At 49.2% G+C, this 57671-nt stretch carries 50 protein-coding genes (1 of these 50 running past the window's edge); 28 read left to right on the top strand and 22 right to left on the bottom strand.

Annotation, left to right across the window (positions count from 1 at the left end; translation table 11 throughout):
- Positions 1–951: the 5' portion of a tRNA (N6-isopentenyl adenosine(37)-C2)-methylthiotransferase MiaB gene (gene miaB, locus KME12_14620; protein MBW4489019.1), read on the bottom strand. Its footprint begins 408 nt before the window's first position; 951 of the gene's 1359 nt are visible here — the first part of the coding sequence; it begins with the start codon at positions 949–951; its stop codon lies off the left edge, out of view.
- A 236-nt stretch (positions 952–1187) separates the two neighbouring features.
- Between miaB and KME12_14615 the strand changes: the two genes are divergently transcribed.
- A complete protein-coding gene (locus KME12_14615) occupies positions 1188–1724 on the top strand; it encodes a hypothetical protein (GenBank protein ID MBW4489018.1) in 537 nt (178 codons plus the stop codon).
- A 168-nt stretch (positions 1725–1892) separates the two neighbouring features.
- On the opposite strand, the gene mfd is transcribed toward KME12_14615, so the two are convergent.
- Complete coding sequence (gene mfd, locus KME12_14610) at positions 1893–5513, bottom strand: transcription-repair coupling factor (protein MBW4489017.1); 3621 nt, start codon at positions 5511–5513, stop codon at positions 1893–1895.
- A 301-nt stretch (positions 5514–5814) separates the two neighbouring features.
- Here mfd and KME12_14605 point away from each other — a divergent pair, with 301 nt between their 5' ends.
- Positions 5815–6954, top strand: a complete 1140-nt coding sequence (locus tag KME12_14605) for a hypothetical protein (GenBank protein ID MBW4489016.1) — start codon at positions 5815–5817, stop codon at positions 6952–6954.
- Between the two features lie 477 nt (positions 6955–7431).
- The gene (locus KME12_14600; protein ID MBW4489015.1) at positions 7432–8784 is read left to right on the top strand and encodes a hemolysin family protein; all 1353 of its coding nucleotides are present in this window, start codon (positions 7432–7434) and stop codon (positions 8782–8784) included.
- On the opposite strand, the gene KME12_14595 is transcribed toward KME12_14600, so the two are convergent.
- Positions 8781–9569, bottom strand: a complete 789-nt coding sequence (locus tag KME12_14595) for a Cof-type HAD-IIB family hydrolase (protein MBW4489014.1) — start codon at positions 9567–9569, stop codon at positions 8781–8783. The genes KME12_14600 and KME12_14595 overlap by 4 nt on opposite strands.
- A 46-nt stretch (positions 9570–9615) precedes the next feature.
- Between KME12_14595 and KME12_14590 the strand changes: the two genes are divergently transcribed.
- The 4 genes from KME12_14590 to devC all read left to right on the top strand — a co-directional run bounded on the left by KME12_14590 (position 9616) and on the right by devC (position 14621).
- A complete protein-coding gene (locus KME12_14590; protein ID MBW4489013.1) occupies positions 9616–11289 on the top strand; it encodes a peptidase M15A in 1674 nt (557 codons plus the stop codon).
- Between the two features lie 98 nt (positions 11290–11387).
- Entirely contained in the window at positions 11388–12206 is an 819-nt protein-coding gene (locus KME12_14585; GenBank protein ID MBW4489012.1) for a hypothetical protein, read from the top strand.
- Between the two features lie 153 nt (positions 12207–12359).
- Complete coding sequence (locus tag KME12_14580) at positions 12360–13394, top strand: ABC exporter membrane fusion protein (protein MBW4489011.1); 1035 nt, start codon at positions 12360–12362, stop codon at positions 13392–13394.
- Positions 13395–13466: 72 nt separating this feature from the next.
- Positions 13467–14621, top strand: a complete 1155-nt coding sequence (gene devC, locus KME12_14575; GenBank protein MBW4489010.1) for an ABC transporter permease DevC — start codon at positions 13467–13469, stop codon at positions 14619–14621.
- Positions 14622–14637: 16 nt separating this feature from the next.
- On the opposite strand, the gene KME12_14570 is transcribed toward devC, so the two are convergent.
- Together KME12_14570 and KME12_14565 are read right to left on the bottom strand one after the other, a co-directional pair.
- Entirely contained in the window at positions 14638–15129 is a 492-nt protein-coding gene (locus tag KME12_14570) for a hypothetical protein (GenBank protein MBW4489009.1), read from the bottom strand.
- A gap of 183 nt (positions 15130–15312) precedes the next feature.
- Positions 15313–16047, bottom strand: a complete 735-nt coding sequence (locus tag KME12_14565) for a phycocyanobilin:ferredoxin oxidoreductase (protein MBW4489008.1) — start codon at positions 16045–16047, stop codon at positions 15313–15315.
- Between the two features lie 113 nt (positions 16048–16160).
- On the opposite strand from KME12_14565, the gene KME12_14560 reads away from it, so the two are divergent.
- On the top strand, positions 16161–17336 hold the full coding sequence (locus tag KME12_14560) for a serine/threonine protein kinase (protein MBW4489007.1): 1176 nt from the start codon (positions 16161–16163) through the stop codon (positions 17334–17336).
- A 276-nt stretch (positions 17337–17612) separates the two neighbouring features.
- On the top strand, positions 17613–17789 hold the full coding sequence (tatA, locus tag KME12_14555) for a twin-arginine translocase TatA/TatE family subunit (protein ID MBW4489006.1): 177 nt from the start codon (positions 17613–17615) through the stop codon (positions 17787–17789).
- Between the two features lie 117 nt (positions 17790–17906).
- On the opposite strand, the gene cphA is transcribed toward tatA, so the two are convergent.
- From cphA to KME12_14540, 3 genes are all read right to left on the bottom strand, one after another.
- Entirely contained in the window at positions 17907–20666 is a 2760-nt protein-coding gene (gene cphA / locus KME12_14550; GenBank protein MBW4489005.1) for a cyanophycin synthetase, read from the bottom strand.
- Positions 20667–20853: 187 nt separating this feature from the next.
- Positions 20854–20991 carry a hypothetical protein gene (locus KME12_14545; protein ID MBW4489004.1) on the bottom strand — a complete coding sequence of 46 codons (138 nt, stop codon included), beginning with the start codon at positions 20989–20991 and terminating at the stop codon, positions 20854–20856.
- A gap of 271 nt (positions 20992–21262) precedes the next feature.
- Complete coding sequence (locus tag KME12_14540; GenBank protein ID MBW4489003.1) at positions 21263–22078, bottom strand: cyanophycinase; 816 nt, start codon at positions 22076–22078, stop codon at positions 21263–21265.
- Positions 22079–22447: 369 nt separating this feature from the next.
- Between KME12_14540 and trmD the strand changes: the two genes are divergently transcribed.
- The 3 genes from trmD to KME12_14525 all read left to right on the top strand — a co-directional run bounded on the left by trmD (position 22448) and on the right by KME12_14525 (position 25530).
- A complete protein-coding gene (gene trmD / locus KME12_14535; protein MBW4489002.1) occupies positions 22448–23194 on the top strand; it encodes a tRNA (guanosine(37)-N1)-methyltransferase TrmD in 747 nt (248 codons plus the stop codon).
- A gap of 181 nt (positions 23195–23375) precedes the next feature.
- Positions 23376–24680 (top strand): branched-chain amino acid ABC transporter permease, encoded by a 1305-nt coding sequence (locus KME12_14530; protein MBW4489001.1) that lies wholly within the window; start codon positions 23376–23378, stop codon positions 24678–24680.
- 55 nt (positions 24681–24735) lie between these two features.
- Positions 24736–25530 carry an ABC transporter ATP-binding protein gene (locus tag KME12_14525; GenBank protein MBW4489000.1) on the top strand — a complete coding sequence of 265 codons (795 nt, stop codon included), beginning with the start codon at positions 24736–24738 and terminating at the stop codon, positions 25528–25530.
- Positions 25531–25679: 149 nt separating this feature from the next.
- Here the strand turns inward: KME12_14525 and KME12_14520 are convergent, their stop codons facing one another.
- Both KME12_14520 and KME12_14515 read right to left on the bottom strand, forming a co-directional pair.
- Positions 25680–26024: a hypothetical protein gene (locus KME12_14520; protein ID MBW4488999.1), complete on the bottom strand. Its 345-nt coding sequence runs from the start codon at positions 26022–26024 to the stop codon at positions 25680–25682.
- Positions 26025–26181: 157 nt separating this feature from the next.
- A complete protein-coding gene (locus KME12_14515; protein ID MBW4488998.1) occupies positions 26182–28035 on the bottom strand; it encodes a tetratricopeptide repeat protein in 1854 nt (617 codons plus the stop codon).
- 313 nt (positions 28036–28348) lie between these two features.
- On the opposite strand from KME12_14515, the gene KME12_14510 reads away from it, so the two are divergent.
- The 4 genes from KME12_14510 (at position 28349) to KME12_14495 (ending at position 32077) form a co-directional block, all read left to right on the top strand.
- Entirely contained in the window at positions 28349–29998 is a 1650-nt protein-coding gene (locus KME12_14510) for an FkbM family methyltransferase (protein MBW4488997.1), read from the top strand.
- Between the two features lie 47 nt (positions 29999–30045).
- Complete coding sequence (locus KME12_14505; GenBank protein ID MBW4488996.1) at positions 30046–30570, top strand: AAA family ATPase; 525 nt, start codon at positions 30046–30048, stop codon at positions 30568–30570.
- Positions 30571–30902: 332 nt separating this feature from the next.
- Positions 30903–31130 (top strand): hypothetical protein, encoded by a 228-nt coding sequence (locus KME12_14500; protein ID MBW4488995.1) that lies wholly within the window; start codon positions 30903–30905, stop codon positions 31128–31130.
- Positions 31131–31213: 83 nt separating this feature from the next.
- The gene (locus KME12_14495) at positions 31214–32077 is read left to right on the top strand and encodes an SAM-dependent methyltransferase (GenBank protein MBW4488994.1); all 864 of its coding nucleotides are present in this window, start codon (positions 31214–31216) and stop codon (positions 32075–32077) included.
- A gap of 164 nt (positions 32078–32241) precedes the next feature.
- Here the strand turns inward: KME12_14495 and KME12_14490 are convergent, their stop codons facing one another.
- A complete protein-coding gene (locus KME12_14490; protein ID MBW4488993.1) occupies positions 32242–32433 on the bottom strand; it encodes a hypothetical protein in 192 nt (63 codons plus the stop codon).
- Between the two features lie 196 nt (positions 32434–32629).
- Between KME12_14490 and KME12_14485 the strand changes: the two genes are divergently transcribed.
- Both KME12_14485 and KME12_14480 read left to right on the top strand, forming a co-directional pair.
- A complete protein-coding gene (locus tag KME12_14485) occupies positions 32630–33037 on the top strand; it encodes a hypothetical protein (GenBank protein ID MBW4488992.1) in 408 nt (135 codons plus the stop codon).
- Between the two features lie 192 nt (positions 33038–33229).
- On the top strand, positions 33230–33652 hold the full coding sequence (locus KME12_14480; protein MBW4488991.1) for a hypothetical protein: 423 nt from the start codon (positions 33230–33232) through the stop codon (positions 33650–33652).
- Positions 33653–33878: 226 nt separating this feature from the next.
- Here KME12_14480 and clpB read toward each other — a convergent pair whose 3' ends face one another.
- Positions 33879–36506 carry an ATP-dependent chaperone ClpB gene (gene clpB / locus KME12_14475; protein ID MBW4488990.1) on the bottom strand — a complete coding sequence of 876 codons (2628 nt, stop codon included), beginning with the start codon at positions 36504–36506 and terminating at the stop codon, positions 33879–33881.
- A gap of 422 nt (positions 36507–36928) precedes the next feature.
- Between clpB and KME12_14470 the strand changes: the two genes are divergently transcribed.
- The 3 genes from KME12_14470 (at position 36929) to KME12_14460 (ending at position 40315) form a co-directional block, all read left to right on the top strand.
- Positions 36929–38791, top strand: coding sequence for an HNH endonuclease (locus KME12_14470; protein MBW4488989.1), 1863 nt, complete (start codon positions 36929–36931; stop codon positions 38789–38791).
- Positions 38792–38988: 197 nt separating this feature from the next.
- Positions 38989–39639 carry a Uma2 family endonuclease gene (locus KME12_14465; GenBank protein MBW4488988.1) on the top strand — a complete coding sequence of 217 codons (651 nt, stop codon included), beginning with the start codon at positions 38989–38991 and terminating at the stop codon, positions 39637–39639.
- Between the two features lie 169 nt (positions 39640–39808).
- The gene (locus KME12_14460; protein MBW4488987.1) at positions 39809–40315 is read left to right on the top strand and encodes a hypothetical protein; all 507 of its coding nucleotides are present in this window, start codon (positions 39809–39811) and stop codon (positions 40313–40315) included.
- Between the two features lie 61 nt (positions 40316–40376).
- Here the strand turns inward: KME12_14460 and KME12_14455 are convergent, their stop codons facing one another.
- The gene (locus KME12_14455) at positions 40377–41162 is read right to left on the bottom strand and encodes a GUN4 domain-containing protein (GenBank protein ID MBW4488986.1); all 786 of its coding nucleotides are present in this window, start codon (positions 41160–41162) and stop codon (positions 40377–40379) included.
- A gap of 277 nt (positions 41163–41439) precedes the next feature.
- Entirely contained in the window at positions 41440–42831 is a 1392-nt protein-coding gene (locus KME12_14450; GenBank protein ID MBW4488985.1) for an ABC transporter substrate-binding protein, read from the bottom strand.
- Between the two features lie 120 nt (positions 42832–42951).
- Between KME12_14450 and KME12_14445 the strand changes: the two genes are divergently transcribed.
- Complete coding sequence (locus KME12_14445; protein ID MBW4488984.1) at positions 42952–43767, top strand: YebC/PmpR family DNA-binding transcriptional regulator; 816 nt, start codon at positions 42952–42954, stop codon at positions 43765–43767.
- Between the two features lie 71 nt (positions 43768–43838).
- Here the strand turns inward: KME12_14445 and KME12_14440 are convergent, their stop codons facing one another.
- From KME12_14440 to nagA, 4 genes are all read right to left on the bottom strand, one after another.
- On the bottom strand, positions 43839–44216 hold the full coding sequence (locus KME12_14440; GenBank protein MBW4488983.1) for a DUF423 domain-containing protein: 378 nt from the start codon (positions 44214–44216) through the stop codon (positions 43839–43841).
- A 46-nt stretch (positions 44217–44262) separates the two neighbouring features.
- The gene (locus tag KME12_14435; GenBank protein ID MBW4488982.1) at positions 44263–44730 is read right to left on the bottom strand and encodes a hypothetical protein; all 468 of its coding nucleotides are present in this window, start codon (positions 44728–44730) and stop codon (positions 44263–44265) included.
- Between the two features lie 157 nt (positions 44731–44887).
- Positions 44888–45574 carry a magnesium protoporphyrin IX methyltransferase gene (gene bchM, locus KME12_14430; protein ID MBW4488981.1) on the bottom strand — a complete coding sequence of 229 codons (687 nt, stop codon included), beginning with the start codon at positions 45572–45574 and terminating at the stop codon, positions 44888–44890.
- A 276-nt stretch (positions 45575–45850) separates the two neighbouring features.
- Complete coding sequence (nagA, locus tag KME12_14425) at positions 45851–47065, bottom strand: N-acetylglucosamine-6-phosphate deacetylase (protein ID MBW4488980.1); 1215 nt, start codon at positions 47063–47065, stop codon at positions 45851–45853.
- 73 nt (positions 47066–47138) lie between these two features.
- Here nagA and purE point away from each other — a divergent pair, with 73 nt between their 5' ends.
- The 4 genes from purE to KME12_14405 all read left to right on the top strand — a co-directional run bounded on the left by purE (position 47139) and on the right by KME12_14405 (position 51307).
- A complete protein-coding gene (gene purE, locus KME12_14420) occupies positions 47139–47663 on the top strand; it encodes a 5-(carboxyamino)imidazole ribonucleotide mutase (GenBank protein ID MBW4488979.1) in 525 nt (174 codons plus the stop codon).
- A gap of 330 nt (positions 47664–47993) precedes the next feature.
- Complete coding sequence (locus tag KME12_14415; GenBank protein ID MBW4488978.1) at positions 47994–48737, top strand: heme oxygenase (biliverdin-producing); 744 nt, start codon at positions 47994–47996, stop codon at positions 48735–48737.
- 254 nt (positions 48738–48991) lie between these two features.
- Positions 48992–50062, top strand: a complete 1071-nt coding sequence (gene cobW / locus KME12_14410; protein ID MBW4488977.1) for a cobalamin biosynthesis protein CobW — start codon at positions 48992–48994, stop codon at positions 50060–50062.
- A 123-nt stretch (positions 50063–50185) separates the two neighbouring features.
- Positions 50186–51307 (top strand): carbonate dehydratase, encoded by a 1122-nt coding sequence (locus KME12_14405; protein MBW4488976.1) that lies wholly within the window; start codon positions 50186–50188, stop codon positions 51305–51307.
- Between the two features lie 46 nt (positions 51308–51353).
- Here the strand turns inward: KME12_14405 and KME12_14400 are convergent, their stop codons facing one another.
- The 3 genes from KME12_14400 to KME12_14390 form a co-directional block, all read right to left on the bottom strand.
- Entirely contained in the window at positions 51354–51797 is a 444-nt protein-coding gene (locus tag KME12_14400; GenBank protein ID MBW4488975.1) for a Mo-dependent nitrogenase C-terminal domain-containing protein, read from the bottom strand.
- 420 nt (positions 51798–52217) lie between these two features.
- Positions 52218–54410: an NACHT domain-containing protein gene (locus tag KME12_14395; protein MBW4488974.1), complete on the bottom strand. Its 2193-nt coding sequence runs from the start codon at positions 54408–54410 to the stop codon at positions 52218–52220.
- An 84-nt stretch (positions 54411–54494) separates the two neighbouring features.
- Positions 54495–54908 (bottom strand): response regulator, encoded by a 414-nt coding sequence (locus KME12_14390; protein ID MBW4488973.1) that lies wholly within the window; start codon positions 54906–54908, stop codon positions 54495–54497.
- A gap of 165 nt (positions 54909–55073) precedes the next feature.
- On the opposite strand from KME12_14390, the gene KME12_14385 reads away from it, so the two are divergent.
- A complete protein-coding gene (locus KME12_14385; protein ID MBW4488972.1) occupies positions 55074–55610 on the top strand; it encodes a mechanosensitive ion channel family protein in 537 nt (178 codons plus the stop codon).
- An 11-nt stretch (positions 55611–55621) separates the two neighbouring features.
- Here the strand turns inward: KME12_14385 and KME12_14380 are convergent, their stop codons facing one another.
- On the bottom strand, positions 55622–57148 hold the full coding sequence (locus KME12_14380) for an ABC transporter permease subunit (GenBank protein MBW4488971.1): 1527 nt from the start codon (positions 57146–57148) through the stop codon (positions 55622–55624).
- Between the two features lie 157 nt (positions 57149–57305).
- Here KME12_14380 and KME12_14375 point away from each other — a divergent pair, with 157 nt between their 5' ends.
- Positions 57306–57563 carry an ATP-binding cassette domain-containing protein gene (locus KME12_14375; GenBank protein MBW4488970.1) on the top strand — a complete coding sequence of 86 codons (258 nt, stop codon included), beginning with the start codon at positions 57306–57308 and terminating at the stop codon, positions 57561–57563.
- Positions 57564–57671 lie beyond the last annotated feature (108 nt).

Below are 57671 nucleotides of genomic sequence, written 5' to 3'. Positions count from 1 at the left end.
ACCGGGAAAGGCCACGATCGCATCGGCACTAATCGAGGCGTCGGGCATATAGCTGCGAATCGTGTCGATGATGCGACGGTATTTTTCTTGGGTGTAGCCGCGAGACATGGCCTTGAGAACTTCATTATCTCCAGACTGGAAGGGGATGTGGAAGTGCTCACAAACTTTTGGCAGCTCGGCACAAGCCTTGATTAAGCGCTCCGTAAAGTAGCGGGGATGGCTCGTGGCAAAGCGAATCCGCTCAATGCTAGGAACATCATGCACATAGTAGAGGAGATCGGTGAGGGTATGTTGATGCCGACCTTCGGGAGTGGCCCCAGGCAGATCGCGCCCGTAAGCATCAATGTTTTGACCCAACAGCGTAATTTCTTTGTATCCTTGCCGCCCTAGTTCCTCAATTTCAGCTCGGATTGCTTCGGGGGTACGAGACTGTTCAATGCCTCGGACTCCAGGAACTACACAGTAAGTGCAGCGTTCGTTGCAGCCATAGATTACATTCACCCAAGCAGTCACTTTACTGTCGCGTCGGGGCTTAGTAATGTCCTCAAAAATATGGACAGCTTCTGTCGCTACCACCTGATTGCCACTGAAGACTTGCTCTAGGAGATCTTGTAAGCGGTTGGCATGCTGGGGTCCCATTACTAGATCCAGTTCTGGCACCCGCCGTAACAGGGATTCGCCTTCTTGCTGAGCCACACAACCCGCTACCACTAAGGTCAAGTCAGGCTGCTCATGTTTCCTGCGAGCTTGCCGACCTAAGTAGGAATAAACTTTTTGTTCTGCGTTATCTCGAATCGTGCAGGTGTTATAGAGAATGAGACTGGCCTCATTCGGGTCCTCTGACCACTGAAAGCCCATGTCTTCTAAGATGCCAGCCATGCGCTCGGAGTCAGCCTTATTCATCTGACAACCAAAAGTAGTGATGTGATAGCGGCGAGAAGAGGTGGTCATAGGAAGCTACAGGCCAAGGATAACAAGTGTCAAACCTTCATTATAAATTTTTGTCGTCGCTCTGCCTGGGAATAGAAATCAATAATATGACTTTAAGTTCAATGAACTTAGAAAGTTTTTATCCAGTTGAGGGTGTGAAAAATGACGCAATAGAAACCTTTTAAACTTGTATTGGGTCTTAATTTCTGTGATGAGACCTTAATCAAATTTCTATAGTTATCAGGTTTTAATCTGCTATGGCGATCGCTGTGACTCGTACCTTTTTTTGTGGCTTAGCTCTAAGCGGGCTAGCCCTAGCAAGTCTCTTTGTAGGCTCGGCTAGAGCAGGCCAACCCGTGCTGAATCAAACCCCTCAAACTATTGAGCGCACCTTTGGCCGCCATCAGACTCGCCTTACCACTCCAGATGGCGTTACTTATACTTACTCCGCCACTCAGTTGCGCCAACTGTTTCCTCAATTTCCTCAAACTGCGTGGTCAATTACCTTCGTCAATAACCGCGCCAAATACATCAACCTGAACGTAGCTGCCAATCCCAACGTTGACGACTTCACCTACGACCAAGCAGAAGCCGCCAAATTCTTCCAATTCGTTTTTGGCTACCAACCCCCCACTTGGCAGGAACTATCAACCCAGTTCACAGGCAACACCACCATCTACGACTACCAATACTGCCTAGGAGACGGCATTGCCACCAGCTTCACCCGCATGGGCTACAAACAATTCGCCGACTTCATTCAGCTTTATTACGATCCCCGGTGTGAAAAGAAGTGAGGAGTCAGAAATCAGGAGTCAGGAAGCAAGAGCCAACAGCTACTACAGCCCAAACATCGAAACACCCATAGCTAGACTCATTTGGAGGGGGTCTGGGGGACGCAACCGTTCCTCAGCGGGGGTTTGGGGGCAAGTGCCCCCAAGCTTTGGGCTTAACCAAGCCAATAACTAAACCAAAGCAGGCTCCGGTAAAGCCCCCTGCATCCGCCTCAACCAATCAATCAAATTCGCCAACTGCTGCTCCACACCCAACACCCCTAAACCTCGTATCGTTACCTTACCCGACGTATAGACAAAGCGAGATTGCAGATGATCGGGCAGATTCGCCTTGAGCAGATTCCAAGCAGGCTCCTCCATTGGCGTTTCTAGCACCACATGCTGATTACCCTCTGGCTTGATCCGCGAGAAACCTAACTTCTTAGCAATTTGTTTCAGCTCCACAATCCGAATTAATTGCAGAGCTGCGGGCGGAATTGCACCATAGCGATCGCTCCATTCTGCCGCCGTTTGCATCAACTCAGCCTTCGTACTGGCTGAAGCCACCGCCCGATACGCACTCATCTTCTGATCCAGATCGGGGATGTAATCAGCCGGAATAAAGGCAGTCACACTGAGATCGATTTGCGTATCGTCCACCTTGGGAATCTCTTGGCCGCGAATCTCCCGAATCGATTCCTCCAACATCTCCATATAGAGATCGAACCCGATCGCGTCCATCTGACCCGACTGCTCTGCCCCTAACAAATTACCCACGCCGCGAATCTCCATATCCCGCATGGCGAGCTGATAGCCAGAACCGAGCTGCGTAAACTCCTGAATCGCTCGTAAACGCTGACGAGCCGTATCAGAAAGCTGGCTTTGCTTGGGATAGAGCAACCAGGCATGGGCTTGAATCCCCGCTCGACCGACACGACCCCGCAACTGATATAGCTGCGACAAGCCAAAGCGCTGAGCATCCTCAATCAAGATGGTGTTCACCCGTGGAATATCCAAGCCCGATTCGATAATTGTGGTACAGAGGAGAATATCCGCGTCCCCATTGCTGAAGGTGAGCATGGTGGATTCTAGTTCTGCCTCTGGCATTTGACCGTGAGCGATCGCTAGCCTTGCCCCTGGCACCATGTCGCGGATTTTAGTGGAAGTTTCCTCAATCCCCTCCACCCTGGGCACCACATAAAATATCTGACCGCCGCGATCGAGTTCTTGGCGAATTGCCGATCGCACCGTTTCAGAGTCGAAAGGAGACAAGTGAGTTTTGATCGGACGGCGAGAAGGCGGTGGAGTCGTGATTAAGCTCATTTCTCGCACTCCAGACAGCGCCATATAAAGCGTCCGGGGAATCGGTGTAGCGCTGAGCGTCAGCACATCCACTTGGGTTCTCAGGCTTTTAATCTTCTCCTTCTGATTCACCCCAAACCGTTGTTCCTCATCCACTACCAGCAAGCCTAGATCTCGGAAGGCAACGCCTTTACCCAAGAGTTGATGGGTGCCCACGACAATATCTAGCTCTCCGGTGGCTAAACGTTGCTGAATCTGCCGTCTTTCGTCGGCGGTGCGGAAGCGATTTAGCAGACCTACTTGGATGGGGTAAGGGGCAAATCGTTCCTTGAGTGTGTGGTAGTGCTGCTGCGTCAAGATTGTCGTGGGAGCCAATAGCGCAACTTGTTTACCTGCTGTGACTGCCTTGAAGATGGCTCGAATTGCCACTTCGGTTTTACCAAAGCCCACATCTCCACAAACCAGGCGGTCCATCGGGCGAGAATTCTCCATGTCCCGCTTGACATCTTGCGTCGCTTTGAGCTGATCAGGAGTGGGTTGGTAGGGGAAAGAATCCTCCATTTCTTGCTGCCAAGGCATGTCTGTGGGGTAGGTGAAGCCTTGCTGTTGCGATCGCTGGGCGTATAGTTGCAGCAAATCCACCGCCAACTTCTTGATTGACTTGCGAACCTTGCTCTTGGTCTTCTCCCAAGCCTTGCTGGACATTTTGTTCAGCTCTGGCACCGCATCCCCAGCCCCTCGGAACCGAGACAGCGACCCGACTTGATCTGCTGCCACCCGCAACAAACCATCGGCATACTGCAACACCAAGTACTCACGGGTTTCATGGTTGATCGTCAAGCTCTCTAATTTCAGGAACTTGCCAACACCGTGGCTTTTATGGACGACAAAATCCCCCGGTTGCAGCTTATTTGGGTCAACTTGCTTAGAGGCCGCCCGTCGTCGCTTCCGCACATAGCTGGGGGTTGTCAGGGTGTGCTGACCAAAAAACTCTCGGTCGGTAACGACTACCAAGCGGAAGGTCGGTAAAACAAACCCTTCAATCTCCGCGAGGCCCGAATACTTTACTGCTACAGGCACCCGCTGAATCTGAAGTTTCTCGATCGCGGGAAAATCTCTAGGATTCGGGACAAACTGCGCCGGACAATCGTGCTCCTGTAATAACGACACCGATCGCGACGGCTGCGCTGACACTAGCCACACCGAGAAACCGCGATCGCGCTCCCCTCGAATCGTCTCCGCCAACTTACCAAACTGGTGCGGAGTGGCATTAACCGGGCGGCTGGCAAGATTGAGAGATGGAGCAGCCCCTGCAACTTCTTCTACCAGTTCTGAGAGATAGAGGCGATCGAAACATTCCACTTCCGCGAGTGAGGTTTCAAAGGAACGATGGATCTTCGGCAAAAGAGAGGCTGCCCCTTCATCCCACCCTTCGGGAACGCTAGGGGCGAACATCCCTCCTCCTTCATCCTTCATCCCTCCTCCTTCATCCTTCCCCTTTCCTCCTTCCTCCCTCCACTGCTCCTCCACATGCTCAAACCAGCGATCGCCATGAGCGCGGCACTGCTCCGGTTCATCTAGAGCGATTAGGGTGTTTTCGGGTAAGTAATCAAGAAGGGAGGCGGGTTGGTCGAAGGCTAAACCTAGAAAACGACGCAGACCTGCTAAGGGTTGGTCTTGCTCAAATTTCTCTTGATCAGCGGAGTTGAGATAGGTTTTCAGTGCCGTTGCTTTCTCGCCTGTGAACGCAGATCTCACAATCGGGCTAAAACTGGTAGGCGTGAGAACGAGACGGTTGATTGAGTCGAGCGATCGCTGAGTTGCAGGGTCGAATTCGCGCATCTTGTCGAGTTCGTCGCCAAACCATTCCAAACGCACCGGAAGTTCGGCGGCGACAGGAAACACATCCACAATGTCTCCCCGACGGCTCCACTGACCTTCAGTTTCTACCAGGGAAACGCGCTCGTATCCTAAGCGAGTCAGTTCGTTGCTAAAGGCGTTGAGGTCAACTTCTGTGCCTCTTTGTAGCGTGAGGCAGTAGGGGCGGAAAGCTTCAACCGGAGGTAAGTGGGGCTGTAAGGCTCGTTCTGTAGCAACGATCGCCGTTCGACCCGTCTCGGTGCCTGGACTATCTCCATTACCGTTGCCATTGCCATTACTACTAGCCGTTTGACTGCCCACTAGATCCGCTAGGACTTGTAGCTGGCCCCAAGCCATCTCCGACTCTAAATCAAAGGGTTCGTAGGGAGACCCTTCGGAGGTGGGGTAGAAATGAACCGTTTGCCAGCCCATCGCTTCCAATTGGGCAGTCCAGCGTCCCGCTTCTTCTAGGGTTGCAGTGATCACTAACAAGTTGCGGGGGCCAGTTTGGGCCAAAGCAGAGGCTACCAAGCCCTTGGGAATGCGAGACACACCGTTGAGCCTCAGGACTTGTTGCTGTTTTAGTTTGGTTAACAGCTCGGTGGTGAGGGGCGATCGCCCAAGGGCACGAATAATTGACGAAAAAGCCATAGATTCTGGAACCGGGGCAGCGGACAGTCAAGAATGTTTACCTATCTTTGTATTGTAGAAGCCCCAGCCAAAGCCGTTGGTTGAAATTGTCTTCTTGTTGATGCAATTAGTTGGTCCAGTTTTGGATCTAACCTGCGGGCAAACCAGCCTGATCAGTAGTAGCTCTTTCACCTAAGGGATACCTCTATTAGATGAATCTAGATCTTCTGGATCTCTCCCGACAGGGGAGGTCAGCTCCTTTATTAATCGATAAACTGGGGACAAATAAGCAAAAGTTATAAACTCGCAGGAAATTTGGCATATGACTAACATCAATAACTCCTCATACATGGGCAACGAAGACAACCTAGCTCCTATCGATGTCGAAATCATAGAGACTAGTGCAGAAATCCAGCCCCAAGAGAATGCTTCTGACCAAGATCAATCTGCTAACCACATCGTTGCGGAAGCTATTGGTGCGGCTGGCGGTGGGATTGCTGGAGCTACCATTGGTAGAATGGTCGGTGGACGCTTAGGCGCAGCCGTTGGTGCTGTAGGTGGCGCGATCGCAGGTGCAGCGATTGGTAACCAAGCCGCAGAAGGAATTGACCAGAAAGTCGATAGTGCAGTCCATACGATGAAGGATGCCGTTGAAGGAGTCACCCACCAAGTAGAAGGTGTGGTTGAAACCGTCAAAGAGAAAGTGAATGAAGCTGACTTGAAAGGTGCCGTTAATTCTGCGAAACAGAAAATTGAGGAAGCTGACGTTCGTGGCGTCAGCAACTCTGTGAAGGGCAAAATCGATGAAGCGAATGTGCGTGGCGTAACTGACTCTGTGCAGCACAAGATTGATGAAGCTGATGTTCAGGGCGTAAGTGCTTCTGTAAAACAGAAAATTGATGAAGCCAACGTTCGGGGTGTGACCAATTCTGTACAGCACAAGATTGATGAGGCTGACGTTCGTGGCGTCAGCAACTCTGTGAAGGGCAAAATCGATGAAGCCAACGTTCGGGGTGTGACCAATTCTGTACAGCACAAGATTGATGAGGCTGACGTTCGTGGCGTGAGCAACTCTGTGAAGGGTAAAGTCAATGAAGCCGATGTTCGGGGTGTAACCGACTCTGTGAAGAATTCTGTGAAGGGCACCGCTGACGAGGCTAAAGGTACGATCGCCGACAAAACTAAGCCAAGCTTAGGTAGTCAGCCTTTAACCAGCCCAACCTCGACTAGCCCAACTTCAACTTCCTCTACGTCAGCTAACCGTGATCTATATAGAGATCCCATGCTGGATGTAGATCCACTGCTGGGTGTAGATCCACTGCTGGGTGTAGATCCACTGCTTGGTACAAACCCCACTCCTGTAACTAAGCCTGTGTCTGCAACCGAGCCCAAGCTGACCAGCGATCGCCCCATTGATGCTATCACCGATGACGAAGAAACCAAGAAGCGCTACCAATCCTAACCCCCTAATCTAGTTCCCTCAAGTTCTCGCTCTAACCTGCTAGAACGCTAGAAAAAAAACTGCCTCCGGTCTCTAGTAAAGCGATCGGGGGCTTTCACTGTTAGCGGTAGTTTTGAAAGGCTAGGCTAAATTGCTGCTGAATAGATTGTGACTACTTCGATCCGAACTGGCTTTTATGATTGAGCACCCTGGGTTCGCTTCAACTTTGACTTGTCAGCCTTATTGCTATGTGTCTGGCGCGTCGGCAAAATTGAGTCCCACTGGGCCGTCATGTTTTTAGCTAGACCCTATCTGCCTGTATGGTTGGGAGGTGAAGCGATCGCTACAATATTTGCTTCGCTTGTGTTGGCTAATACTTGTTAGGTCTGGACAAAAATTGCGCCTTTAGACTCTTGGAATATTTAGAACCTTTGATTCTGAATATTAAGATACTTAAGACGTTAGGCGCGATTCGCCACAATCACAGGCAACTCAGGAATGTCCTCTTTTCTTTTTGATTTCCTCATCCTTATCTTGCTGACCTTTGCCAATGGTGTCTTTGTGCTGTCGGAGATGGCGATCGTCTCGGTACGCAAGGTGCGACTCCAGCAGATGGCGAATGAGGGAAATGCCAAAGCTCGCACAGCCCTCGACCTAGCAAACGCTCCAAATCAGTTTTTGGCTACTGTTCAAATTGGCATCACACTCATTGTCATTTTGTCTGGTGCTGTGGGTGAGTCCACTCTGGCTAGAAGAATTGGCCCTCTCTTAGGCATGGTTCCTGGATTAGCTGCTTACCGAGAGGCGATCGCTTCGGGCCTTGCCATTATGGTCGTCACCTACCTAACCCTGATTATTGGTGAACTAGTGCCTAAGCAATTGGCGCTAAACAACCCAGAACGGGTCGCTTCCTCGGTCGCTGGCCCAATGCGGATGTTAGCGATGTTCGCTGCCCCTGTAGTACATCTCTTGAGCGCCTCTACAGACATGGTGATGCGGCTCTTGGGCATCAGGCCCTCGGACGAGCCGATGGTGACTGAAGAAGAAATAAGGGTCTTACTGCAACAGGGAACGGAGGCAGGAACCTTTGAGGAGGTCGAGCAGGACATGGTGGAGCGGGTATTTCGCTTAGGCGATCGCCGCGCCAACGCTTTGATGACACCGCGCCCCGATATTGTCTGGCTGGACCTGGAGGACTCTTTAGAAGAAAACCGTCAGAAAATTACAGAGGGGGTACATTCCCGGTTTCCTGTGTGCCAAGGTGGCATCGATAACGTCTTGGGAGTCCTACATGTCAATGATTTGTTGGTGCGGAGTCTAGTAGGAGAGTCGATCGACTTAACTACCAACTTGCGGCAACCACTGTTTATTCCAGAGAGTACTCGGGCTTTGTCAGTCCTAGAGTTGTTTAAAAAATCCAGTACTCACATCGCAGTCGTAGTAGATGAGTATGGTGTGATTCAGGGGATCGTCACTTTGAATGACATTTTGGAAGCGATCGTTGGTGATATTCCTTCAGTTGAGGACTTGGAGGAACCCTATGCCGTACAGCGTGAGGATGGCTCTTGGCTGCTAGACGGCATGCTAACCGTGGATGAGTTCAAAGAGATTCTAGAGATTAATAAAATCCCTGGGGAAGAGAAGGGCAATTATCACACGCTAGGCGGCTTTGTAGTGATGCATTTGGGCCACATCCCTACTGCCGCAGATCACTTTGAGTGGCAGGGACTACGCTTTGAAGTGATGGATATGGATGGCAACCGAGTTGATAAGGTTTTGGTGATGCCTATTGCCTCTAGCGATCGCACTGACTCCAGTGATGAGCCTTTTCACCCTAGAAGCTCTCCTTAAAGAGCACACAACCATTCCGCTAACTGACAAAATCCTGCGCCTTCAGGTTGCGGGGTGATGTAAGCAGGGTGATGGATTAACTGATCAGCATAATCTCTCACATTGGCGACCCCAACTGACAGGGGAAATTGGTTGGCATCAAACAAGCTTTCATCATTGGGGCTATCCCCGACCGTTACGACCTGCTGCGTTGTGTAGGTAGGGAAATATTGACCTAAAACTCGCCGTAACCCAGTCGCTTTGTCCTGCTCTATCGGCTTGATGTGGCATTGGATATTGCTGTAAGTGAAGCCCCAGCCTTGATCTTGGCAATAGGCATTAATCGCTTGAATTTCTGTTAGGCTGAGCCCCTCAATATCAAATGTCCAGTCTGTGAGCCGAAAACGATTGTCGGCAGACTCCTGTAACTGCGGAAAATCGGCTTGCAATCGTTGGAAGGTTTGGGCCAGCTTTTGGCGATGCACTGCTAAATCGGGAATGGCAACCAATGCGCTAAGCGTTTTAGTTTCGCTAGTCTCAGTTTGGCTAGAGTAAAGCAAACCACCATTTTCCGCGATCGCCCCCCAAACAGGCAAATAGTTGACCAAGCCTCCAACCCAACCTGCCGATCGCCCAGTGACAATCAAAACTTTGATGCCAGCCCCCGCTAACTGCACCAAAGCCTGTAGTAAAGTGGGCGTAAACTTGCCGCTTTGGGTTAGTGTGCCATCCATGTCGGTGGCTACTAGGCGAACATTCTTAAGGGAATTAGCGACTAAATCCTGAGACAGTAGCGTTAAAGGCATCTTGGTTAGTAACTGTAACGATTAGGGCAATTGAGTGCTGTAGCTTATGGGAAAACTGACACCAGACCAGCGCAACTACCTTTACCTGCTAGAAGCAGAACGAGCCGGAATTCATAAACCCATCCTGGCAGCACTGTATCAGGTTCAAGGTAAGCCAACCTTGGAAGATGGAGAAACCGGGTTAGGGATTGCGCCTACCAACCAAATTCCCCTGGGCCAAGTCAATACCTTTACAGGGCAAATCCAATACGCCGCTAATACAATTCGCAGCATTACGGATAGCTTAATTGCTCAAGGCTGGCAAGCAGCCGATCTCTGGAGCAATGAAACAGGTCGCTATAGTAACAAGTTCATTCAAGCTGTAGCCGCAGGTTACACGCCTCCTGCCAGTAACTTAGCCGCAGCCCGTCTAGAAGCAGAAGCGTCGAATCCTCAAGCCCTGCTGCAAGCTTATTTAGACGACCTAACCATCGACTTCAAGGCTGAAAAGTTACCGCAAAACCTGGCTTATCTTGATAGAGCGCTCCTCACCTTAGCCGATCGCCTGCCCAGTTATTACCGAGGGTTACCTTACCAGCGAGATGCTTTTTTGGAAGCTTTGCGGATCTGGCGCAAATTAGATTCACGCGAAGCCGCGATCGCCTCCCTTAACCTCAAAACTCCTGCCGATACTGACCCCGAAACAGTAGATGAATCCTATCTCGATCAAGCGCTGGGTCAGTTCATCCAAAATCTTTCTCGCAACTATTCAGGCTACCCCCATCAACGAGAAGCCCTAGTTCGCCTGACCCAACTTTGGCGGCAACTGGATTCCCGTGAAGCCGCGATCGCCTCTTTGGAAAAAGATACATCTCCAGAGCCTGGGTTAAAAATTGTTGATCCTGCTCTCATTGCCTTTGCTCAACGCATCCCGCAGTACTACCAGGGCAAAGGAGAGCAACGAAATGCCCTGACAGAAACTTTTCGGTTATGGCGGGGGCTGGATTCTCGTTCTACTGCGATCGCCGCTTTGGGACTTAACCCAAACACCCTTGCCACCAGTACCGCCAACAAAACAGCCCTCACCGATGCCGCCACACAAATCGATCGCGAATTGCTTGAATTCATCCGTCGTATTCCTTCCGAGTATCGAGAAACCGAAGATCAGCGAGAAGCTCTGATTCGGCTGGTGCAGCTTTGGCGCGGCCTAAGCACCCGTGATCAAACCATCCGATCGCTGTTTGAAGATGTTAAACGGATGCAGCAAGCCCGTCGGGACGCTTTGGAAGCAGCTCCCAAGCCAGAACCACTAATTTTGCCTAAACGTCCAGCCCGCTGGACTCCTAGCAACATCCAGATTTACGCCTCGATCATCCCCAACGGTACTTTTAGTTGGGCTGAGGCTACCCACGGCGGCACTCGCATGCCTCCCGACCAAAGCACCGTTGATGCCATTGTTCGCATTGCACGTCTTGCCCAACAAGCCCGCGAACGGATTGGTCGGCCTTTTTATATCACCAGTTGGTATCGTCCTTCCGAAATCAATGCCAGAGTCGGTGGTGTTTCTAATAGCCGTCATATTGTTGGAGATGCCATCGACTTTTATTGCGATGGTCTTACAGGCGATCAGCTCTACTGGTTCTTGGACTCTTGGTGGCCAGGTGGCTTAGGCCGATACGCCAGCTTTCCTTATCTCAGCCACATTGATGCCCGGAGTTACCGAGCTCGCTGGCTTCGCTAGTGTTTTTGGATACCTGTATTTTCGATGCGGCTAGTGATGCAACAGCCCCACTTCGGGGCATTCTGAAAATAGAAGTCACCGTTGGGCCTGGATTTATTATGTCAACCCCGCTTTTTCTCCTAGAACCTTGGTTGGCTCAAGCTCCTGTCAAACCTATCAAACCTGCCAAAACTGTCAGAACTAAAGCCGCAGCTCCGCCCCCTCAGCCTGTGCAACCCGATGATGGGGCCGCTCAGCCGTGGATGATGACGACAGGCGGTCTGTTTCTCCTTTTAGTAGGCTTAGGAGTGTATTCACACCTCCAGGCGAGTAAGCTGCAAAAGCAGGTACGGTTTGCAGACTTGAAGAACAAGGAGATGCAAAAGAAGCTGAAAATGGCTCTGGAAACCATCGGTAAGATGGAGAAGAACCCAGACCTGATTCACTCTAGAGAATTTAACTTAGACTATCTCAGAATGCGGATGGCGGAAGAAGTCTTCCACTTTGCCATCGTCAATCAAATTAAAATTAAAGTTAAAGAAAAAATTTCTCTGGCCCTCCGGCCCAGCCAAGCCAATCAGGGTTCTGTAGGCATTGCTAGCGCGGGTCGTGCGGTTGATGAAGTGTTTGATGTGGAATATGAACCCGGTGATCTACCGAAGGGCACCAAGCGAGTATTGTTCCGTATTCAAATCAAGCTCACTAAGCTGCCGACTCAGCCTACTTCTGTCACAATTAGCCAAATTATTGATTGCTTAGAAACCTACCTCAGCCCTGCCCATGAGGAGAATGACACCTGGCAACCTACTATTCAGGGTCGCATTGCTCAAATTCACTGGGATCAGAAAGCGAAGCCAACGCCGATGCTGGTGCTAGAGCAGACCACTGATGGTACAAATGTTACATTCCGGACTAACCGCACTTTAGCCCACCGCTAGATAGCTATAGATAGTCAGTCAGCGATCGCGCTCTGGAAATTACCAAACCTGAACCCGTAAAAATTTCCAGAAATTTAGCTACCATGAGATGCGGACACAATTCAAACACAACCTTTGAGCGATAAGCCTTTATTACAGCCGTCAGGGAAGTGGATGATTGCCCTTGCGATCGCTGTGGCGTTAGGGACTGCTGGCCTGGGTCTTTTTGCCTACGTTTCATCCATGCGCGGCTCAGTCGCAACCGATCGGGCTATAGCCGACGCACCTGCCGAGGCTTCCGTACGAGCGATTACAGGTTTGGGTCGATTAGAGCCAGAGGGCGGACTTGTTCGCATTGCTGCGCCTTCCTCGATGGGAACGGTGCGAGTTAACAAATTGTTGGTGCAAGAAGGGTCGGTGGTGCAATTGGGCCAACCACTCGCGGTTCTAGATACGAGCGATCGCTTACTAGCAACGGCAATTCAAGCAGAAGCTGAGGTTCGAGAGGCCCAAAGTCGCTTAGCCCAGGTGCAAGCTGGAGCGAAGACGGGTGATATTGCGGCGGCGGAAGCCAATGTAGCGCGCGTCACTGCACAACTGCAAAATGCTCAGCGCGACTATGAGCGCTATCGGCTGCTCTATCAAAATGGGGCCATATCAGCCGCAGACCTAGATGCTCGGCGCTTAACTCTAGAAACGCTTAGCAAAGAGTTAGAGCAATCCAATCAAGTTTTACGCAGCGTTGCAGAGGTGCGTCCTACCGATATTCGTCAGGCTGAGTCTCAAGTCACTGTGGCGATGGCGAATTTGCAACGGGCTAAAGCTGAATTAGAAACTGCTGTCATACGCTCACCCATGAGCGGTCGGGTCGTTGCGATCTATGCTGACCCTGGCGAAAAGGTAGGTGACGATGGCCTCTTAGAGCTTGGCAACACCAGTCAGATGTATGCAGTTGCCGAAATTTATGAAACCGATATTGCCAAGGTGCGAGTCGGCCAAACTGCCACTATTACCAGCAATGCCTTTCCGGGCGCGATTTCTGGAACTGTAGACCAGGTTGGTCTGCAAATTCGCAAAAATGACGTCCTCAACACAGATCCTGCCGCAGACACAGATGCCAGGGTCATAGAGGTAAAAATTAAGCTCGCAGACAGCCCCAAGGTGGCGGGACTCACCAATCTGCAAGTCAACGTTGCGATTACCCCGTAAACTCCCGATTGGTCGAGAGAAATTCTAACGGCGATCGCAGCAAACTTCTATCTTTGAACTGTTGAACCACTGATGATCTTGGCAATTCCCCTCGCTTGGCTACAACTGGTTCGAGAAAAAGTGCGGCTACTCATCGCTTTAGCTGGCATTGGTTTTGCCGTCATTCTCATGTTTATGCAACTTGGGTTTCGGGATGCCTTGTTCGATAGTGCGATTCGGTTGCATCAAAGCTTCCAAGGGGATATTTTTTTGATTAGCCCGCAGTCCACGGCCTTAATTGCCATGCGGAGCTTTTCCCAGCGTCGTCTCTATCAAACTTTGGGGTTTGAGGATGTAGCCTCGGTTAGCCCAGTTTATTTAGACTTTGCGCTGTGGAAAAATCCAGAAAACCGTCGGACTCGCGGCATCCTGGTGATTGGGATTGATCCAGCAGATACCGTGTTTGATGTGCCTGGATTGCAAGCTGCTTTACCTCAAATCCAATTGCCAGAAGTGGTTTTGTTTGATGAAGATTCTCGCCCGGAATTTGGACCAGTAGCAGCTGATCTCCGTCAAGGTAAAACTGTAACCACAGAAGTCGCAGGAAGACGAATTAAAGTGGGCGGTTTGTTTAAATTGGGTGCTTCCTTTGGGGCAGATGGCAACCTAATTACCAGCGACCTCAACTTTCTGCGGATTTTTGAGCGACGACGCAAAGGTTTAATTGATATTGGCATTATTAAATTGAAACCAGGAGCCAATGTAGATCAAACCGTCACAAATTTAAGACAAAGCCTGCCTGAAGATATCAAAATTTTCTCGAAGCAAGAGTTTATTGAGTTTGAGAAAAGTTACTGGCAGAGCAGTACAGCCATTGGGTTTATTTTTACTCTGGGCACAGCGATGGGATTTATTGTTGGCATCGTGATTGTGTATCAGATTCTCTACACGGATGTTTCTGATCACTTGCCTGAGTACGCCACGCTGAAAGCAATGGGCTATAAAAATTCTTACCTTTTATCGGTGGTCTTTCAACAAGCTTTGATTTTGTCAATACTAGGCTACATTCCAGGTTTTGCCTTGTGTTTAGGGCTGTATGATTTAACTCGAAATGCCACTTCATTACCCCTAATAATGACATTCGATCGCGCTTTGACGGTCTTGTGTTTAGCTATTATTATGTGTACTTTGTCTGGCGCGATCGCTGTTCGCAAAGTGCAAGCGGCTGATCCAGCAGATATCTTTTGATGCCTGCCTAAATCACTTACAACTCCTCGTCTGACCCTTTCCAAGCTTCAATCACTTGGTCAATTGACTGACCCAAAATTCGAGCTAAAGGCCCCAGATGCTTTTGCTCAATGTCGTGACCGAGCCAAATCTGCTTTAACTCTTTGGGTGAAAGCCGATAGGAGTCACAAAAACGAGTGAATTCATCGTCATTTAGATCCAGTTCGGCTTGGCGATGCCTTAGGAGAACTGCAATTAAGGCGGTTCCGCATTTGGGTGGTTCGGTTCTATTCAGATATTTCTGCACCAAGTCATCAATCTGGCTGTTATGACCCCCCGCACGACTCACTAGGTCGTAGCAAGCCAAATACAAAGCTTGGCGTACGCGATCCTCCCGGTTCATAGCTATTACAATTTGAGCTGCATAGCTGGGTTTACAAAATCCAACTACGGCTCCGTCATGGGCGATAGGCACATAGGTATCATTGGCATCAAATTGCCAAGCATGCGACTGGTTGCCTGGTAGCACAGCGGTATCTCCTTTTAGCGATCGCAGCTCCACTGCCCCTTCTGTGCCTATCTATAGCAATCCTTTTTGATTCTTCAATGGGGTGCAGGGGTAAAACCCTTGCGTGGAGGCTTCGCCCCCATCCCCCTGTTTCCAATCTATTTAGGATTGCTATATAAGTTTGAAAATTGCAAAAACTAGGGCTTAGGCGCAGTCAAACAAGACAGTGGTCATGTAATAGTCTGCCCAATCTACGCCAAAAGCTTTTTCGAGGACGCGGCGAGTTTTGTCGTTCTGCTGTTGCTTGGTGCAATAGTAGCGCTGAGCTTGGAGAATTTCGGTTTCTTGCTCTGAAGTAACCGGGGTGGCCGCGATCGCCTGTTGGCAGTGAACGGTTAAAAAGCCTTCAACTCGTTGCAGAAATTGCTGTTCTTCTTCGACGCTGCCCGGACGAATAAATAGACAAAAATCTGAAAAAATATCTCCCCAGTCTGGCAACGCGCGGGCTTGGGAAAACTCAGGATTGGGTAGGGCTGACAAGGCGCTGCGATATGCCCCTGACAGAGTCCGATCGGCATTTAACGGCGATAAATCTGCGATCGCGGCACTAATTTGCCCTCGGCCTCCTACTAAATCGGTGCCGAACATCGGTAAGGCGTAGTTAGTGCGAGGGAACATAACGCAATGCAAAATATCGAGATTGCTGCCGACCCGCGCCAATTCTAGGTGCAACTTGCGAAACTGGGGGGTTTGGTAGCAGCGGTTTTCGATCACCAGCTTTTCTCCTTCTAGCCGCCCTTCGACATACCCCAACTCAGCCGGGAAAGGGTAGGGAGACAAGTCTAAATGTCGTTGCCAAACAGATTCGATCGCATCGGCTAGCTGACGAATCAGGGGGTGTTGCTGCTCGCGGAGGGAGGGGGTTGAGGTCGCTGACATGGTGAAAACTGGAAGTTGTTAAAGAATGCTTATGTAGGTTCAGAATATCAGCTTGCTTTGGGCATGAATTCAGAGCTATAAGAATCTCTAAGGGGCAGTAACGGCGGAAGAAAATGCCAAATCCAGTTTTAGGCGATCGCTACGAGATCCAAAAGCAACTGGGCAAGAACTCAGGGCGACGAACCCTCCTGGCGAAGGACTTGCAAACTCGGCGCTTTGTGGTGATCAAGCTGCTGTCCTTTGACAATGAAACCGAATGGGATGACCTGAAGTTATTTGAGCGCGAAGCTGATACGCTGAAGAACCTCTCGCACCCGGCAATTCCGCAATACCTCAATTCTTTTGAGCTAAACCTCCGCAATGGCAAAGGCTTTGCTTTGATCCAAACCTATGTGGATGGCAAATCTTTAGAAGCGTTGCTCCAAAACGGCAAAACTTTTACTGAAGGGCAAGCGAAACAAATTGCCAGGGCGCTGCTAGAAATTTTGATTTACCTGCATGGTCAGCAGCCACCCGTGATTCACCGGGATATCAAGCCGAAAAATATTCTGCTCACTGATACCTCTGGCGATCGCCCGATTCAGGTTTATTTAGTGGATTTTGGTTCAGTTAGGACTGCCACAGCAGAGGAGAATACTACGTTTACGGTGGTGGGCACTTACGGCTATATGCCGCCAGAGCAATTTAGTGGCAGAGCGATCGCGGCTTCCGACCTTTACAGCTTGGGGGCAACTCTGATCACCTTGGTGACGGGCACTCATCCTTCTAGCCTGCCCCGCCGGGGTTCTCGGATTGATTTTGGCCAAGTGGCTGATCTGAGTCCAGCCTTTGCGGATTGGCTCAGTTGGATGACCGAATCTAGCTTAGAGCGGCGGCTTGCTTCGGCTCAGGCGGCTTTACAAGCTCTGGAACAAGGCCAAACTCGCACTGCAGCAGCGGCAGTGGTCACTCAACCTGCTGGTAGTAAAGTGATGCTCAACAAAAATGCTAATTCGTGGGAAGCTACCATTCCAGCTTTATTCGGTCAAATTCGCTTGCGGATCGATGCCCAAGAAATTACGCTGGCTCAAAAGCGGTTGGGGCTAGCAAAGGGACGGCCTCAAGTGGGACGCAGACAAGACATCCGTAACGTGACCTACACAAAATCAGGTGATACACCGAAGCTAGCGATCGCAGTGGGTTCTCAGCAGTATGAATTGGGCGAGCCGCAATCCCTTAACGCAGCCGAATTAGATTGGTTGGCCTATGAATTGAGTACCTGGCTTAAAATGCCACTCACCAAAGCCTAAATTAAAAGTTGCCATCACAGACTCGTTTATTCAGTAACCGATAGAGAATCACGAGACTTGCGAAGTAGGGATACCTCCCGTCTATAGTTAATGAGAATGCCTAACGACTGAAGTCGCGGCTACAAAAACAAAGACTGCCTGCGCGGTCTCATTCCTAAAAAAGTTTTTATAGCCTGCGAAGGTAGGCTTAGTTCTAATAGTCCCAGGCTTTAGCCTGCGGCACTTCAACAGATTCGTGCAAAAGATTGAGTGAAGCCTGGTTGATAGGAGAGAGCTATGTTTGGTTTAGGATGGCCCGAAGTAGCGATTATTGCGATCGCGGCGATTGTAATTTTTGGTCCCAAGAAAATTCCTGAGTTGGGTAGTGCTTTAGGTAAAACGCTGCGAGGGTTTAAGGAAGAAGTCCAGAAACCAGACGCGGATAAGGATGCCACTGAGCTAGACCCGGACTAAGCAGCCCAAATTGTCCAAACCAACCTTAATATCTCAAAGCAAAAACAAAACGCATTTAGGCAGCTCATCTAAAACTGTCTAAATGCGTTTAACCTCTCTCCGGGGAAACTGGAAACTCTAGAACGTGTAAGCAGACTGAGATTCTGTTTGAGTTGGGCCTGAGTTAGAGTGATTGACCTCAACTGGAGCTGAATTGACAGTTTGCCCATTGGAGATCAATGTACTTGAGCCGTTCTGAGTTGGCGTTTGGGGCGCTGTCGTGTGGCCGACAGGATTACGCGCTTCAATCAACTGAATAGCACGAGTTACACTTTCCGGCAAAATCACCACTAAGCTACCAGGCGTAGCGCGATCGAGAGCCGAGTTAATGGCTTTCGTTTCGTCCAGAATGATTTCGTGGGGGCATCTTTGGCTTGCAGCTTCCAAACCTCGGCAAATCCATTCAGCAGCTTCGCCTCTACTCCGCCCTCTGGTATCGTCGTCTTCCTTGACAATGACGCGATCGAACATATCCGCTGCGAGTCTGCCCAGGGTGACAAAATCCTCATTGCGGCGATCGCCGGGCCCCCCCACGACGCCAATCCGCTCTCCTGTCCAATTCTTGACAAAGCCGCCCAATGCTTCGTAGCTAGCGGGATTGTGAGCATAGTCTACTAAGGCGTGGTAGTGGCCCAAGTCGAACAAATTCATGCGTCCAGGGGTCTGGTCGGCTGAAGCTTGGAAGCTCATTAGGGCAGCTCGAATGTCTTCAATTCTGACGCCATGTGCAAAGGCTGCCACGCTAGCCGCAAGGGCATTGGCAATCATGAACGGAGCACGTCCCCCCATTGTCAGCGGTACATGGATGGCTTGCTCGATCCGCAGCGTCCAGTCACCCTTGAGAATCGATAGATAGCCATTTTCATAAACGGCTGCTAATCCTCCTTGTTGCGCGTGAGCCCGGACAATTTCGTTGTCAGGATTCATGGCAAAGTAAGCCACTTGGGCTCTGACATTGCGGGCCATCGCTGCCACTAACGGGTCATCTGCATTTAGCACCGCGTAGCCGTTGGGCATGGCGGATTCTGCTACCACGCTTTTCACTCGCGCCATATCGTCGAGGGTGTTGATGTCTCCTAGACCCATGTGGTCAGCCGCAACATTGAGAACCACCCCAATATCGCAGGCATCAAACCCTAGACCAGAGCGCAAGATACCACCACGTGCCGATTCTAGGACTGCTACTTCTACAGTGGGATCTCGGAGAATTAGCTGGGCGCTTTGCGGTCCAGTGGTGTCTCCTTTTTCTACCATGTAGTCACCGATATAGATGCCATCGGTAGTGGTGTAACCGACGACGCGCTGAGTTTGCTTGAAGATGTGGGCAATCAGGCGTGTAGTGGTAGTTTTGCCATTGGTGCCCGTGATCGCAATGATGGGAATGCGGCTGGGGGTTCCAGAGGGGAACAGCATATTGATCACCGACTCCGACACGTTCCGGGGAATGCCTTGACTAGGAGAAACGTGCATCCGGAAGCCAGGAGCGGCATTGACTTCAACTACTACACCCCCCGTTTCGCGGAGGGGGCGAGAAATATCGGAGGTGACAATATCGATACCAGCGATATCGAGGTTGATGATTTTGGCAACTCGTTGTGCCAGCCAAATGTTTTCTGGGTGAATATCATCGGTGCGATCGATCGCGATCCCGCCTGTGCTGAGGTTGGCGGTGGCCCTGAGATAGCAAATTTCTCCAAGGGGTAGGATGGTTTGCAGGGTGTAGCCTTGGTGATCTAGGAGCTTCCAAGTGGTCCGATCGACCGTAATTTTAGTCAGAACGTTGTCATGACCTTCACCCCGTTGGGGGTCTTGGTTCGTCCACTCAATTAACTCTTCGATGGTGGAGCGGCCATCCCCAATCACATGAGCGGGGACTCGTTCAGCTACTGCGACTAGCTTGCCATTCACCACCAACACGCGGTGATCTTGCCCTGTGTAATAGCGCTCTATAATCAGCGATCGCGACACTTCCTTCGCGGCATCATAGGCGTCTTCGGCCATTTTCCAAGAGTCGATATTGAGCGTAATGCCACGCCCATGATTGCCATCTAGAGGCTTGATCACAATGGGAAAGCCACCCACTTGCTTTATGGCCTCCTCCAGCTCATCTAGATAGCTAATTACAATGCCTCGTGGCACAGGTACGCCGGATTCGTGGAGAATTTGCTTGGTACTTTCTTTATCGCTAGCCAGTTCTACCCCTAGAATGCCAGTGCGATCGCTTAAGGTCGCTTGAATCCGTTTCTGATGCGCTCCATATCCTAGTTGAATCATGGAACGAGCGGCGATCTGGAGCCAAGGAATGCCTCTAGCTTCTGCTTCATGCACCAAAGACTCGGTGCTGGGGCCTAACGAAGCATCGGCCCAATAAGTTCGCAAATCTTGCAGGTCTTGCTCTAGCTCGGCCTGAGGATAGCTACCCGTTTCAACCAGGCTTTGGCACAGGCGCACCGCTGCTCTGGCGGCATACCGACCTGCTTGCTCATCTAAATACTCGATTACAACTTGGTAAGTTCCAGGAGTGGCAGTCTCACGAGTACGGCCAAAGCCTACTGTCATACCCGCTAGCACTTGCAGCTCCAGAGCTACATGTTCCACGATATGTCCCATCATGGTGCCTTCCCGGACTCGGCTCAGGAATCCGCCTCGACACCCCGGTGAGCAGAAGTGCTCGTCTAAGCTAGGTAACGCCGCCACTAACCCCTCATAAAACCCGGAGATTTGGTGGGAAGGCTTGTCTGCCAGATCCTCCAAATCTAAACGCATCACGACCAGCTTATGACGACGAATGCTCCAGTAATTAGGGCCGCGTAATGTCTGGATCTTGAGTATTTTCATAAAGCTATCCGAGGGTGTTCGGGGGTGGGGAGGACGCAGATGCAATCACGAGCTGAGGTGATTCTTGAGAAGCAACTATCCAGTTTCTCGCTTCAATAAACCTCAAATTGTTTACCAGGAACAGTTTGATGCTCGACAAACTACAATCACTGCTAGCATCAATTACAAAAAATTAGAGATCAGCAGGTTAGAGGCAAGCTTCAAAAACAGCGTAGCAGCGATCGCCTGAACCACCTTGATCGTTTTGGGCTTGATCTTTGGAGGTAGAAACAGAGCAACTGCTGTGTGGGCAAAACTTCTGGGGTTTACTCAATAAAATCAGCATATCAACACTTACAAAAAAACAATCAACACGGCGAAATGAGCCAAAGATTAGTCTCTGACTTTGTGGTGGTTGTTTTGCAGTTTCGAACTTTGAGATCCTACGAGACTGCTCATGCTGAACAGTTTTAGTTAAAAAAGTCTTAGAGCTGCTGGTTGGCATTAAGTCAATACTAGGGGAAGTGTAGAGGAGCTGAGACTACCTTCGGGTATGACAAATCGAGGCTGAAGTTGCTCTAAAATCAGCATTAAGTCAGAGCTCTCTAGAGCGCATTCTATGGCTCGCGGGCCATGATCCGACGCTGGTGAAGATGGTAACGATCGCCATAGCTGAGAATATGGACTCGCAAGTTGTGAATGCTCAGCGGATCGGTAGCCTCGGCATTGGGTTGGTTGGTGTAGCTTAGATCAGCGGGATCAACGACAGTAACCGAGCCTTTGCCCAGGACGTGCAGTAAGCCATCTCCCTCAAACAGAGCACAAGTATCCTCGTCAATACCGATGCCCAGCTTAGCCGGGTAAGCCGCGATCGCACTCATCAGTCGGGCCATGCGATTGCGATTGTGGAAATGCTGATCCACAATGATTTCTGGGATGATGCCTAGCCCAGTGGCCATATCGACCAGCGATCGATTGGGATGTTCGCCGCTGCCCCCGCCTGCAATCATGTGATGACCCATGACCGCTGCCCCAGCACTCGTACCTGCCAGCGTGATGTCACCTCTCACCGCTCGTCGTCGCACCTCGGCCATCAACTCCGTGTCTGCCAGTAGAGCGCAGAGCCGCAGTTGATCGCCTCCAGTCATGAACACGCCCGTACAGCTTTCTAGAAAGGCGCGCCAAAGGGAATCCTCACACTGCTCCCGCTCTCGGATATCTAAGACCTCAATCGCCTTGGCACCCATCTCTTCGAAAATAGTGCGGTACCGTTCGCCGATTGTGGCTGGCTCTCGTGAGGCGCAGGGAATGATGGCAATGCGAGCATCTGTGCCGCCCGCCCGATGAAAAAAGGAAGTCAAAATTTCCTTGCCGTGGACTTTGTCTTCCGCTCCCCCAATAATCATCACGGCAGTTTTGGTGGACTGAGGCATCTGTTCTTTGAGGGGTTGAGATTCTAGCTGCGGCACAACGCTACTCCTGGACATAAAATGAACCAGACGTTCCAGTAACCGATTGATTGAAATAGGAATGCCGCTTCTGTTCATCCAGTGCCATGCAGTTTTAACCCTGGAGCTTAACTAATATAGGCATAATGTCAGTTTATTTAAACATAATTTAAGAAAATCAGAAATGTCTTTTTGATTTTTTTCGGCTGCTGTTAGAGCGTCAGCCCTAGCAACGAGCGATACCAATAGCGATGCCTAGCGATACCAAGGCTTTCTAGTTCAGAAATTATGTGCCAGTTTCAAGGTATAGTCGGCAGTCTCAGTAAGATTTGCACTCTCGAAAGTTAGGGTTTTGTGAGATTTGACATTGTTACTTTATTTCCTGACTTCTTTACGTCACCGCTGAGTTCAGGCTTGTTGGGCAAGGCTTTAGCGAAAGAGATTGCTACGGTTTATCTCACCAATCCGCGTGATTTTGCGACTGACAAACATCGGCGTGTAGATGACGAGCCCTATGGAGGTGGGGTTGGCATGTTGATGAAGCCAGAGCCGATTTTTGCGGCGGTGGAGTCTCTGCCCGTTTTGCCGAGGCGAGAGGTGATCTTAATGACACCTCAGGGCCAAACGATGAACCAAGCCATGTTTCAGGAACTAGGCACTAATTATGACCAACTGGTGGTGATCTGCGGTCATTACGAAGGAGTCGATGAGCGAGTCTTGAACCTTGTGACTCGTGAAGTGTCGTTAGGGGATTTTGTGCTGACCTGTGGCGAAATCCCGGCGCTCACACTGCTGAATGGGACGGTGCGCTTGCTGCCTGGGACGGTGGGCAAAGAGGAATCTCTGAAGGCAGAAAGCTTTGAAGCGGGCCTGTTAGATTACCCACACTATACAAGACCCGCCGTTTTTCGTGAGTGGGAGGTGCCAACCGTTTTGCGCTCTGGAAATCATGCTGAAATCGATCGCTGGCGGTGGGAGCAGCAAATTCAACGCACTCGCGATCGCCGTCCCGATCTCTATGAAAAATGGTTGAAAGCTCAAGCAGGGAACGCTGAAATGCCTCCGTCTGATACTGCTCAGCCTGATGATTTCAATTCCTAGGCGTCTGTTCCCATGTCGGTGCTCTAGGTAAAATCGTACTTGTCTGCTCTCGGACTGCGGTACAATCCGATTGCTCTGCCCACCCTTGTGTTGGTAACGACTTAGAGCATCTCTGGATCGCGCAGCTCCCATCTCACCTATTCCACTATTCCTGTTCACTACTATTGCTGTCACCCTTGGCATGGAAGGCTACATTGTTCAGTTAATTATTTTCACTGCAACCTATGCCCTCTTTAGCTTGGGCTTGAATTTGCAGTGGGGCTTTACAGGTCTGATCAACTTTGGGCATGTTGCCTTCATGACAGTGGGGGCTTACACCACGGTGTTGCTAACCCTAGCGGGAGTGCCTCTGGTGATTGCCGTCTTGGCGGGCGCGGCTCTAGCTGCTTTGCTCGGCTTGTTAATTGGCTTTTCTACCTTGCGTCTGCGGGAAGACTACCTAGCGATCGTCACAATTGGCGTCTCTGAAGTTGTGCGTCTCGTGGCCTTGAATGAAGAGTGGCTGACGCGAGGAGCGCGGGGTGTCTATGGTTATCCCTTACCGCTGGACAAATTCAACCCCAACGCCTTCACCAGAGGTGGCATGATTGCCCTGCTAACGGTGGTGGTGGGTCTGGCTTACTGGAAGCTCTGGCAGTGGGTGCAACAACGACTCAAGCAAGTGTCTCGTCCTGCTGCGATCAAAAATGCTGTGGTTTGGGGTGGCTATACAGGCTCACTCGTCCTGCTCCTGGGAGGAGTTGGAGTGGTGATGCAACAACTCAAACTGAGCCGGGCGCTTTCGCCAGAGTTCCTAGGGCTGGGCCTCTTAGTCGCTTTGGTTGGGGTAGGCTGGCTTTACACCACGATCGCTAAAAAGCTAATGGCTCGGCTGTCAGAATGGGCAGCAGGTTTGGCTTTATTTAGCGTGTCCTTGTGCTCGATTTTGGGCTTATGGATGTATAGCATTGGTGCGAATGCCCTCTACAACTACTCCTACAAGGCAGGGCTGATGTTGTTGTTAGTGACGGTGCTGGCAATTCTATTTAGCTTGTTGGAGTGGCTGGTGCGATCGCCCTGGGGCCGCGTGTTGAAGGCGATTCGAGAAGATGAGGAAGTCGCTAAGGCTCTGGGCAAAAATGTGTTTTGGTACAAACTGCAATCGCTGATGCTGGGGGGCGCGATCGCTGGAATTGCTGGAGCGTTTTACGCTTGGCAGCTTACCTTTATCAACCCGGACGGTTTTATTCCCCTAATCACCTTCCAAGCTTGGACGATTGTGGTTTTGGGCGGTGCTGGAAACAACGTCGGCACTTTGCTGGGTGGGACAATTTTCTGGGCTTACAACACTTTGACGCGATTTGTCCTGAAAGACATTGTGCCGCTCGATGACGCACGATTAGGTGCATTCCGCATCATGATTATTGGTTTAATCTTGATTGTAGTCATGATGTGGCGGCCTCAAGGCATTCTAGGTAAGAAGGAGGAATTAACCCTTGGTCGATGATCCCAAGTTCCCCGATGTTTTGCCGGAAGCAGTGCCGCAGCAAGGCTTAGAAGAAATTTTGACCGAGGTGGAACGTAGACCCCAACCTCTCCAGATTCCCCTTTTGGCGGCAAGTGGCCTCTCCAAAAGCTTTGGTGGCATTAAAGCCGTCGATAATGCCGCGATCGAGGTGGCTCAGGGTAGTATTACTGGCTTGATTGGCCCTAACGGTGCTGGTAAAACGACGTTGTTTAATTTGCTGTCTAACTTCATTCGACCCGATCAAGGGCGGGTGATTTTTGACGGCGAACCGATTCAACAACTGCAACCCCACCAGATTGCTCAGCAGGGCATGGTTCGTACCTTCCAGGTAGCGCGAGTGCTGTCGCGGTTGTCGGTGCTGGAGAATATGCTGCTGGCAGCTCAACATCAGACTGGAGAAAATTTCTGGAGCGCCTGCCTACAGTTTCGTCAAGTGGCGAAAGAAGAGAAGCAGTTGAAAGAGCGAGCCTACGCCATCCTAGAGTCGGTGGGCTTGACGCATATGACCCATGAATATGCGGGAGCCCTTTCTGGCGGTCAACGTAAGTTGCTAGAGATGGCGCGCGCCCTGATGGTGCAACCCAAGCTAATCTTGCTAGATGAACCTGCGGCTGGCGTCAACCCCACCTTGATTAACCAAATCTGCGAGCACATCACCACCTGGAATCGCGAAGGAATGACGTTCCTGATTATTGAGCACAACATGGACGTGATTATGTCGCTGTGCGATCGCGTTTGGGTCTTGGCCGAGGGCCGCAATTTGGCAGTGGGCAATCCTAGTGAAATCCAAACGAACTCCGAAGTTTTAGAAGCTTATTTGGGGCAGTAAGGTTAACTGGTAATCGTCCTGGAGTTGGCTCAAAAACACGAAGAGGTGAGTTTTGACACCCACCTCCAACGCTCAAATTGCCTACAAACTCATCGTGATACACCCTTTATAAGAGCCTTACAGCAATTTCTGACTCTATTTACCTCAGCCTAATCTTGCTTTTTCTTTTTGCCCCTTTTACCTTCTATGGGCTCTACTTGCAATGGAGTCATGCTGCCAGTCTGCATTTGTACTGTCTGCCCAGGAACCACTTGGCCCGGAGCCGCAGCAGGCGTAACTAAGGGAGATGCCTGAGTGGTTGCGGGTGCAGGAGACACCTGAGCGGCTGGAGCTGGGCTCTCTGCGGGCGTGGGGGGAGCTAAATACCGATTCACTAGCAGGGGAATGGCAGTCGTACTAGCGAGTGAAACAGCGCCAATAATGCCCTGAGTCAGGGTTACTTTGAATCCTTGGCTTTTGGGGGGTTCTGAGGGCGATCCAGAATTTGCAGTCATAGGAAGGCAGGGGTATGGCTGTACAATCAACTTCACCCATTTATCGGAAGAATCGGCCTGAGCTACAACCGTATTTCTACCGAGCAAATAAAATCTTCCATGAAGCTTCAACCGCCCATGAGTTGTAGATAAATGTGACTCTAGCAAGGAACTGCTATTAGCTCTGAGCGTCACACCAACGGTACCACATTTGGCGATACACGCTCTCTAAGGTTTGGGTAAATCCGCGTCCGTTGGTCAGGGGCGATCGCGACATTAAATAGCGCAAATTGCTCCGGAGATAGCGCAGGCGATCGCGATCTTGAGCTAAGTGTTGGGCTAGACTCACATACTCTGCCAAAGAAGCAGCAATCAAATCTGTAAGACCGAGATTGGCGAGTAAGCTCACCCCCACCCTAGCCGCATGACTCTGGCCCGCCACCGTAATCACTGGAATTCCCATCCACAAAGCTTCGCAGGTGGTAGTGGTGCCGTTGTAAGGGAAGCTGTCGAGGCCAATGTCGATTTGGTGGTAAAGAGCCAAGTGTTCTGCAAAAGAGGAGACGTGCCCTAGTAGCTGGACGCGATCGCTGCTGACACCTTGCTGGGCAAATAAAGCGTGGAAGTGTTGACGGGTACTAGCATCGGTCAGAGCTTTGTACTTCAGGAGTAGCTGCGATTGAGGGACAGCCTTAAGGATCGCGGCCCAAACAGCAATGACTTCAGGCGTGACCTTAGCCAGGTTGTTGAAGGAGCCGAAAGTAATGTATCCCTTTTTTAGGACAGGTAGGGGGCTGACCGCTGGGGCGTTTTGGGCAGCCTGGTAACAGAGAAAGCCACGGGGTAGACGGACTAATGTTTCGGTATGGCGGGTATCGGCGACCCCGACCGGATCGGCCCAGGTATCGGTGAATCGGTAATCGATCGCTGACATGCCTGTCGTGTTGGGATAGCCCAAGTAAGTCACATGGATCGGCGCAGGCTTGCGGGCCAACACCAAAATTCGGTTGCCTGCTGTGTGCCCAGCTAAATCTACCAAAATATCAATTTGGTCCTGGCGTACCAACTCGGCGACTTGCTCATCACTGAGGCTAATAATGTCGCGCCACCGATCGGCAAAGCGGCGGAGTTGCTCAGTCAAGCCATCAGCCGCAGTCAAATTGGCATAGCAAAACACCTCATAGTTGGCATGGTCGTGAGCCGCGAGGACAGAACCAATGAAAAATCCCACGGGATGGGCATTAAAGTCTGGGGAGACATAACCAATCCGCAGGCGGCGATCGCGATTCCGGTCATTTAAGTGTGGGGCTGCCGCTTGAGTGAGGGGATCGGCATATTGCTCGGCCCAGTGTTTGTGCTCAGCAAAAATCGTATCCGGGTCGTGGGTGCGGTCGTACTGCAGCGAAAACAGCAGATTACTTTTGGCTTCCATCAGGCTGGGTTTCATCGCGATCGCCTGCCGATAAGCCGCGATCGCCTCGGTCATTCGCCCTTGGTCTTTGAGCACATTGCCCAAGTTGTTGTAGGTTTCTGCCAGATCAGGTCGCAGGGTCACCGCTTGTTGATAATGGTTGCTGGCCTCTGTCAATTGGCCTTGGCGCTTGTACATATTGCCGAGGTTGTTGTGCGCCTCCGCAGAATCGGGCTTGAGGGCTAAAGCTTGCTGATAAGAAGCGATCGCAGCTTCCGCTTGGCCTAAGTCCTGATAGACATTACCCAAGTTGGTATAGATGTCTGGGGCAGTCGGTCGCAGTGCTAGCGCTTTTTGATAATAGGCGACCGCTTCGCTCAGTTGGCGACGGTTAAAGCAGGCCAGTGCCAATTGGCAGTACTGGGTTGCGGCTTGTTGAAAGTATCCAGTAGCAACCTGCATCTGCCCCTGTTGTTTAGCAATCATGCCTAACTGGTATAGCGCCTCAACTTGATCGGGTTGCTGCTGCAAAATTTGTTGATAGACTTGCTCCGCCTCCGACCACCGCTGAGCTTGAGTGTGCTGAAGTGCGATCGCCAGAGCTTTAGAAATATTCACCATACCGCCCTATGCCTTGCTCTACTGCATCTTGCCTGCAAAACTGTCTTTGCTCAAGTCTGCAATAACGCTACACCGACTCCAGCATTCCCGCTCAACTTCAGATCCCAAAGATCCATACCAAGATTTGGTCAAGAAACTGAACGACAAAACTTTGGTTGGGTTTTCAGATAGGGATTAAGGTGGGAATGATCAACTGGGAGCTTATCTGGGCTGATATTGAACCCAGCGAATTGATTGAGTATTTTCGCCCGCTGAAGTGAATTGCCCCCACTTCCTAAACCCATAGAATTTTGTCCGACCGAGGATATTGAGCATGTCAAAGCCACTTAAAACAATCTCCTTGCTTTGCCCCACGCGAGGAAGACCCGATAAAGCACTGCGCCTAGTTTTAAGTGTGCTAAAAACTGCGCACCATCCGAAAAGAGTCGAAGTTTTATTTTATGTGGACGCCGACGACCCCGCCAAGCAAGACTATGTGAGCCAACTGGAAGCCCACAAAGCCGAACTGAACCACCTCAAGCAGTGCTCTTTGATGGTCAGTGAACCGATTGGCGTTTCTAAAGCGTGGAATGCTTTGGCGACTGCTTCCCAAGGAGATCTGTTGGTGATGGCAGCGGATGACCAAACCTACAATGATGCAGGGTGGGATACACGCCTCGACCAAGAAACTGCAAAATTCCCCGATGAGATTTTTTGCATGTGGTTCAACGAAGGCCACTGGGGCGAGAAGCTTTGCACCTTCCCCATCGTGAGCCGCAAATGGTGTTTGACCTTGGGCTATTTCATTACAGGCATTTTCGAGTGCTTGTATGATGATCTCTGGATTATGGATATTGCCAAGCGAGTCGGGCGCTTGCACTACATTCCCGATGTTCTGACCGAGCATTTACATTGGGGCTACGGCAAAGCTGAAATTGACTCTACTTACGAATTCAAGCAGGTGGATTCTCAGGGAAATCTCAAGCCTGCGGTGCGCCGAGACATGGATTTGTTTGGCAGAACAGCCCCCTACCGCGAAGCCGATGCTCGCAGAATTGCCGCAGTCATGAACGTTCCAGTCCCTCTTCAACCTGGCTTGCCGCCAATCGGTCGGCCCACAATTTTTAATGATGCCAATGGCGCGATCGCTCCCGCTCAACAGCCCACCGCTTCACCCGCTAGAACCCAAGTGGTGAACCTAACGATTACGACTAACCAAGAAACTAAACAGTTGAAACTGCACTTGGATGCAGAGAAATATACCCAACAATTGATGCTGTCGCGTTTTAGTACAGGCAAATTGTATGAACCAGAAGTTTCTGACTTTTTAATTCAAACACTGCGTCCCGGCGATCGCTTTGTTGATATTGGTGCACATGTCGGTTATTTTTCGCTCCTCGCTGCCACCTTAGTCGGTGCTTCTGGCAATGTGTTGGCTTTTGAAATGGAGTCAGCTAATTACAGAAAAGTTTTGGAAAACATCGAACTAAACCATCTTTCAAATCTCAAGGTTCTTAATGTGGCGTTAGGGGCTGAAACTAAAGAAGCCCAATTTTTTGTCAACCTAGATAATGATGGCGGTCATGCTCTGTGGAATGTAGGAGCGCATCAATTTAATCAAAAAAGCCGCATGAGTCAAGTAACCGAAAAAGTTAGAGTGACTACCTTAGATCAGATTTTAACTGATCAAAATCTCCATCCTCCCAAGATGATCAAAATCGATACGGAAGGGGCAGAACTAAAAGTTTTGCAAGGCAGTGTGAACACCCTGAAAACTCATCGAGTTCCTTATATTATTTGCGAAGTCAATCGTTTTGGTTTACAGCAGATGGGAACTAACGAAACTGAATTGCGAGAATGGATGCGATCGCTAGGCTATGACGCTTATTTAATGCAAGCCAGTGCACCCAATTTGGTTAAGCTAGAACCTCATCAGTATTGTGAAACGACTAAGGTATTTAACCTATTATTTCGTTGTACTTGACTTGAAGTTGTGAGAAAGTGATGAACGACTGCCCATTAGTCTGGATCATGATGGGAGTGGCAGGATCAGGCAAAACACTGGTGGGTCGGCTGTTATCCGAGCGCTTAGAAAGTGATTTTCTGGAAGGCGATCGCCGACACCCCCAAGCCAACATCCTCAAAATGCTGTCTCATCAACCTTTACAAGATGCAGACCGCCAACAGTGGTTGTTAGAAGTTGAGGATGATATCCGCAGAGCTAGCGATCGTCACCGAGAAACAGTCATCACTTGCTCTGCTCTCAAACTCTCCTATCGCAAACAACTAGCCGCTTTAGGACGAGTCCAATTGGTTTACCTGAAGGTGCCGCCATCAGAACTGGAACGCCGTCTTACCCAACGACAAAATCACTACATGCCGTCAGCGATGCTGCACAGCCAAGTCGCTGCATTCGAACCCATCATCCCCGAAGAAAATGTCATGACTGTAGACGGACTTTTGCCTCCCTTTGAGGTGGTTAACTCTTTGCTAAGTCAGGGGACACAACGATTTCCAAATCTGAAAAAACCTTGGTGGCAGAGATATGTAGAGTGATGTTTTTAATCTTGTTCTCTGCTGAATGAACAAATCCCCAGTTAAGCATTGAGAGATTAAACCTAGCAACATCTGGTTAGGCGATCGCAGTAGTCATAGTCTTAGATCAATCTCTCCATGCCAAGGATAGGTGATGGATAAAGTTGGATGGCGATCGCCAAAAATAGGTGACGGATGGGGATGGATAGCGATCGCTCAGAGTATGTGTTGAGCGAGATTGGATTGCAACACTAGACCCGAAAGTTTCTAGTTCTGGGCCAGTTCGCTAAAATTTGAGATACAGACATTGATGGATCGGCTTGCCCGCTGCTCTCTACACGGAGATGATTGGTATGACGCTACGTGAACTGCAAGATCAAGCCTTGAAACTTCCGATCGAAGAGCGTTGGCAATTGGTAAATGCATTGATGCGATCGCTCCAACCTGAGCCTCAACTAACTATCGAACCGAAAGGTTTAGCCGACAGCTTGATTGGCATTGCTAAGGCTGATTCACCGCCACCTACAGATGAAGAGGTGAAGGCAATGTTGGACGAGCGATTAGCAGAGAAATATTTGTAATGCGAGTTTTATTTAAGGCTACATTGATTGAGAAACGGATCTTATAGCTAGGCTTCCAGTATCAAGCTTGTGGAGATGAACCAATGAGTATTGATTTAGGCAAGTCCACCAACAAAGGTACAGCTATGATGAAATTTGCTCATCAATTCCAACCTGGTGTAATTCTAGAAGATGAGTATGTTGGCTGGTTCTTTGATGATTCCCTAGCAAAGTCTTTACAAGAGGATTCCCTAAACCTTGGTGTAGAGCCTGTCGATGATGCTCAAAGATTTCAGCAAATTACTTATTGGTACACCATTTTGAGGGAAAAGTACGGTGATGAAGTTATTACAGATGCGATCGCTTCAGGATGTAGGCAACTTCTTCTGCTTGGAGCAGGTTACGATACAAGGTTCTTTCGTATTTCTAGTGTGCGAGAGAAAGCCGTTGCCACGTTTGAAGTTGACTTGCCCAAAACGATTGATGATAAGCAAAAGTATCTGGTTAGCAAGCTAGGATACATCCCTGAAGGATTAAAACTTATCTCCCTCGACTTTAATCATGACGACCTCGGCAGTCTTGTTCGCTATGGTTTTGATAAAGCACTGCCAACGGTTTATGTTTGGCAAGGGGTTAGCTACTATCTACCTAAAGAGAGTGTTTCTGGCGTCTTAGACTTCATCAAATCGCAAATGGCACCTGATTCAGTGCTGCTCTTTGATTGCTGTTCCCCCTTAATGACTTTCAAAAATGACCAAGTTCCAGGTATATCAGCCAGTATTGATAAACTTGTCGAAATTGGTGAGCCGTATTTGTTTGGTATGTATGGTGATGAGATGAAAGTATGGTTAGAGGAGAAGGGATTTCAAGATATTGAGGTTTTGCAACAAGATGACTTAGAGGAGAAAATTCTGCACAAGCGTACATTGTTAAACAATATGTGGTATCTGGTGGTCGCTAAAGCGTAATGGGTTCTGTCTGTCTAACAATCCCGTTGCACACCGACTGTGTAAAGATGGTTGATCGATTCCGAAAGGGTGCTAGCGGCGGGTTGACGGGGTCATTAGGTAGAAAGTAAATTTAGCGATCGCCTACTAAATTCCCGATAAAAAAGCTCCCTCCCTAGCTTGAATTAAGACTGAAGGAGAGGACTATGAGAATTAAATTGCGATTGCCTAAAGTATTTGATTGGTGAGGTTGGATAGCGATCGCCCAGACTACATGTTGACTGAGATGGATGGCGATCGCCAAAAATAGGTGACGGATGGAGATGGATAGCGATCGCCAAAAGTAGGTGATGGGCGAGGTTGGATGGCGATCGCATTGTGAGAACTGATGGCTTAGAAGTTGCGATCGTGAAATGAGTTTAGAGGAATAGCGTGTGACGTATTTAATAGTACGCCTGCCATTAGTCGGTCGGTGAGAATTTGCTTGAAGTACTCTGCCTCTTGTACGAGAACTAAACAGCGTGAGGAAATGGGCAAACCCTAATTTTATTAAATAGTTGAGTTAACTTGTGAATGGTAGAAAAACTCATCCAACTCATCCATGAATACCAAAACAGGGTGCGAGAAGCAGTTGAGCTATTTGAGCGATACAAGGGGCTGAAACGACCTCAACGTCTTCTAGAATGGCAATTATCGGGAATTCCACAGAGAGGGTATTTAGATCCCAGTGAAAAAATTTCTTATTTTTTTCATGGGTATGGATGTTGCGTACGTTTACCATCAGGACATGTAGATTGGGATTTTGGTAGAGAAGGTCAAATTGACGGTTTTGATGCCTGGCGCTTATATGATTTTGTAGAGAGAGGAACACAGAATTTTCCAGAGTTTCGGGATGAGGAGGTATTAAAGTCTGTGTTTGCTGAAGCAGAATCCAAAGGGCTATTTCATAAATCAGACTATATTCTGTATTACCTGAAATAATAAGGAATCTGTGATAATCCCTGCAAAAAATTTGGATGCGAAGACCATGACAACCGCTGATCCAAACCGTTATGCAGCTTAATCTCTGGTGGGGACAGTAGTTGAAAGCTCATCTATTAGTTTTCAAGGTTAGGGTAGTATGAGGCTGTCTATAAGGACATGCAGCAAACAAGAGCCAATTGAATCTGAAGCATGATTGAGATTCGTTTTGGCGATAGCCCTCATGGGATAGAAATTGAGCTTTCAGGTTTGCCTAAAGATCTTCGAAATGTTCAGCAGTCAATCCTGAATCTTGTACGGAATAAGAGTCAGCAATTTTATGTTATTAAAGCTGCAATAGTTGATCCATTCCCTTACAAGGTCTGCTTAAGCTCCTTACATATCTACAAAAATGATAGTTTCGTCAGGGTTTGGGTGTCTGAAAATTCCTTGCAGATCGAAGGGGACTCCGAGAAGTTAGAAATCTTTGCAGCTTGGTTTGAGTTTGATGACGGTAATGTGGAAGGTTACCATCATCACTTTGATTACTATGGAAATGAGTGGTGGGTTAATGCTAATTCAAACCCTCTAGTAATTTCAGTTAGAGATCCAGTACAGTGTCCAGACACAGCATAACGATCGCCATGCAACGGACAAATGATGATTGCTGGCTGGGATATATAAGGTGTGGATCGCCACTGATTGCGATCGTTAGGTAGAAAGTAAATTAGCGATCACCTACTAGATTCAGCAATTTGGAATCGTAACTTATAAAAAAGCCCCCTCCCTAGCTTGATGTAAGACTAAGGGAGGGGACTAATTAAAGTTAAACAGTTAAACAACGATCGCCTTATCTAGACCATTAGCTAGAAGTCTGAGCAGCTAGTAACTCGGCGGGTAGGCGCTTGAAGGCTAACCGCTCGTTTTCGACATCGACAAAGATGGTGTCGCCAGTTGTGAACTCGCTGCGGAGGATCGCCTTGGCAATTTGGGTTTCCAGTTCGCGTTGGATGGCCCGCTTGAGGGGACGTGCCCCGTAGACAGGGTCGTAACCCACTTCTGCCAAGAAGTCGAGGGCAGCATCGGATAGCTTGAGAGCCATCTTGCGATCGCTCAACCGTTGCTCTAAGCGCTGAACTTGGAGCTTGACGATCTCGCGGAGTTCGCTGCAGTCTAGGGCATGGAAGATGATGATCTCATCGATTCGGTTGAGGAACTCTGGACGGAAGTTGTTTCGCATCGCATCCAAGACTCGGCTCCGCATCTCCTCGTACTGGGAGTTGTCTCCAGCGATATCGAGGATATACTGCGAGCCAATGTTGCTGGTCATGATAATGATGGTGTTCTTGAAGTCTACCTTGCGACCTTGAGAGTCGGTGACACGGCCATCATCTAGGATTTGCAACATCACGTTGAAGACATCCGGATGTGCTTTTTCGATCTCATCAAACAGAATTACCGAGTAAGGCCGACGGCGAATCGCTTCCGTGAGTTGACCGCCTTCCTCATATCCCACATATCCCGGAGGCGCACCGATCAGGCGAGACACAGAGTGCTTCTCCATGTACTCCGACATATCGATCCGCACCATTGCATCTTCGGTATCAAATAGGTAAGAAGCTAGCGCTTTGCCGAGTTCCGTCTTACCAACCCCGGTAGGACCAAGGAAGATAAAGCTGGCGGTGGGGCGGTTGGGGTCTGCTAAGCCCGCGCGAGACCGTTGAATCGCATCGGCTACGGCTGTTACAGCTTCCTGTTGACCCACCACTCGCTTGTGCAATTCTTCTTCCAATTGGAGCAGCTTCTGCATCTCGGACTCAACCAGCTTATTCAGGGGGATACCTGTCCACTTAGAAATGATCTCCGCAATGTCGGCTTCCGTCACTTCTTCGCGCAATAGCGATCGCCCACTGGTTTGAGTATCCGCTAGTTTCGCTTCGATCTCATCCAGTTGCCGTTGCAGTTCGGTCAGTTTGCCATATTTCAGCTCCGCCGCTCGGTTGAGGTCGTACTCACGCTCGGCTTGCTGGACTTCCACATTCACTTGTTCGATCTCCTCTTTTAGCGCTTTACGCCGATCGAGGATCTCCTTTTCTCCTTGCCATTGGGCATTGAGGCGACTTTGATTTTCTTTGAGATCACCTAGCTCTCTCTCTAGTCGGTCTAGGCGATCGCGAGAAGCGACATCACTCTCTTTTTGCAAAGACAACCGCTCCATCTCCAATTGCAGAATCTTGCGATCGATTTCGTCGAGTTCTTCTGGTTTGGAGGTGCTTTCCATCTTCAGCTTGGCAGCCGCTTCGTCTACCAGGTCAATCGCCTTGTCGGGCAAGAAGCGATCGCTGATGTAACGAGTTGAAAGTGTCGCCGCAGCCACGAGAGAACTGTCGGAGATTTTGACGTTGTGGTGCGTTTCGTAGCGGTCTTTCAAGCCCCGCAGAATCGAAATCGTATCTTCGACGGTGGGCTGATCAATGTAAACCTGCTGGAACCGTCGCTCCAGAGCCGCATCTTTTTCGATGTACTTGCGGTACTCATCCAGGGTGGTAGCACCGATACAACGCAGTTCCCCGCGAGCCAACATCGGCTTCAGCAAGTTACCCGCATCCATCGCGCCTTGGGTCGCCCCTGCGCCTACAACGGTGTGGATTTCGTCAATAAATAGGATAATTGTGCCGTTGGAGTCGGTGACTTCCTTCAGAACCGCTTTGAGACGCTCTTCAAATTCACCCCGGTACTTGGCACCCGCAATCAGGGCACCCATATCCAGAGCAATCAGCTTGCGATCGCGCAAAGATTCAGGCACATCCCCTTTCACAATCCGCTGGGCTAGACCTTCGGCGATCGCGGTTTTACCGACACCCGGTTCCCCAATCAGGACGGGGTTGTTTTTGGTGCGGCGAGACAAAATTTGGATCGTCCGGCGGATTTCGTCATCCCGACCGATCACAGGGTCGAGTTTGCCTTGACGCGCAAATTCTGTCAGGTCACGGCCATATTTAGTTAACGAGTCGTATTTCCCTTCAGGGTTTTGGTCGGTCACTTTCTGACTTCCTCGAATTTGCTCAATCGTGCTGCGTAGCTTGGCTGTGTCTAGTCTAAATTCTTGAAACAGCGATTTCCCGAAGCGATCGTCTTGGGTGTAGGCCAGGAGCAAGTGTTCGATCGAAATGAAGTCGTCTTCAAATTCTTTGCGATAGCCTTCAGCGCGATCGAGCAAGGTATCCGCACTACGGCCCCAGTACACAGAGCCACTATTGGAAACTTTGGGTTGGCGCTTAATAAATTCTTCGGTGCGATCGCGTAACTTCTGCACACTGATTCCCAGCTTACTGAAGACGCTGCTGGCAAGTCCTTCTTGCTCTACCAAGGACTTGAACAAGTGTTCTGTCTCAATCTGCTGCTGCTGGGCTTGCTTAACCACCTCAGGGGTCTGAGCGATCGCTTCCCACGCTTTTTCGGTAAATTGATTGGGATTGGTTGGTTGCATACTGCACGCTCCCCCTCTAAACAATAAATATATACATTCAGCTAGTTACAGCTATTGTAAAAAACTCAGCGTACCCAGCAGGATCGGTGTTTACGCCTTCATATAGGGGTATTACCGTTCCAAGCTTGCGGCAACAAGTTAATCCGAATCACAGCATGATGCTGGCGATCGCACCTTCGATAAGATGCTGTTGACTTCTGTTTTTGGCCTATAAGTTTTATGAAGGAACCAACCCAAAGCAGTTCAGTCTAATCCACCCTAAGTCTTTAGGATCATTGCCCTATGATCTCAATATTGATACTTTTGTACTGCCAGCTTAGGTTGAGCAAAAATTCTGGCTACCATAAAACTAGCAGACAGCACGGTTATTACTGATGGGTAGATTGCTTGAGACCTATCTTAGATATGGAGTTCCTAGTAACATGTCTACCAAGCTAGAGGCTTGTGGGCTATCAGCTACCACTCTTCGTTCAACTCCAAGCAAAATGTTAGTGAAGCATCATGCACTATCAACAGAAGAAGTGACTTGGCTCAAACAATGTGTGTCACGCCAACCCATTAATCAAGAAACTGTGCAAAAACTATTGGAAAGTAGTAACTTTGTCTGCTGTTGTTGCAAAGGAATAAAAAGTGACGCTTATATTATTCATCATATTGTCGAGTATGAAATTTCGCAGGATAACAGTTACTCTAACTTAGTAGTTTTATGTCCAAACGATCATGACCTCGCACATCGCTCTCCAGGCCTCACAAGTAAGCTAACAATTGAGCAAATCAAAAGCAGCAAGGAAAGCTGGGAGCAACAAGTCCGCTTACATAATCTTGCTATGTCTGAGTCTACAGAGCGAGAAGATTTTATACTGAAAATTCCACGATATCAAGAGTTGCAAGAGCAAATTAAAGTTCTTAAAGATCGTATAACTGACAAAGAAAAACTCCTCACTAGAAGTGAGGCTTTTTTTGATATAGAAATATCAAAGTTACAAAATCGAATTTTAGAATTGGAGAATCAAAAGACTTTTCTGGAGCAACAGGTTGAAAGTATACTTCAAAAACTCAATGATATTGATCTTAGTACAGCATCTGAACTATACCCAAAAGCTGTATTTTGCTTCTTAAACGCAGAAATTGATAAAGCCATTGACATCCTTAATGAAGTAGAGTTAGACGCTGAACTCGCGAGAATTCAAGAGAGAGAAAATATACTTAATGACTCGATGCGCAAAAATGCTGATAGTCGTTTTCTTAAAGCAAAGCTTCTTACATTGAATTTGCAGTTTTCCGAAGCAGAGGAAGTACTGGTAAAAGGCTTAGAAATTTATGGGAGATTGGCAGAACGTGAACCAGAAAGTTATCTTCTCAATTTGGTCTTAAAAATTGAGGAGGTTGGAAGTATTTATTGTAATCTTGGGCAAGCTGAAATAGCTGAAATATATTTTTTTAATGCTCTTTCTGTTTGTGAAAAACTTGAGGAGTTGCAAATCTATAAACATCTTCCATTTATCCCCATTATTTTTCAAAACATAGGAGCTTGTTATTACTATAGAGGAGATCATCAACAATCCCAAGAGTATTTAGAACTGGCGAACTCCTTGTTTGGTGTTATTGATGAATTAGATGCAAAACTTCAAGAAGAGAATCCTGAGCATAGTAATTCTAAGATACTTGGTATACCTTTTCTCAAATATAGGCACGCCTTAGTTCTTAATAATCTTGGGACTACTTATAGTGCCCTTGAAATGAATAGAAAAGCTCAAATTTCATTTTTAAATGCTAAAAATATATACGAAGAACTAGTTTTGGGGAATGAAAGTTTTTATTTGGAAGGATTAGTCAAAAATCTTGCTGCTTTAGGCTATTTTTATCTTGCAAATAATGACTTAAATGCCGCTGAGAAAACCTATCTGGACTTACTTCCGCACGCTAGGAAGCTAGCTGAGAAAAAGTATAAAGCTTATCTAGAAGACCTGGCAGATATATTGCTGAACTTCACTGCGGTGTGTATTAAGTTACAAAAATTTGAAGAAGCCAAATTTTTTTGTGATGAAGCGATTAACTTGTATCGTCAATTAGCCTCAACTAGAGGTGAGCATATAGAGATGCAGCTAGTTTCAGCTTTAATGTATTACTGCATTTCCCTTGTTGAAACCAAAGGTTCATCAAATGAGATTCTAAATTATGCTCGTGAGGTCAAGATCCTATGTGATCAATATCCAGATAATATCGATGCGCAAGAGCAAGGTAAGACATCTCAAGTTCTAATAAAAATGGTGGAAAAAGCGTAAGCTCGTCTTTACTATAGGCCTGGAAAATCAAATTCTTGAATTAGAAATTCCTCTGAGAGAAAATTTTCTTTGTGTCCAGTAACTTGCACCTTCATCATTATGTTGAGTATCTATCCCCAGCAGCAGGCTTATCCGGCACATCTTCATTACATGTTCGCTTTGGTAAACTGAGGGTATTGATTGGGATAAGTTGACCTATGACCATTGCGATACGCTATACAGGTACGCAAGCGAGCGACCAACTAATCCAACAGAAGCCACTCAGCTTCGACGAGTTTCTTGCTTCTTATGGTGGCGATAATCGCTATGAGTTGATCGACGGAGAGGTGTTCGACTTGGAACCAACGGGCCAACATGAGGAAGTTGCCACTTTCATTACCACCAAGCTCTGTGTGCAGATCGATGGAACAGGATTAACCTGGTTTGTGCTGCAACGGGGATTATTACGTCCTGCAAACAGAGGTATCACAGCATTTCGACCTGACGTTGCAGTTGTTGACCGAGATGAACTTTTCCAAGAACCACTTTGGGCCGATCAATCTATCTTGACGCTAGGGAGTTCGATTAAATTTGTTGCCGAAGTAGTTAGTAGCAACTGGCAAAATGATTATGCTCGTAAAGTGGAAGACTACGCAGTTTTAGGCATCCCTGAATATTGGATTGCCGATTATGCAGCTTTAGGTGGCACTCGACACATTGGGAAACCTAAACAACCTACCCTCTCCGTCTGTATGCTAGTGGATGGAGAGTATGAAATTCAGCAATTTCGGGGTGACCAGGCCATTGTTTCTCCAACCTTTCCAGATTTGCAACTAACGGCTGAGCAGGTGTTAACAGGCGGTAGGTAAGGTAGCTACAATTCGACTCACCTTTTGCCTGAAGCCTCACAGCTTTTAATTGTTATACATCTCTCTTTGGTTGATTGAAACATATCCCTTCAGAAAGCTACCTTGGCTTAGTTAGGATTAAGGCTCAACATCTAAAGAAATTATGCTGAAGGCTAATGCAGAAGGAGTTGTGGCAGCTAATAACGGACTAGTTATTACGCTTTTTATTCTGGTTATAACCAGCCTAGCGATCGCCTACGGCTTTGGTGTTAAAGCCCAACGTCTCCCCTTTTCAGCAGAAATTGGATTTAGTGAACAGCAATGGTCATTTCTGTGGGGGTGGGTCAAGCTAGCCTTAGTGGTTGGGGTTTTATTGCCGATCGCCTTATGTGTCCAGTCTTGGGGGCAACCTGCTGCATTGATGTTCTGGGGGAGTTACTTACTAGTCGTTGCGGTGCAGCTAATCTCGGAGCGCGTGTTCAGCCAATGGTTAGTTCCTAGTGTTGTGGTGCCTATTGGCTTTTGCTACACTGCTTTTCGGTTATGGCAATTACTGGATGGATTCACCCAACTATCATTGCCCCGTTTTGCATGGGTTGGCTTTAGCGGTGTTGTCCTATTTTGGACTGCCAACCTGGTGATGTTGATGGCGATCGCAATTCCAGTGGTTTACAAAAGACAGAGACTTCAAGAATAGACAATGCGGTAGTGCGATCGCTCCTGACACGACAACCGAGAGCAGCATCTATCTCTCTACACTATTTAGGCTTCGGAAAGAGAGCGTCAAATCTCAGTAACAAATAACCTGTCCAGCCTTTGGAGTAGCTCCACCAACCACTCAGCGCGAACATATATTCTCTAGGCAAGCTACCCAGAGGAGCCTGAAAACTGTAATTGAAGGAATCCCACGGAGATAGCCAAGTGCCATTGACCCGCCAGTGCACATATTGACCAAACTTGTTTTCACTCAAGGTCTGCATAGAAGTATCTGGGGAAGAAACACATCCCAGCTTCTCCCAAACTCTACTTTGAATACTCAGCCCGAAGCGACCATTACTAGCTTGAGCCCAAAGTTTATCAATGGCAGCGAGAGATTGTCCAGATATACCCCTAATGTCTTCGGGGCGCATCCAACCTTCTTTGGTTCTGCCTGTCAACTCTAACAAAAGTCTTTTAGTTTCTAGATCAGCTTCTTTCAATTTCCTTGCTTGAAGAAACTCTTGCAACTTCTTGCAGCTTTGAGGAATCTCAATCGATGGCTCTTGCTTAACTTCTGCTTTCTTTTCCTGTTTAACTTTTACTGTTTGTTCCGGTTTGGTTTGTACTTTCTCCTGGGAAGCTTGGGGTGGTGCGGATTTAAGAATTTCGTAGGCAGCATTAATTTGTTTGAGCTTTTCTTCTGCCTTTTCACGGAGTCTAGGGTTATCAGTAAAACGATCGGGATGCCAAACTACGGCTAAATCTCTATAAGCTTGTTTAATTTCAGCTTGAGATGCCCCTGGCTCAACTTCAAGAGTTTGATAATGTACAACGCTTGGGTTCATAGCTAGTTTCTACTAAGTTATGAGTTTTTGACGATGTACATTTCAACTCGTTCTTTGATCGCAATTTTGGCTTCTGCTACTGATTGGGCCGAAACACGGATTTGACCACTGCTGTCAATAGCCACAAAACTGTTTTGATTTGGCAACATGTCTTAGTTGAGTAGAGATTTGAGGCTTTGCTCCTGCTTAAGATACCCAAGCGTAGCCTCAGCACTAACCTAACCTGCGATTTTTTCGTTGACCGCTTCAAAACAGTGTCTTGCAAGGAAATTCACAATTACTTGATATGCAGGTTTGGCTGTTGCTCTGCTGGCGATCGCATTCCTTCTATCTCAAACTTGCCAAACACTAAATTGAGTCTGCGTTGTGCTTCTGTCAGAGCTATTTCGGGAGTGCTTTTGCCTAATAATACAGCTTCGATCGCCCGTCCCAAATGCTCAGAGACACGATTGTATCCAAAGAAAATCGGTCGCGATCGCCCGTAGGGAGCTTGTTCTAAGAATACGCTGACCCCAGGTTGTTGGGCGACAAATTGTTGATAGGTGGGATTTTGCCGAGCCTCAAGATTAGTGGGTAGATAGCCTGTTCCTAAAGCCCATTGCGTTTGGAATTCCTCACTCAACACATATTCTGCAAACGTAAAAGCCGCACGTTCTCGCTCTGGTGTGGTTTTGAAAATAAATAGGTTTTCTCCCCCGCTCGCCGTTGCCTGTTTATCTCCAATAGGGATGGGAATGACGCCGAAATCGACTCCGGTAGCTTGCAGTTGGCCCAGCGTCCAGGGGCCAGAGAGTTGCATGGCGACTTTGCCTGCGAGAAAACCATCTAGTTCATAGCCGCGTTCTGGGAGAGATAAAACAGCAGAACCATCGTCTAGCAAGTCTCTCCACAATTGCAAAGCCGCGATCGCCCCTGAGTTTGCTAAGTTAACCGCAGATGGATCAGCTTGACCTGTAGTTGTGAGTTCTCCGCCTCCACTCCACATAAACGGTAACCAGTTAAATACTGTCCACTCACCTTTCCCCAATGGTAGGAGAATGCCATGTTGGTCAATGCGGCGATCGCCATCGGTGTCGCGAGTTAAAGTCTGCGCGACTTGCCGCAACTCCTCCCAGGTTTTGGGCAGTTGGGTAATACCAGCGGCTTCAAACAAACTCGGTCGATAGAAAATACCGACATTGTTGGTGCCAAAGGGAATCGACCAGAGATGGTTTTCCAACTCCATTGTCTCGAACAGAGTCGGCGCAATTTGCTCACGTAAAGGAGACTGATCCAACAACGGCTCTAGAGGCCGAATCGCATCCAACTCCACCAACTGCCCCGTAATCATCGGGGCAAACCAGAGCATGTCCGGGGCTGAATTCCCCACCACAGCCGCGAGAATCTTGGGCATCTGCTCATCCGGTTGCCCGACATAAATTGAGTCAACCTGGATATCAGTGTGAGTTTGATTAAATCGATCGACCAGTTTCTGTAACACATCACGATTGGGAGGTGGGTTTACCCCTTGCCACAGTGCCAGATGTGTCACCTGAGGAGCGGCGATCGCAGATGTAGTCCAGTCAAACCACCCCAATATGCTCAGCAGTAGGAGCGCAATCACGATGAGATTTCTCACCCCTGTTGATTGCCAGCTTCCCTGTAAGCACTGCCTCCACGCTCTATTCATAGCTTTTTGATGTTGCGATCGCTCAACCTAACTAATGTAGTGGATGCAAAGCCTCTGCTAACATCGATGCTAGTCAATCCAATTGCAGTTTTAACGGTTTCAGTCTGACCTCACCTCTTTATGGCAGGACATAGTAAGTGGGCCAATATCAAGCGCCAAAAAGCCAGAGTCGATGCAGTGAAGGGCAAAGTCTTCACTAAAATCTCGCGAGAGATTATTGTAGCAGCCAGAAGTGGCGTGCCCGACCCCAACGGCAATTTCCAACTTCGTACCGCGATCGAGAAAGCTAAAGCCGCTGGAATCCCCAACGACAACATTGATCGGGCGATCGCCAAAGGAGCAGGTAAACTCGGCCCCGACAACGCCGCCTTAGAAGCCATTCGCTACGAAGGCTATGGCCCTGGGGGTGTGGCAGTACTGATCGAAGCCTTGACCGATAACCGCAACCGCACCGCTGCCGACATGCGCGAAGCCTTTAGTAAAAATGGCGGCAACTTAGGCGAAACTGGCTGTGTGAGCTGGATGTTTGACCAAAAAGGCGTCGTTACCCTCACTGCTGCCCCAGCCGAAGAAGGACGGAAACGCAATCGCAACGCCACCAGCAGCCAAATTGATGAAGATGCCTTGCTAGAAGCCTCCCTTGAAGGTGGAGCCGAATTTTACGAGCTAACGCAAGTTGATGAAGTTGAGGGCGCAGAAGTGTTCACCGAAGTCGCCAACTTGGAGAACCTTACCCAAGTGCTGAAAGACAAGGGCTACCACATCCAACAAGCCGAACTGCGCTGGATGCCCAACAACACGATGGAAGTCACCGACCCCGATCAAGCGCGATCGCTCCTGAAACTGATGGATGCCCTAGAAGACTCCGATGATGTCCAGAACGTCACCGCCAACTTCGAGATGGCCGAGGAGCTAATGTCGTTGACGATGGCTTGAAGAACCTCTCCCCCAGCCCCTCTCCTACGAGGCGAGGGGAGTTTTTTAGGGAAGGGGACTGAGGGGTTAGGTTACTTAAAACTCCAAGCTGCCGCCGCCACACATCCCCAGCCAATCAAAAACGCCACCCCACCGAGAGGAGTAATCGCGCCCAGCCACTTCACCCCAGAAAGACTCAACGCATATAAACTGCCAGAAAACAGCACAATCCCTGTCAGAAACGCATAACCTGCTATGTGCAATAAAGTAGAGGGTATCGCCACCTGAGCCAGCAGCACCGCCACCAACAACAAAGCCAACGCATGATACATCTGGTAGCGCGAAGCCGTCTCAAAAATCTCCAAAGCCCGATCGCTCAACTTATCTCGCAAAGCGTGAGACGCAAATGCTCCCGCCGCCACTGCTAAACCTGCCAAAATTGCCGCGATCGCCAAAAAGATACGAACCATGCCAATCCTCTCAAACACATCTACGCTTCATGCTAGCGAGCTTGGCTTACTGGAGCGATCGCCAGTGGTCTGAGTTGAGTGGGATTGAACCAGCCTCCAACAAACTCACGGCTTTCAGGTCAAACTCATAGGCAATACTGCCGCGATCGGTGACATCAAACGTGGCTCCAAACTCCCTCGCCTTGGCATCTAAATACTGTTTCGCGTCTGCTCCAGAAAGTTTAGCCTCCATCGCTAACTCCAAAACAGTGACAGAGCCGTGGCCTTGCTTGAGTAGATGATAAAAGATTGCTTGCAGGCGATCGCGTTCTTCCTTCTGGCGTTGTCGATACAGTCCCCAAGTTAACCAAGCCCCCCAGGCCGTAATGGGGATGCCGCCTACTAGACAACCGATTGCAGAATCTCGATCTTCCTGAGAAGCGTTTTTGTCGGGCAGCACTGCCACAGGAACGATGAGAAACAACAATCCCCAAGTGAGCAAGAATCCAGCTGCTAATTTTTGAAGCAGTTTCATGACGATGAGTGAGTCTGCAAGTTTGCCGAGATTGTACCGCAGGCACTGATCATTTCGGCTTACAACATGAGGCGATCGCGCTAGCCGAGATTCTAGCCTGTCGCGATCGCCCTTGCCTCTGAATTTATCGAATCTTGAGGCTGTCGAATTTTGCAGCTTATTTTTTCACGGCTTCCAGGAGGCGGGAGAAGTAGAAGCGGGTTTTGGTCATGGCGTTGCGCTCAATTTTCCAGCCGTTGGCTTCTAGGATTTTTACTACGTCTGCTTCCCGATGCAGGTAGGCACGGGTGGCTTTGCTGGGGCCAGGGAAGAAGTCGCCAATTTTTTTCAGCAAGCTGTAGGCGAGGGTTTTGGGGGCAAAGCTGAGAATCAAGCGAGAGTCTGCCAGAGAGCTGAGATAGGCGATCATGTCAGCGGCTTTCTCTTGGGGGTAATGAATCAGCACGTCCAGGCAGATGACGGTGTGATACTTACCGCTCAGACTTTCTAGGTCTTGAACGCTGAAGGTGGGGTTGGTGGTTTGGCCTAGCTCGGAGGCAGCTCTGTCTTTGGCTTCTTCAACCATTTTTTCGGAAATGTCGCTGCTGAAGACTTTAGCGCCTGCTTCAGCCAAGGGGATGCTGAGGCTACCAACCCCGCAGCCTGCGTCGCATACGGTGATTTGTGAGAGGTTGTCGTCGGCTTTGAGCCAGCCTAAGACGTGATCAATGGTCTGTTGATGCCCAATGCGAATGTCGAGTTGGACTTTGTTAACTTCTCCATCGCCGTAAATGCGTCGCCAGCGGTCAAATCCGGTTGCGTTGAAGTACTCCCGGACTACGGTTTTATCATCCACCACGTTCATAAATTTGGTTCTATTTGCTGGGTTTCATACAGACTACAGTTCTCAATCCTATGATGATTTGTTGTTGGGGTGATAATTTTGGGTTCGGGCGATCGCGGCTCTCTGATGCTTTTGGTGACCATTGGGGAATCCGAGCCTTGAGGGCACCTGCCCTCAAACTCCCGCTGAGGGACGGCTGCGTCCCCCAGACCCCCTCCAGACGAGTTTAACTGTGGGAGAAACTTTGCGACCTAACCCCCGGCCCCTTCCCTGCAAGGGAAGGGGAGATAAGATTCTTTAGCTCCTCTTGTAGGAGAGAGGTTGGGGAGAGGTCTGCTCTACTCGCTTCCAGCTTAGGTTCTGAGTTTCAGGATCGATCGCCCATCGCAGCAAGTTGCTAGCTGGCTGACCTCGGTAGGGGCAATGTTCTCCTGCGGGTTCTTGCCACCAACCGATCGCGCGTCTGGGTGCAGTGGTGGCTAGGGCGATCGCCTGTTCAATATCGCAAATTCCCCATTTCACTAAGTTCTGCACCCCAACCAACAATGGCAACGTTGTCCCAGATAATGTGCCGTCGGGGAGGCTAGCAGTGCCTTGTTTGACTTCGATTTGGCGAGTATCCCAGGGGTAAGTACCATCGGGGAGGCCAAGGGGGGCGAGGGCGTCGCTGACTAGGAATAAGCCTTGGTCGTAATGGCTGGCTCGTAACAGGAGGTCGAGCATGATGGGGGAGACGTGTTGACCGTCGGCGATGAAGCCACATTGCACATGGGGGTCAGCGATCGCGGCTCCGAGTAGGCCAGGTTCGCGGTGGTGCAGGCTGGGCATGGCGTTGAAGGCGTGGGTGACCATTGTAGACCCCTGGGCGAAGGCTTGCTGAGCTTGGGTGGCGGTAGCTTGGGAGTGTCCAAGGCTGACGGTGATGCCGAGGGATTGCAAGTAGGCGATCGCGGCTCCGGTGGGGTCGAGTTCGGGGGCCAGGGTGATGATTTTGACGAGGTGGGCGTAATCGCCGAGGACTTGCTTGACTTGCTCGACGGTGAGGGGCAGTAGGTATTCGGCAGGGTGGGCACCGCGTTTTTCGGGGTTGAGGAATGGGCCTTCTAGATGCACACCGAGAATTTGGGCGGCTCTAGTTTGCGTGGGCTGGATTTGCTCGATGAATTGGGCGATGGTGGCGAGCGATCGCTGAATGTTCTCGATGGAGGTGGTGACAAGGGTGGGGAAAAAACCATCTACGCCTTGCTGCCACAGAAATTGACAGATTTCAGTCAGTTTTCCTAAATGCTCTGGAGCGAGGTCTGGAAAGGCTAACCCCAAAGCCCCATTAATTTGTAGATCGATCCCACCAAGAGAAATCCAGTCTTCGTTTACATCTAGCAGGGGTTCGTGAATGGGTATGACGCCAGCGACGGATTGGCCCATTAGCTCCACCCGTTGAATCACGCCGTCTTGAATGTGAATATGTTGAATTCCTGAGTAACCAGGCACCCGCGCCTTGATAATATCCATGTGCTGGATTGAGAGTTGCAACACTGAAACTGCAAGTTCTAACTTAATCCAAAATCCAAAATCTCAAATCCAAATCTCAATGACTCAACCTTTAGTTGGCATCATCATGGGCAGTGATTCCGATTTGCCCACCATGCAAGCTGCGATCGCTGTTTGCGAAGAATTCGGTGTGCCTTACGAAGTTGGCATCGTCTCAGCCCACCGCACCCCAGAACGCATGGTGGAATATGCCCAGCAAGCCCACTCACGCGGAATTAAAGTCATCATCGCTGGAGCAGGGGGAGCCGCTCACTTACCAGGAATGGTCGCCTCTCTCACTCCTTTACCCGTAATTGGGGTTCCGGTGGCTACCCGCAATCTCCAAGGTGTAGATTCGCTCTACTCTATTGTGCAAATGCCCGCCGGAATTCCTGTGGCTACCGTTGCGATCGGCAATGCCAAAAACGCTGGACTATTAGCCGTGCAAATCCTCGCTACCTCCAATCCCACATTGCTAGAGCAAGTTCAGCAATATCGCCAATCTCTCAAGGATATGGTGATGGAGAAACAAGCCAAGTTAGACCAAGTCGGCTATCAACAATATCTCAAAGAAATGTAATCTTCTTTCCTCTTTCTTTTTTCATCCTGCTTCTCTCCTCCCTCGCTCTCTCCCTTATCCTTCCTCCTGAAAAAATGTATCGAAATAGCTCAGTCTGCTTACATTTTTTAATAACTAGCAGCGCGGCTTGTGATGTAATGGATTGAATGCGGATGAATTTCGGCTCACTGAGGCTTTTGGTGGCTCTGACGTAACAGAGCTTCAGAATATTTAACACAAACTCTCATCAAATCGGTCTACTGTAACGATTTAGGTGGTTTTTAGGTTTCCGTAAGGATCGCCATTCCAGCAAACAACTTTAGTGTTGGGAAATTTAGCAGGATATTTAGTATGACCAGTACTGTCGCTACCAATTTAGAGGGCAACGGTAATTTAGCAACCAAACTTCGTGAGGGCACTAAAAAAGCCCACACTATGGCTGAGAACGTCGGCTTCGTAAAGTGCTTTTTGAAGGGAGTTGTTGAGAAAACTTCTTACCGGAAGCTGGTCGCCAATCTCTACTTCGTTTACTCTGCGATCGAAGAGGAAATGGATCGGCTCCAGAACCATCCGATTGTTTCGAAGTTCTACTTTCCCCAGCTAAATCGGCAGGAAAGCTTAGAGAAGGATCTTTACTACTACTACGGCCCCAATTGGCGTGAAGAAGTGGCTCCTTCGCCTGCCGCTCAAGCTTATGTGCAACGGATTCATGAGATCGCGGCTTCAGAGCCTGAGTTGTTAGCGGCGCACTCTTACACTCGTTATTTGGGTGATCTCTCGGGTGGTCAAATCCTCAAGGGGATTGCTCAGCGGGCAATGAATCTAGAAAGTGAGGGCACCGCGTTCTACGAATTTGCAGATATTGCTGACGACAAGGCATTCAAAAATACTTACCGTCAAGCAATGAATGAGTTGCCTGTGGACGAGGCGACAGCTGATCGGATTGTTGAGGAAGCTAATTCAGCTTTTGGCATGAACATGAAGCTGTTCAATGAACTAGAAGGTAACCTGATCAAGGCGATCGGGGTGATGCTGTTCAACACGCTCACTCGTCGTCGCGGTCGTGGCAGCACCGAAATGGCTACTGCTGAATAAGCTGGCTGAGCTACTTCTGTCGCTAACTTCGAGGAACTATCCTCTATCTAAAATTTAGTCTCCATTGTGAGCAAACTTGTAATCCTGGAGGCTTGGTGGTTGTAAAGCAGTCACTGAGCTTTCAGGATTATTAGCTTGAAGGCGTCCTGCTGAGAGTGATAACCTGAGCAAGCAATATTTGGGCAAGCGATCGCCCCTTCTAAAACCTTTTCAAATCCTTTTCAAACCCTTTCAAATCCTTTCTGAGTTTAGGCATGGCTGCAAAAATTCCTGTTACCGTCATTACTGGCTTCCTAGGCAGTGGTAAAACGACCCTGATTCGACATGTGTTGCAAAACAATCAAGGTCGGCGGATTGCGGTCTTGGTGAATGAGTTTGGCGAGTTGGGGATTGATGGTGATTTGCTACGGTCTTGCCAAGTGTGTCCAGATGAGTCCGGTGAGGAGCAAGTAGCGAGTGCAGCCAACGTTTCCAACATTGTGGAGCTGACCAACGGCTGTCTTTGCTGCACCGTACAGGAAGAGTTTTTGCCGACGATGCTAGAGCTAATCAAGCGTCGAGATCAGATCGACTGTATTTTGATTGAAACGTCTGGTTTGGCTTTGCCCAAGCCGTTGATTAAAGCGTTTCGCTGGCCCGAAATTCGCAATGCCGCCACCGTAGATGGGGTGGTAACAGTGGTGGATTGTGAGGCGGTGACTCAGGGAACCCTGGCGAGCGATCTGCAAGCTGTAGAAGCCCAACGGCAAGCCGACCCAAATCTAGACCACGAAACGCCTCTGCAAGAGTTGTTTGAAGATCAACTCGCCTGTGCCGATTTGGTGGTGCTGAATAAGACAGATCTAGTAGATGCCGATGCTCAAACTCAAGCCCTAGAGCTGATTCAGCGAGAATTGCCCAGAGCCGTCAAGATTGTAGCGAGCGATCGCGGTCAACTCAGCCCAGATCTACTCTTAGGGTTCCAGGCAGCCGTGGAAGACAACCTGGAGCAGCGCCCCAGCCATCATGACACTGAGGAAGAGCATAATCACGATGACGATATCACCTCGACTCATGTTGTCCTAAACCAAAGCTTCGACCCAGACCAGCTACAACGCCAGTTGGAAGCTCTGGTGCAAGAGCAAGAAATCTACCGGATTAAGGGGTTTGTGGCAGTGCCCAATAAGTCGATGCGGTTGGTGCTACAAGGGGTGGGTAAACGCTTCGAGCGCTTCTACGATCGCCCGTGGCAACCGGATGAAACACCAGAAACCCGCCTAGTCTTCATTGGTCGGGCGATCGATGCTGCCAAGATTGAGTCGCAGTTGGTAGCTACGGTAAGCTGAATCAGTCGAAAACTGGCCTGAGAGCTAAGCGGCTACCTAGAAATAGTTAGTATCTAGTTTATTGGTTGCGCTGTGAAAGTTGTTTCTACACACCAACGTCTCAAAAAGCGATCGCGGAGTTTTCTGAGCATTGGCATTATTTTGGGCCTTGTACTGACCGTAACTGTGACCTTGGCTGCGACTCCAAGCTCCTTAACCAGCTTATTTCGGCCCACTCCGGTCGTAGTTAACTCCAGCTTTATTAGCCCTTTAGTGGAGCTATTTGGTAATGTAGCTGTGGGTAAGCGGGTGTTTGTGGCTAGCAACACGGTTTTACGGGCCGATCCCGACACTCACATCTGCATTGGCAATGAAACAAATCTCCAAGACAATATTCTTTTTATTGCCCGCCGCCGCACCCCTTCTCCCACTAGCGCCTGTGGTCGCAGATCGAGCAGCACTGGAAACCAAGTCAGCATTGCTCACCAAGCCAGTATTGAAAATTCCAAAATCGGCAACTTCACTTTCATCGGCTTCCACGCGCAATTGCAGAACACCGTTCTAGAGGATGGGGCTTTTGTGCTGCATGGAGCCAAACTGGCTAACGTACGAATTGGCAGAAATCGTCTCGTCCCGATTGGTGCAGTCATTACCACGCAAGCTCAAGCAGATGCCTTGCCTCTAAAAACCACGGACAATGCCGAGTTTCAAAGAGAAGTCTTAGAAGTGAATGAAGAGTTTGCCGAGCATTATGGTGAACTCTATCGATCGCAGGGATTCGATGCCGTCACTGGCATTAGCCCCGCCCCACGAACCTCCTGGAACCCAAAACCCGTGCGACCCACCTTAGGTCAGAACGTTCGAATCGACCCATTTGTGCGAATTGTGGGTGACGTGCGCCTGGGCCGTAATAGTGTGGTGGGTCAGCGTACCTCGATTCGGGCTGATGAAGGTTCACCCATCATCATTGGCGAAAATGCTGCGATCGAAGATCGAGTCACCTTTCATGCCCTCAAAGGCACCAGCATCCGAATAGGCAGAAACTTAAATACAGACGACAACGTTGTCTTCCACGGCCCCTTAGAAGTCGGCAACAACCTGGCGATCGCGGATGATGCAGTCTTGTTTCGCTCTCAGGTAGGTGACAACGTCACGATTGGTACGGGGGCCATTGTAGTGGGAGTGACGCTAAGGGATGGATCTAAGGTGCCGCCGCAAGCTGTGATCACAGCACAGAAACAAGCAGATGCATTGAAAACCAGTTAAAACTCCCTAGAAGGAAGCTGATCAAAGCCCTATGTAGGCACAGTTTCTAGGAATAGGCTTGAATGTCCTCGCCACACTGATCTACTAAGTAGCAAAGGGCGCGAAACCGGAGGCCTACCAATTCCTCGTACAAAGGATTGAATTTGCACAGTGGTGGAATATGAGCAATTTTGCGGCCAAAGAGAGTAATGTCTCTCTCAAAAGGGCACTGAGCTGGAATTGTTTTGGCGAGAAAATGAGCCAACCGAGGGGTTTGGACTTCAATTCCATCCAGCCACTGCCGTAAAGGCTTGAGAAAACCAAATTGTAGCTTAAACGGAGCTTTGCTCTTAGCGGGAGCCACTGTTTCATCGAACAGGGCAAAACTACCTTGATTTGTTGACGCCATAAACATGCGTTCCAAGTAAGAGAGAGGTAGGAATGGCGGCGATGCTCCTAGCAATGCTCTGGGCGATCGCGGGTAGCAGACGCTCTTAACATTCCCATACATAACGATACAAATGCTAGCGAATTGTTCCGTGAAGTGGCAAATAAAAGCAGGTAATTTTGATAAATCTCTGATGAAATCTGCAAATTTGTAGCAAAAACTACCAGATTTTTGCACTTAGAAACCAGTTCGATTCAAACTCATCTTTTTAATAGGAAAACCTTGCATGTTTTTGCTGAAGTTTGTACCCATCTTTGACGTTGATATAGCAGTACTGTTAAAGGTTAAGACGGGGTGTGGGGGCTTCGCCCCTGCACCCCCTTTGCCCTAAACTTGATGCGTAGCACTATGGAGCCCACATGCTTTTTTGTTAAAGCTCCCAATCTAAATCCCCCAAGTTAAACCCTAAGTATGCGATCGCGCCCTCTGCCCCTGCACAGACCTGTTAACCCATCTAGTTGTGGTAAAGCTCCTGAAGCAGCCTTAGCAGCCTGCAACAAAAAGCATTTGCGTTTCAATTTCTTCCCAGGTTTTGGCTGAAACTCGAACGGCTGATTGCTTACAACGGACTAGCAGACAATTGGCGTAAAGGTAGTTTTCCAGCGCTTGTAACTCTGCGGCGGATAAATCCACTAGGGCAGCATCGAGCTTGAGGGCGTGGAGCCAGACTTGAGAAACGCGATCGCGAAAGGCTTGCTGCACTTCATAGGGTTGGCTAGTATCTGGGGCTTTGGTTTTTAGAGCATCTAGACGAGCAATCAAGGGGTGGAAGTTGACGCTGTTAAACAGTTGGCTCTTGCTAAACTCTTGCGCTAGAGAGTTGGTGACGGCGCGAGCTAGAGTCCGAGCGGGAATCCGGTTCAGGCTGCGAGTTCGGGCACGGGCGCGAGCGGGAGCACAGTCAAAATTGAGGCTGCGGGCCAGTTCCATCGCGCGAGCTAAATCGATCGCTTGCACTGAAGCAGGGGCACAAACTAGGTCTAGCGTCCGTACGAGATCTAAAACGCGCGCGGTATTGGGATGGAGCACCCGGACTAGTTCTAAGGCGCGATCGCGAGCTAAAGCTACAAACAATGCCGAGGCTCTTTTTACCACAGGCTTCACAGTGGTTCCTGGGCCTTCAGTAATTTGGTGCGCCCACTGCAACAAAGCTTGCAACTTAGGAGTGGTGATGTAGCGACGAGTTTTGCGAGCCATGCGGATCAGTAGTTCATCAGCACCATGCCGCATTAGCCCTGCCACGAGTAAAAATACTTCTTGCCAACGCGGGTCTGTGAGGTGATCGGCGACTAAGCGAACCACTTGATGATTGTCGGCGATGTACTGGGCAGTGAGATATTCTTGCAGCGTCAAATGGGAGAACGAAAACACATCTTCTGCCCGTTCGACTAAAATGCCTTGCTGAATCGCGATCGCATTTAATACCGCCTCTCCATTCAAGTGTTTGGGTGCATTTAAGTTATCAGTTAAAAAAGTTTTGATTTGACTGACAATCTCCGCTTGAGAGAAGAAGAGCCGATCTGATTTGAATGCATTATAGGCAATTTCAGATAATAAAATTTCTTCTAATTCGGTGCTTAAGCCTTGGTAGATTTCATCGCGTAAAATGCGTTTCTCAGAAGCCCATTCCTCCAGCAAAACTCGGAGAGCCTTACGATAAAGAACACTGCGATTGTTGGGGAAATTTTGAGAGCGATCGTAGACTAAACAAAGGAGTGTCAGTAGTAAAGGCGAGTGGGCTAATTCTTTGGCCGCAGCGTTTTCTGGCTTTATAAGTAACTCCCAACACTTCTGCCCGGTGCCAGCTTGCTGATCCTCGTTGGAGCGGAACCAATTATGGATGAACTGCTTGATTTGGGCAGGGTCGAAGTCAGCCATTGCCACATCGGTAAATCGTCTAAAGTTGTGGCGATAGGCGGCGAGGCGGCAAGAGGCAATAAAACGGTTTTGATCGTACTGATCGACAAAGTTTTGAATTTGACAAATTGCTTCATTTAGATTTTTGCCAGGGACTTCATCTAAGCCATCTAATAAAATTAATAATTTGCCTTGTTCTAACAGTTGAGTCGTGGCTTCTTCCGGGTGGGGAAAACCACAAATTTTGAACTCCTGGGCGATCGCTTTCTCGATGTTGATCTTGCTGCTAGTAAAGCTCTTTAGCTCAATCAGCACCGGGATACATTCATGCTCATAGCCACCTTGGGTTCCCTTGAGTGCTTCCAAACCCAACTTGCGGAGAAAGGTCGATTTCCCTGCTCCAGGCCCACCTAGCACCATTAAATATTGTTTTTCGTTGGCAACTCTTCGACCATCCTGACGGCTCGACTCTTTGGGTTGAAAGCTACGAGTTCGAGTTTGGCGATAGGCTTTTTCTAAGGTTTCAATCGACTCAAACCGCCGCAGATCCCACTTGTCGAGCAATTGAACGGTCGTGTAAATCGACTCCAAAGGTGCAGGCTCACGCATACCCAACACTTTCAGAATGCCGTGGCGCTCCCCATAGTTTTGGACGTACTGGGTTGAAGCTGCCGCGATCGCCTGCTTGGTTTTTTCGTCTAAGCTTTTTTTGCCCATCCAACCGAGCAGTTTGCCGCCTCCCTCCCAAACCACACGGCTGAAAATGCTAGCCAAACCCATGCTGGCGGCTTGGAGGGCGATTTTTTCCAGTCCAATCATAGGAGTATGAGAGAAAAAGTTGGCACGATGTCAACAGATTAAGGGGAAATCTGCCAGATTTCCACTCTCAACTCTTGGGCGTGCTCAAGAGAAACTGAGGGATTGGTTAAGATGACGACAAAGGACGCTCTCTATTTCCTCAAGGGTATAGGGCTTGGTCACGTAATCATCGCAGCCTGCTAATAAGGCTTGGTCACGATTGCACAGGGCTGAAGCGTTAGAAATTTTACTACCCTGCACTATCATCGCTGTGATGGCAATGACAGGAATCGTTGCCGTTTGTGGATTTTGTTTAAGACGGCGAACAACCTCTAGACCGTTCATTCTTGGCAAACAAAGGTCTAGTAAAATTAAGTCCGGTTGGCAGCGTTGGGTTAGGGCTAAAGCCGTTTCGCCATCAGGAGCTGTAATACTTTGGTAACCAAGGCTTTCCAGAAAAAAGGCGCTTAGCAGGCGATCGTCTTCATAGTCGTCTACAGATAAAATCAAAGGCACCATCAAGTTTGCAGCACTCTGATTGAACGTTATGACTTCAACTCAGTCGTAACAGCATTGAGGCTCATGCTGCTCCCTCCAATTTATATTGATGGCTTTGCTAAAGAGTTGTCTGTCCGTTGCCGTACCTAAGCTGAGACGTAATGCTTGTGAGTGCGATCGCGCTGATTGGCTGGCCCACGCGTTCAGAGTTGCCACTCATTCAGAGTTGATTGTTGCAGCCAAAATTTTCTGTCTTTGCTTCGTACCTACCAAGGCGAACGGGTGGTAATTCCCAACTCCATTGTGTTCACGAGTCCCGTGCAAGTTCTAACTGCAATGCCCCATCGCCGAACTGATTTAGCCATTGGCGTTGATTACAACACGCCTTTACCCCAAGTCATCCAAGCTTTTCTGGAGACGGTGAACCAGGTTGATGAAGTCTTGACCAAGCCAACGGCAGAAGTAGATATTGTGGGGTTTGGTGAAAGCTCTATTGATCTCATGGTGCGCTATTGGACTGCTCCGACAAAGGCTGTAGTTCGGCGCACCCGTACCATTGTGATGATTGCCTTAAAGGAAGCTTGCGATCGCGCTGGCGTTTCCATTCCTTATCCCATTCGTACCGTCTACTTCTATGACCAACAGCGGTTTAAGGAAGCGGTAGTCGATGGGTCATCTGGTGCAGCGCTCGATGGGAGACGGACTGATGCTAGACGTAGATAAACCGATGGGAGTTAGTCGGAGTTAGGTTGGCGCGATCGTCGGGCAGGGTTCATGCGGGACTCTAGAAAGCTAAAGGCTTGAGAAGAAAGTAGATTTAGAACTAAGTAGACCAGGGCTACAGCAGCGTAAATTTCAAAGGCGCGGTAATTGTCAGCTACGATTAGTTGCCCTCGGCGGAGGAGTTCCTCAAACCCAATCACAGAAACCAAACTCGTATCTTTTAGCAGGGTGATGAACTCATTGCCTAGAGGTGGCAGCATGCGCCGAAAGGCTTGTGGGAAAACCACATAGCGCAGCGCTTGTCCTGGCCCTAAACCAAGAGATTGCGCTGCTTCTACTTGGCCCACCTCGATCGACTGAATCCCCGCTCGTACAATTTCAGCCAGATAAGCTGTGCTGTTGAGACTGAGAGCCAACACCGCTGCACCCAAACGATTGAACGTAAAGGTGAAACCTAACCCTTGCACTAAAGCTGGGATGCCAAAGTAGATCATCAAGATCTGCACCAGTAGCGGTGTGCCTCGAAAAAAGTCAATGTAGATTCTGGCGAACCAACGCCAAGGGCGAGAAGCAGAGAGCCGAGCTAACCCCATCAACGTGCCACCGATTAATCCCAAAAAAACTGAGAGCGCAGTTAATTGCAGCGTAATCAAAGCGCCTTGTATCAGGATGGGTAGGGCTCGCGTAATGACCGCACCGGAAGTAGCTGGGGGAGCGGTTTCAGCTTGGGAAGTTGAACCAGGAACCGTAGCTGTGGCGAGCGAAGGAGCTTGGGCGTTAAACCATTTACGGTAGATTTGGTCATAGGTGCCGTTGCTGAGGATGCGGGTCAAGCCAGCGTTGATTCTGGCTAAATCAGCAGAATTTTTGGGTGTGGCAATACCGTAAAACTCCTCCGTCAGCAATTGGCTAGTGACCTTAATCCCGGTGAGGTTGTTGGTTTTGATCGCATACAACGTCACAGGCGCATCATTAATTACTGCACTGACATTGCCATTGAGTAACGCTTGCAACGCTAAAGGAGCCGAATCAAACGTGCGAATTATTGCACCGGGAATTTTGCGGGCGGTTTCTGCGCCTGTAGTGCCAATCTGGACACCGATGGTCTGGTTCTGCAAACTGCTTAGGTCGGTTGTGCTGGTATTGTTGGCCCGAACCGCGATCGCCAACCCCGCCTTAAAATAAGGCCGCGAGAAATCTACCGTCTGTTGCCGCTCAGCGGTAATCGTCATTGAGCTAATCGCCGCATCTACGGTTCTGGCTTGCAAGGCAGGAATCAGACCATCAAACGGTAAACTTTGGAACTCCACCTGCAACCCTTCCGCTTGGGCGATCGCCTGCATCAAATCAATATCAAATCCTTGCAGCCCACCCCCAGGCGCTTGAAACTCAAACGGGGGAAAAGCTGGCTCAGTGCCAACTCTCAGAACTCTCTGAGTCTGCGCAACAGAAGCCGAGTGACCTAGCAAAATCAGCAGCAAACAACTGCAAGCCACAACTAAGCGTTGCAGCCAACGTGATCTTAAAAAATTCGGCATATGTTTAGAGCTTCCACTACCCTCCGCCGCAGTTGAAACACAGGATGATGGCGATCGCTAAGGCTGCGCCGATCCAGAGATTGCGTCAATCTTACAAGCTGAACCGCAGAGTGTCGCTAGAATCAGCATTAAATGATTCGTTCCTTCTTCTGGCGCTATGGACAGTACAACCCCCGCTATCTTGTTCGAGCAGGTAGAAAAAAGCTTTGGTGACTTGAGAATTCTACAGGGAGTTAGCGGTGTCGTCCAGCCAGGAGAAGTCGTTGCCGTAATTGGCCCTTCCGGATGTGGCAAAAGCACCTTACTCCGCTGCTTCAATCGCCTCGAAAGCATCAACAGTGGGCGCTTACTCGTCAACGGCATGGATCTATCACCGCCCCACCTGAAAATGAACCAGTTAGGGGGTTGCAAATAAATAACACCCCTGTCAAGCAGGAAGAATGGTGATATCCCATTTGGGTAAAGTTTCAGACCGTTGCCAGAAGGGGAGATAGGATTCTAATTCCTCAGCCAGCAATTTGAT

It is taken from the genome of Trichocoleus desertorum ATA4-8-CV12 (genome assembly GCA_019358975.1).
GTDB lineage: Bacteria > Cyanobacteriota > Cyanobacteriia > FACHB-46 > FACHB-46 > Trichocoleus > Trichocoleus desertorum_A.
This window is presented reverse-complemented; position numbering and strand designations above follow the sequence as displayed.

Coding starts and splice junctions, on each gene's coding strand:
- KME12_14615 (MBW4489018.1), top strand. CDS start 1,188: ATGGCGATCGCTGTGACTCGTACCTTTTTTTGTGGCTTAGCTCTAAGC.
- mfd (MBW4489017.1), bottom strand. CDS start 5,513: ATGGCTTTTTCGTCAATTATTCGTGCCCTTGGGCGATCGCCCCTCACC.
- KME12_14605 (MBW4489016.1), top strand. CDS start 5,815: ATGACTAACATCAATAACTCCTCATACATGGGCAACGAAGACAACCTA.
- KME12_14600 (MBW4489015.1), top strand. CDS start 7,432: ATGTCCTCTTTTCTTTTTGATTTCCTCATCCTTATCTTGCTGACCTTT.
- KME12_14595 (MBW4489014.1), bottom strand. CDS start 9,569: ATGCCTTTAACGCTACTGTCTCAGGATTTAGTCGCTAATTCCCTTAAG.
- KME12_14590 (MBW4489013.1), top strand. CDS start 9,616: ATGGGAAAACTGACACCAGACCAGCGCAACTACCTTTACCTGCTAGAA.
- KME12_14585 (MBW4489012.1), top strand. CDS start 11,388: ATGTCAACCCCGCTTTTTCTCCTAGAACCTTGGTTGGCTCAAGCTCCT.
- KME12_14580 (MBW4489011.1), top strand. CDS start 12,360: ATGATTGCCCTTGCGATCGCTGTGGCGTTAGGGACTGCTGGCCTGGGT.
- devC (MBW4489010.1), top strand. CDS start 13,467: ATGATCTTGGCAATTCCCCTCGCTTGGCTACAACTGGTTCGAGAAAAA.
- KME12_14565 (MBW4489008.1), bottom strand. CDS start 16,047: ATGTCAGCGACCTCAACCCCCTCCCTCCGCGAGCAGCAACACCCCCTG.
- KME12_14560 (MBW4489007.1), top strand. CDS start 16,161: ATGCCAAATCCAGTTTTAGGCGATCGCTACGAGATCCAAAAGCAACTG.
- tatA (MBW4489006.1), top strand. CDS start 17,613: ATGTTTGGTTTAGGATGGCCCGAAGTAGCGATTATTGCGATCGCGGCG.
- cphA (MBW4489005.1), bottom strand. CDS start 20,666: ATGAAAATACTCAAGATCCAGACATTACGCGGCCCTAATTACTGGAGC.
- KME12_14545 (MBW4489004.1), bottom strand. CDS start 20,991: ATGCTGATTTTATTGAGTAAACCCCAGAAGTTTTGCCCACACAGCAGT.
- KME12_14540 (MBW4489003.1), bottom strand. CDS start 22,078: ATGCCTCAGTCCACCAAAACTGCCGTGATGATTATTGGGGGAGCGGAA.
- KME12_14530 (MBW4489001.1), top strand. CDS start 23,376: ATGGAAGGCTACATTGTTCAGTTAATTATTTTCACTGCAACCTATGCC.
- KME12_14520 (MBW4488999.1), bottom strand. CDS start 26,024: ATGACTGCAAATTCTGGATCGCCCTCAGAACCCCCCAAAAGCCAAGGA.
- KME12_14515 (MBW4488998.1), bottom strand. CDS start 28,035: ATGGTGAATATTTCTAAAGCTCTGGCGATCGCACTTCAGCACACTCAA.
- KME12_14510 (MBW4488997.1), top strand. CDS start 28,349: ATGTCAAAGCCACTTAAAACAATCTCCTTGCTTTGCCCCACGCGAGGA.
- KME12_14505 (MBW4488996.1), top strand. CDS start 30,046: ATGATGGGAGTGGCAGGATCAGGCAAAACACTGGTGGGTCGGCTGTTA.
- KME12_14500 (MBW4488995.1), top strand. CDS start 30,903: ATGACGCTACGTGAACTGCAAGATCAAGCCTTGAAACTTCCGATCGAA.
- KME12_14495 (MBW4488994.1), top strand. CDS start 31,214: ATGAGTATTGATTTAGGCAAGTCCACCAACAAAGGTACAGCTATGATG.
- KME12_14490 (MBW4488993.1), bottom strand. CDS start 32,433: ATGCGATCGCCATCCAACCTCGCCCATCACCTACTTTTGGCGATCGCT.
- KME12_14485 (MBW4488992.1), top strand. CDS start 32,630: ATGGTAGAAAAACTCATCCAACTCATCCATGAATACCAAAACAGGGTG.
- KME12_14480 (MBW4488991.1), top strand. CDS start 33,230: ATGATTGAGATTCGTTTTGGCGATAGCCCTCATGGGATAGAAATTGAG.
- clpB (MBW4488990.1), bottom strand. CDS start 36,506: ATGCAACCAACCAATCCCAATCAATTTACCGAAAAAGCGTGGGAAGCG.
- KME12_14470 (MBW4488989.1), top strand. CDS start 36,929: ATGTCTACCAAGCTAGAGGCTTGTGGGCTATCAGCTACCACTCTTCGT.
- KME12_14465 (MBW4488988.1), top strand. CDS start 38,989: ATGACCATTGCGATACGCTATACAGGTACGCAAGCGAGCGACCAACTA.
- KME12_14455 (MBW4488986.1), bottom strand. CDS start 41,162: ATGAACCCAAGCGTTGTACATTATCAAACTCTTGAAGTTGAGCCAGGG.
- KME12_14450 (MBW4488985.1), bottom strand. CDS start 42,831: ATGAATAGAGCGTGGAGGCAGTGCTTACAGGGAAGCTGGCAATCAACA.
- KME12_14445 (MBW4488984.1), top strand. CDS start 42,952: ATGGCAGGACATAGTAAGTGGGCCAATATCAAGCGCCAAAAAGCCAGA.
- KME12_14440 (MBW4488983.1), bottom strand. CDS start 44,216: ATGGTTCGTATCTTTTTGGCGATCGCGGCAATTTTGGCAGGTTTAGCA.
- KME12_14435 (MBW4488982.1), bottom strand. CDS start 44,730: ATGAAACTGCTTCAAAAATTAGCAGCTGGATTCTTGCTCACTTGGGGA.
- bchM (MBW4488981.1), bottom strand. CDS start 45,574: ATGAACGTGGTGGATGATAAAACCGTAGTCCGGGAGTACTTCAACGCA.
- nagA (MBW4488980.1), bottom strand. CDS start 47,065: ATGGATATTATCAAGGCGCGGGTGCCTGGTTACTCAGGAATTCAACAT.
- KME12_14415 (MBW4488978.1), top strand. CDS start 47,994: ATGACCAGTACTGTCGCTACCAATTTAGAGGGCAACGGTAATTTAGCA.
- cobW (MBW4488977.1), top strand. CDS start 48,992: ATGGCTGCAAAAATTCCTGTTACCGTCATTACTGGCTTCCTAGGCAGT.
- KME12_14400 (MBW4488975.1), bottom strand. CDS start 51,797: ATGTATGGGAATGTTAAGAGCGTCTGCTACCCGCGATCGCCCAGAGCA.
- KME12_14395 (MBW4488974.1), bottom strand. CDS start 54,410: ATGATTGGACTGGAAAAAATCGCCCTCCAAGCCGCCAGCATGGGTTTG.
- KME12_14390 (MBW4488973.1), bottom strand. CDS start 54,908: ATGGTGCCTTTGATTTTATCTGTAGACGACTATGAAGACGATCGCCTG.
- KME12_14380 (MBW4488971.1), bottom strand. CDS start 57,148: ATGCCGAATTTTTTAAGATCACGTTGGCTGCAACGCTTAGTTGTGGCT.
- KME12_14375 (MBW4488970.1), top strand. CDS start 57,306: ATGGACAGTACAACCCCCGCTATCTTGTTCGAGCAGGTAGAAAAAAGC.